The following is a 57,228-nucleotide window of genomic DNA, read 5'->3' on the forward strand; positions in this document are numbered from 1 at the left end:
CTTGAAACAACTTCATCTGGATCTGAAAGAACTGGGATTTGAAGGGTCGTATGACCGGGTGGCCGCCTTCGCCAGGAAGTGGAAGGTGGATCAAACTGACAGGGTCAATTCAGCTAGCAAACGCACAAAAGATAGACATTAATTGTTTCCTCTGTACTCAGTGGGGTTGGCTGATCTGACATTCATACATTTCCAACTCGGCGGGCGATTACGCGCTGCTAACCGCCCCTACGTGGGCTTGAATTTCTTCTCTTATTTAATCTTGATGGTGAAATTTTAACGGTCGAGTAAAAATATCAGGCGGGGGTCACTTAGAAGGCTTGGATTGGGGTCAAGTGGAACGGGGTCTGGTTTGTCATCCATACTTTTCTGACTTGACGCGATTACGGGCAGTTCGGCGTGCTCCGCTGGCGCTTTGAAGGTCAGTAATGATGGTTTCCGCGGCTGACCGTTTGTTTGTAAATTTCCTTCACCAAATCGACCAAAGACTTCAAAAGCAGCGATGATTTCATTTTGCAATGCAATTCGTGCGTCACCTTCCGGTGGAGGTGTATCGTCGTCAAATACTAATTCATTACCGCACATGTATTGTGTATTGACTTCATACCAATTGTCTTTATGAAAGACGAGATAATAAAAAGGATAATATCCATCCCTTACGTCGTCCGGTGCCGTGAAAAAATAAATATCGCGTGATTCGTTAACAGCCCACTTGCGTCCAAGGGAAAAATGCCGTTGTCTCTCCAGACGAAACTTGATACTTGGATTTAGTTTTGCATCTTGTAGAATTTTTTCTATATCCTGAATTGATGCTTGTTCAAGTTTATAACTCATATTTCTTTAATCGAAGGGAAATGGGTAGGTCTATTATTCAATAATCTTATCATCATTGCTCAGGTTCCTCGACAGTATCCGCGTCCGTTTCCTCTTGCCCCTTCCTCGTCTCCATCCCCAACAGCGTAGTAAACCCCTGAGCCATCACGCTGTGCGTGGTGTTGACGATGAACCAGTCCGTATCCCCGAGAGGTGTTTTTAAGCTGGGGATGTGCACGCCCATCATGGGCGTAATGTCTGGCCTACCCAGGGCCAGGGTAAATTGCAAAGTGGCCTTGCCACGCCTTACCCGGTTCATCTCTGACTCGGCTGCTTGCTCTGCCGCTTCTTGATTGGGGTAGGTGTGGCTCAGGCGTTTTGGGTTATCGTCTTCGCCTATCAGTTCATTTTTTCTTTCGCATCGTTGGGGTCGTGCCATTGGGCGCGTACGCCACTGTAGGCATCACGACTGGCAGTGTGGTAGAGGTGTTTGTCGCCATCACGGCGTTCCAGGGTAATGGTGGGCAGGTTTTCGCTTTTGCTGTTGCTGGGCGCGGAGGTGATCCGCTTCACGCCTTATCATTGGGTGATGAGGGAGGTAAATCGAAATGAGTGATTTTGCGGATATGTCAGATAAAAATGTCGAGACGTTGTGGTGGTCAAGTATTTTCGGGCACAGTGATGGCTCTTTTTCAAGGCAAGGCCGTGATAATATTTTCTACTCTTATGCTTTGCTATACTTCTAATTCACTTCAAATTGCATTCGGCAGAAAAAATTCCGCGCTGACATCCATGACCAACTACTTTGAAAGTCCCTTCAAGGGCAAACTGCTCACTGAGCAAGTGAAGAACCCAAATATCAAGGTTGGGCGGTTTAGCTATTACTCTGGCTACTATCATGGGCATTCTTTCGATGACTGCGCACGATATCTATCGCCAGTTAAAAATGACGAAGATCAACTCATCATAGGCAGTTTTTGTTCTATAGGTACAGGTGCATCTTTCATCATGTCTGGTAATCAGGGTCACCGTTACGATTGGGCATCTTCTTTTCCTTTTTTTTACATGAAGGATGGATCTACGTTTTCAAATGCATCTGACGCATTCCAAAAGGCGGGCGACACTGTCATAGGTAGCGACGTGTGGATAGGATCGGAAGCCATGATCATGCCTGGGATTCATGTTGGACATGGTGCCGTGATCGGAAGCCGTGCCTTGGTCACGAAAGACGTGGCGCCTTTTACTATTGTTGGAGGCAATCCCGCAAAGCCATTAAAAAAGCGTTTCTCTGATGAGGAGATTTCGATGCTTCTGGAAATGGCGTGGTGGGATTGGCCACTTGAAAAGATAGAGGGGGCAATGCCTTTGCTGTGTTCATCTGATATTGCTGGTCTGTATCGATACTGGCAAGGACTTTTCCGCTGAAATGTCGTTCCGGCGCTAATATTTCAGGAGAACAAGCGCTATCCCACGGCCCTGTCTATCCATTGAAATGCTCATCCCCGGAGTATTAAGCTTTTACATTGGTGCGCTATTCTGGGTTCTATACTACTGAGGCTGCAGGTGTGAGTAGCGGGGTTACACTTCGGGCTCGTGATAAACCGCTTCGACGTTATGACCATCAGGGCCAATGACAAAAGCGGCATAGTATCTTCCTTGATATTGCGACCGCAGACCAGGCGGGCCATTGTCTTTGCCACCTGCCTCAAGTGCTGCGCGGTAAAAATCTTCCACCTGTTGCCTGCTGTTGGCTTTAAAGGCCAGGTGAAGATGAGCTGGTTTTTCATCGGTTTGGAACAGGCACAATGACACCTCGTCTTGTGCAGAAAGCTCTACGCCGTATGTCGGCACACCTTCCCCTATCACTGCTACACCTAAAGGTGCTAATGCCTTGAGGAAGAAGGTTTTGCTTGCGACGAAGTCGCTGACTCCGAATTTGACGTGATCAAACATCGATTATCCTGAAGTGTCTATTTGCGAGAAGATAAATTAATTAAAAATGCCAATTTATAAATAAGTTATCAGAAAAATTTGATCAAGGCAATTTTTGTGCAGGCTTCGGCAGTAAGATGTCAGCCTGATTGTGGATTTTTTTATGAAGAGTAGCAGGGGCTTTATGAATGCAGATGATAATAAAATAATCGAGCTGAGCAAGACCAAGTTATGCTGGTTGGTCGCGGCTTCCATGGTTTTTGTGATGATGGGCCTTTGGATGCTGCGGTTAGCTGTAACTGATCTTGCTCCCCAGCGTGCTTACAATCATCCTGTGCTGATGCATGGCCTGGGTATTGTAATGATCCTGTTTTTTGGTTTTTGCGCAGTGGTTGGCATAAAAAAACTGTTGGATAAAAAGCCTGGCCTGGTACTTAATTCCGCAGGTATTCTTGATAATAGCAGCGGTGTTGCAGCCGGGTTTGTTCCATGGTCGGAGATTACTGGCTTCAGTATTTTTGAAATGCAAAGCCAGAAAATGCTGGTCATCAGCTTGCGCGAGCCTGGGCCTTATATCATGGCAGGTGGTGTTATCCAGCGATTGCTGAATAAAATGAATTACAAGCTTTGCGGCAGTCCGGTGGTCATTTCTGCAAATTCGCTGAAGCTGAACTTTGATGAGTTACTGGAAATCAGTCAGTCTTACCTGCGTAAATATGGGAAAAATAACTGATCCAGCTCCTAGGCAAAGAGCTGAGACAAGGCTTAGCGCAGCACTGCAATAATCGGCCCCAGATCTACCGTCACATCATTCCTTTCAAGCTCCAAGGAATAAATCCCTGAGATATTGCCATCAAGGTAGAGAGCATCCTGGCAGTGCAGGCCGTCGCGAAAGAAAGTTGCCATCTCATGCAAATTAACAGGCTGCTCGCTGATGACGAAGATGGCTTTCTTGTCTAGCACGCCCACACCGTTACGTTTCAAGCGAGAGCTGGAGTCCGCTTTGAATGCCGGGTGTATTTGCCCTTTTCTCAATAATAAGGGGCCGGATTGTGTCGCAAGCAAAACATCTTTGGATAGGGATGGATATTCTGATGACTCCACCACTTGCGGGCCAGATGATGTGAGCAGGAAGACACCATTCGGTTTCAGGAAAAAATTTCCCCAGGCATCTGCCAAATTCAAAGGGCTGACTTGTTCTGCATTTTGCACCAGCAAACCTACTGGTGAATAATCAGCGTGATACATACCTGCATTCATGGCAAAGCGTAATTGCTTGTTTTTCGCAGCCAGCCAAGTTTTCAAGGTATCAAAACGCTTGAAACCTTTGCCATTCTCATCGCGCAGGAATAGTTGTAGTTCTTCCTGTTCCGTGTCGACCGTGATGACGGTGAAGCGTGGGTCGGCTGCCTGGCATGACAGGCTAAGCAGCAGGCAGACCGTGATTAAAAACAATTTCTTCATTATGCAGTGCCGTGAAATATAAAATAGGGAAGGGAGATAAGAAGCCAGGCAAAACTAATAAGCTGCTGTTAATTTTACACGATAGAGATGCTTCGTCTTCAGAACCCGTTTCAAGCCCTCGCCAGCAACCCTGAAGCTCATGGCACAATTGAAGAATACTTTTTGTATGACAGCCAAGTTAGTTGAGATGGTATCAAAGTACCAGTTTGCCATTCAAGTCATCAGCATTTGCTGGAGCAAACGTAGTCGCGGTGCTCCTGCGGCTGATAGGCGCAACCAAATTCCCCGCGCGTTTGCATTGTCAATGCAGGCAGGTTCTTTTCAAGTGATAGAGCGACGTGATTTTCATGAGACGCCTCATGGGGAATTTGCTTGCTTAGCTGTACGCACCGGCATCGCATCGATCTTGCCTTGTAAAGTCGATGGCTTGCTGCTGGAAATGCAGGGAAATCAATTGCTGGCGCGACTGCAGTGGGATAAGCATTTTCATGGCATGCCCAAGAGATATGGCCCTACACGTCCACTGTGCATGGCGCCTGGAGAAACTGCGCAGATCATTATTAATGGCAGGCATAGTGCAGAGGCGCAGTGGTATACCCAGCATTGCTACAATATTGCGTTTGCTGAAAAGATGACGCAAGATGCATTTGTCAGGGCAGGTTTTGAACATGTACTCTCTTTGGAAGCAAATCTTTTTTAAATAGTCCGCTTTGTTCGTGACCTGCCATATAGTCTGGCGGGTGATATTTTAAGGAAAAAAATGAATCTGCATTCAACAACTTTGAGTAAATTAAAAAACAGTCAAGAGCTGATTGATGTCTACCGCGACGATCTTCACAGTGATGAATGCTTGACAGGCGTCATCCTGGATTATTCCGATGATTTCATGCTACTCGGTTTGTTCACTGATGAGGGTATGGAAGATGGAATTGGTATTCTTTATCGCGAAGATATTACGAGAGTGAGATGGGGTGGGAATGAATTGACTTCGATAAAAGAGCTGATTAGTTTTCATCAGATGCGCCCCTTGCAAGCATCCATTAATTTGACTTTGCTGAAAGACGTGCTGGTTTCAGTGCAAAATCAATTTGGCTATGTCTGCATTCATACAGAACGCATGAACGCAGATGTATGTTTCATCGGTGAGATAGAAGAGATGGATGAGCACGCCCTGATCTTAAATGGATATGGCACAAAGGCAAATCGCGACAGAAAACACCTGTTAATCGCGCTTGAGAAAATCACCCGTATTGATGCCGGCGCAGTATATGAAAAGAGTCTACAGCGCCTGTATTCAGATAAGGCTTAAACTCACTATGTAGCAGTTAAAATTGAGAATGAGAGCAAATGCTGAAGCTTAGCCAATTTACATAAGCATCGCTTCAGCATGAGAATTTAGCGTGACATTTGATTCGTATTCACGCGCGGCACGCACCTGGTTTCTCTTTGCTCAATATTGAGCAGGCTTTGTTGTAGCTGGCTATCCCACGCGCTGCCATAGACGCTAATTACGCATGTCAGTTCTGAGTTGGCAGATGCATTGCGTGTTTTGCCTTGCGTTTCCAAAAGGCGTTTGTTTATTTTATTCGCTTCATCTTTGTCGCCAGTGTTGCGCAAACTCTCTACCAGCATCAGATCTGTGTGATAGTCGCTGATAGGTCGCTCACGCTGGATTAACACATCAATTAACCAATTGCCTGTACTTGGTGAGTGTTGCTGTTGGAGAGACTGTGCTTCCTGCCTGGAGCGTTGGTAATCTTTTTGCAGTATGGCGATCATCCATTTAATTTTTTGGTCTTGCTGACCTATGGGCAGATTTTTTTCTTTTGTGGCGTAAGGAGCAAGCAGTTGCTTCGCTTCTGCATATTTGTGCTCACTGATTAGTAACCAGGCTTGATTCTGCTTTAGGGTGTGACATGAATAATTATCGGTTTTCTTTGTTGCACAATCGTAATCTGCTTCTGCCATCTGCAATTCTTGCGCGGCTTCGGTTGCCCGGCCAGATGTATAGTAGCTACGGGCCAGCATTTGATGCGCCCTCAGAAGCTGGATGTCATCCTGGTCTTTGTCTTTGGCAAACAGCTTGACGATTTCCTGCCTTAGTATCAACTGGGTCGGGTTATCTGTATCGCTATCACGTGTTTGCAATATCTCTGCCAATAAGCGCGCATCATTTTTATCGCCCTGGGTATGCAGGCGTGCGCGCAAGATGGCTTCTGCTTCTTGCAGGTAATTGGCAATGTCTGTGTCATTCTTGTTCTTATTGCTTAATTCATCCACTTCAGACCATTCGCGCAAAGCAATAGCCATGGCAAATGCGGCGTCTGCATGGAAATAAGTCGCCTGCACGGAGTTATTATTTTCAGCGTAATAAATTTTGGCGATGCGCAAAGCATCTTCAGGGTCATCCTCGCTGGCTTCTTCGAATGCATTCTTGAGTATGATAGCCCTATCATCGCCGAGAGCTGCAGCGATTTTTTCTGTTCGACTTTGTCTGAGGATTTTTCTTTCTTCTTCCCACGATCTAGTTGCCTTGACCTGATCAATTTTGATGGGCTTGTCTGTATCTGATGTTGCCAATATGCCAGAAAAACCTTGCCCTGCCATGTGTAGCATGGCATCCGGGGATGCGTAAAATAAGCCAAGCAATGCAGCTACAGGCAAGATGATGCAAGCCAGATAAATGCCTAATCCTGCGCTGCTTTCCTTCCAGCCTGGCAAGCCACCAAGATAACGCGTCAACAAATGCTGGCCCACAGTAAGCTTGCTGCTGTAGTTCCATTTTGAAAAACTGGCTTGACTCAGGAAATCAAATAAATCACCTGCTGCCCTGGCGAATTTTTTATTGCCTTTCGCAGGCTGTACTTTTTGCTGTAATAACAAAGAGGCTGCTTTGGCAAGCTTGAATTGAAAACGGGCGCTGAACACGATCAACATGCCTAGTCCCAGTAATACCTTGTCACCGAGGTTCAAGCCATAGACCAGCATGATCAGGCCGCTGGCAAGTGAGAAAAGAAAGCGCAGCCATGGCAGACGGGCGACGACTAATAATTCTATGATGCGGCCACCGTCCAATGGCAATACTGGCAAGAGGTTGAAGCCATTGACCAATAGTGAGGCCAGCGCGGCCATGGAGAGATAAGGCCCCCATGTCGTGTTCAATAAATCTGGTTGCCAGGCAATCAGGGCAAAGCTGGCAAGTGACAATATCAAACCGGGCATGGGGCCAGCGAGGTAGACCAGCATATGCGTCAGGGGGCGTGCTTCATGTTTTTCACCGCTGGTGACTCCACCCATGCCGGGTATGAAAAACACTTGTACGTCGCGAAATCCAGCCAGTTTCATCGCCAGCCAATGGCCGGCTTCATGTAATGCAATGATCGCACCAATGAGCACTGCTCCCGCAAGACCCCACCACCAGGCTCCCAGTGCCAGGAAGGCAAGTGCAGACAGGATAAAGCCAGTGTATTGATACCAGCGGGGAGCCTGCATGGAGCGTAAGGCGCATAGTGTACGCACGAAATCATAACGACCACGAAGTTGGCGAGCTGCTGCCATATCTGCAGTGGGATTAGCGTTGGAGGCAGAGGCTTGCGATTTTTTTTGTTGATTGGCCCTGCGCATGTTCCAGGCCATCTTCAGCGCCAGTAGGATACGGTAGCCATAAATCGTTTCATCGCTACGCTGGCCGCGTTGATATACTTTGCCTTCTCTTTCTAGTCGCACCAGCCAGCGTTCCATCAGATTTTGTGCAATTTGAGGTGCTTCAGCAGGGTCGCTACGCTGGACGGTGATTAACTCGCGCACATGCAAATGGGTAGCCATTTGTCCGGCGAAATCCTTGCTTTTATCATTGATGACAGTGACACGTGCCGGATAGGGCACGAGATTGTGCAACATGCCGTCATTCACGGTGAGTAAGGCTTTACCATCAATATAGGTATTCCAGAGATAGACGGTATGCAGGCGCTTATCGTAAGGAGATGTAGTGGGGTAAACTTCTGCATACACATCCTGACCCAGGTGATGATAGACGTCACAATAATTGGCTGGACTATCATTGGCAGCGATCATCGTGCGTTCACGCCAGCTATGCATGTAGCGAAAACCTGCTGCTTCCATTTCTATGCGTGCTGCATCCAGTACAGGTAAGAGATCACCACAGGCCGTGCGCAGACTGGCGGTCTTGCGCGGGGCCCATAACTGCAATTTGAGTAAGCGGTTCATGACTATGAGCAGAACCAGCACTTGCAATAATAAAACGACGGCGACGACCGTTATACCTACGGTCCATAAAAGGTCCATCCCAATTTCCACCCAAATCTCCACCAGCAAAGTATCACCCGCATTGTCAGCTAAATAGCGCGAAAATGCGAGAGCATGAGTGCATTCGGAGGGTAAATCAGTCGTTTTAATATCAGAAATAGTAATCGAATTATTACTGCATAAACGTCTTTTGTTATTTCGATAGTCTTTGAGTATGTTTTTCCGTATTCACTCTTGTTTTATTTTTATTTTCATACTGGCATTTAATGATAAGAAAATGCATGGTCCCTGGAGCAAGCGCCAGTGTTTGCAACAGGGATTTTTATCAATGCATCTCAATGCTGGGCTGCGATGATTTCTATTTCCAGCAAAAAGCCAGGTTTCACCAAGGCTGGAGTAATCAGCATCATTGATGCAGGACGTGCGTCGCCCAGATATTTGGCGCGTACTTTGACATACTCAGCCATGTCGGATTCGCGTATCAGGTAATGCGTGACTTTGACGACATCAGCCATCGTCATATGGGCGCTTTCCAGCAGCTTGACAATATTAAGCCATGCCAGATCTGCCTGGCCGCTGATATCTGCAGGTAAATGACCATTCTGATCCAGGCCCGGTGTGCCCGAGGTGAATAACCAGCGGGCCGGGCCGCTCACTTCCCTGGCGTCACTGTATTTACCGATTTGGCTGGCTACGTCTATATTGTGGGTGATATGCATGTTCATCTTTCGTTGTGGACAGAGATGCCTATTATGGGCAAGATGTAGTCCCGACATTTCAGCCCAGGATGAAGTATGGATGATGCGCAAAATATTCCACGTATCGCGGCTTTGCTGGCAGATCCGGCGCGTGCCGCCATGCTCTGGACCCTGATCGATGGCACCACGCGTCCGGCGGGGGAGCTGGCATTTGCTGCCAATGTTTCGGCACAATCGGCCAGTGCCCATCTCGCCAAACTGGTGGATGGTGGCCTGTTAATGTCGCAGGCGCATGGGCGTCATCGCTATTTTCGTATCGCCAGCACTGAAGCTGCCGGTCTCATAGAGTCCATGGCAACGCTGGGCGCAGTAACCCACACTCTGGACGCGCGCCAGCCACCCCAGCCTGCACTGGTGCGTAGCATGCCCAGCCAGTTTGTGCATGCCAGGACTTGTTATGATCATCTGGCGGGTGAGTTGGCTGTGCAATTGCTGGACGCCATGTTGAAAGACAAATGGCTGGAGCCAGAAGCCAAGGATTTCAGGCTGACCGCTCATGGTCATGACAAGCTGGCAGAACTGGGTATTGACAGTCGTCAGCATCAGCCTGGTCGTCGTGTCTATGCTCGTTGTTGTATAGACCTGACCCAGCGCAGGCCGCATCTGGCGGGCGTGCTGGGGGCAGAATTATTGGCCTTGTTTATCCGTGAAGCCTGGGTCTTGCGCAGCGCAGGCTCACGCGTGCTCAGCATTACACCCAAAGGCCAGCAGGCATTCCGGCAAATACTTGGATCATGAGTGCTTATCGTTTCTACCCCTGCGCAAACTGCTGAAAACCTGAGGTTCCCAGGTGCGCATGGCACATAGCAAAGCTGTGCCTTGGCGTTGCGCCAGCGGGACAGACAAACTTTCCTGATGCAGGTCTGCGAAGTCTTGCTTCAGGCGTCTTAATTTCGTCTGGAATTGTGTCGTTGCTGTCTGGCTCAACATGCCATTCAAAAAAAAGAAACTTTCATCAGGTGCCTGGAATGCATCGTCAACAAAGTCGTCCAGCGCCTGTTGCCGGAAAAGCTGGCGTATCGGCCCTTCTGGCAGCCAGTCAAAATCCCTGGCAATGTTGAGACGTATGCGGTTTCCAGGCAAGAGGTCGATCAGCCTGAGTTTATCCAGGCGCAGCAAGTATTGCAGACATTCTGTTTCTGAAATTTGATAAGCACTGATGATGTCTGGCATGCGCCAATGATTCAGGGTGCAAACTGCCACCAGTAATAGCCGTAATTCAGCAGCCAGTTCTTTTTCCTGATGCAGGCTGAGGCGGGTGATGCGGGGTTCATCACTGGCAGCTTCATTTGCCAGTTCCAGAATGCTCATGTCAACCAGGGCTGCCAATTGTGTCAATCTCTCCAGAGAGATGTTTCCATTTGAAAAAAGGCGCTTCACAGTCGGTTCTGACAGATACAGTGCTGATGCGATCTTGCGGTAAGTGTAGCCGCGTGATTTCAGCAGACGCTTCAGGGTCGCTAACAGGCGTTTGGTTTCAGTCATGCAGTCGTAGAGTGATGTTATGAAGAATTGGTATTAATATTTGATCCTTTTTAGATTATATATCATCGTTTTTGATGAAGTTATTTATTTTATTGATGCCTTTGCTTATGATGCTCCTGTTGATATTTACCCCACTGGGGGCCTTGCTTGTATGGAGAAATGTTTGAATATGCGTCGTGTCAGTATCATAGGTAGTGGAATGGCTGTGCCCGCGCAGGAAGTCAGTGCGGCCATGCTGGATGCCCGGCTGGGTTTGCGGACAGGGACTAGCTTCAAGAAAACTGGTGTGCGCAGACGTTTTCTTTCCAGTAACGAAACTGCAGCTCAACTGGCGGCGCGTGCCTGTCAGACTGCATTGGAAGATGCAGGTCTGGCCTGGAGTGAGATCGATTGTCTGGTCGCCACCTCGGCAACCATGGACCAGGCCTTGCCCTATAACGCCGCGCTGATTCATGCAGAATTGAAATTGTCTGCCCGCCGCACGACCACCTTTGATATAGGTGCCAGTTGCATGTCTTTCCTGACTGGTTTTGATACCATGAGCTATCTGGTGGAAGCGGGGCGTTACCAGTATGTGATGCTGGTCTCCTCAGATATCGCCACCTTTGGCCTGGACTGGAATAATCTGACTGAATGCGGTATTTTTGGCGATGGTGCAGCGGCCGTTGTAATACGGCGCTCATTACCCAGTGAATCTTCATGCATACTCTCGTCAAGTAGTATCACGCTGTCTGCAGGCGTAGATCATTGCCGGATTCCGGCTGGCGGATCGCGCTACCATCCTCGTCGGCTTACTACCCCCATTGATGCGCTCTCGGTTTTCCAGATGGAAGGGCGTTCTGCCTTTAAACTCATTGCAGCAGAAATGGCTGAGTTTACCGAAGGCTTGCTCAACAAGGCAGATGTCAGCATGAAGCAGATCACAAAGATAGTGCCACATCAGGCCAGCCAGCTGGCCATCCATCACTTGACCAAACGTTTGGGGGTGTCGAGTGAAAAAGTCATGAATATCTTTGCCGACTATGGCAACCAGGTAGGCGCATCCCTGCCCACAGCCCTGCATCTTTGCCGGACAGGGCAGCATATAGCAAGAGGTGACACCATGATGCTGATAGGCTCAGGTGCAGGCTTGACCCTGGGTGGCATGGTGCTGGTTTATTGATTGAAGCATATGAAAATTCTTATTACTGGTGGTACAGGTTTTCTGGGGCGGCATCTGGTATGGCAGTTGGCGAAAGAGGGTCATGAAGTAGTTTATACAGGGCGCAATGTTGAGGTGGCGCGCAGTATTGCAAAAGCGGCAGCAAGCCCTGTTGAATTCGTACACCTGGAGCATGGCAGCGCGCATGCCCGTGAACAATTGCTGGCCTGCAGTCAATCTGTTGATGTGCTGATACATAGTGCAGCACTGACTTCACCCTGGGGGAGCCGCAGCGCTTTTCAGCATGCCAATGTGGAATCCACCCGCGAAGTACTGGCTGCCTGCCAGCACAATGCCATCCCTGGTCTGATCCATATATCATCTCCCAGTATTTATTTTGATTTTAAAGACCAGCTCAATATACCTGAAGACAGTGTCTTGCCGCGCGGCGTGAATGAGTATGCGCGTAGCAAGCAAGTGGCAGAACAGCTCACCATGAGCGCAGAGCTGCCACTGCGGGTGATACTCAGACCCAGGGCTATCTTTGGTCCCTGGGATAATGCCTTGCTGCCACGCTTATTGCGCTTGCTGCGTTACGGGCGATTGCCTTTGCTCAGGGGCGGGCGTGCTTTGCTGGACATGACTTATGTCGATAATATTGTGCATGCCATCAAGCTCGCCATGAAGCTGCCACCGTCAGAGACAACTCAGATATTCAATATTTCCAATGGCGAGCCCATCGCTGCGGCTGATTTGTTTATCAAAATGGCAGAGCAATTTTCCATTCCCTTACACACCGTAGACCGGCCTTATCTGCTGGCAAACCTGGTCGCCGGTTTGCTGGAGTGTGGTGCAAAATTGTGGCCAGGCTGGGAGCCCCCATTTACCCGCTATTCACTGGCAACCCTGGCTTATTCGCAAACCCTGGATTTGTCCCGCGCGCGCAATGTGCTGGGATATAGCCCCGTGGTTAGTCTTGATGAAGGCATCGCTCGCACAGCACGATGGCGCAAGCAGCAAGGCTTGCAGGCATGATTGCGCCACGTCTTCAATTTCACTGGCTCAAAGCGGGGCATTGCAGCCATCCAGAATGTGTCGCCATGCGTGGCGGGCGCTGGCAAAGCGTGATGTTTCCTGCCTTGTGTGGCTTGATCGTTCATCCTGTGCGCGGAAATATTCTTTTTGATACCGGCTACAGCCAGCACTTCCTGGCCGCGACCCAGGCTTTTCCTGAGCGCCTGTATCGCTGGACTACGCCCATGACACTGGCACCGGAAGAAGTGCTGACCCAGCAACTGGCGCAATTGGGGATACGGGCTGGGGATATCAACTATGTCGTGATATCGCATGTGCATGGCGACCATATTGCTGGCCTGAGGGATTTTCCCAATGCCAGGTTGATCATCTCTCGCGCCGAATACGATAGTGCAGCCAGCATGTCGCGCCTGGGTGGCTTGATGCATGGCTATCTCCCTGCTTTATTGCCACCGGACTTTGCAGACAGACTGGTCTTTGTCGAGGACGCGGCCAGCCTGGGTTTGCCTGCTGAACTTGCCGCCCTTGGCAGTGGTTTTGACCTGTTTGGCGATGCCAGCCTGATTGCCATCCCCTTGCCTGGTCATTCCAGGGGGCAGATCGGTGTCAGTTTCAAAGGTGATGACGATCGACGTATTTTCCTGGTTGGCGATGCCTGCTGGTCTATGGACGCGCTGATGGGGAATCAATTGCCGACCTGGTTTGCCAGCCGCATCTTTAGCAATGTCAGGCAATATCAACAGACTTTTACAGGCTTGCGGCAAATAGCCGCCATACCAGGTGGTGCGATGCTGTTGCCATCCCATTGTCAGCAAAGCTGGGCTGGTTTTCGCAATGAGTGTCGCACATGAAAATAAATGATCTGTGTAATCTGCTCTTCCACTTTGTCAGGACACGCTGGCTGCTGCGCTTTCGTAGTCGGGCGGCGCTGCAAGCATGGCAGCAAAAAAAGATCGCAGCTTTTTTGAAGCAGCAATTGCCATTGACGCCGTTTTATCGAAAGCATAAGGGTTTGACCTTGCAAGACTTGCCTGTGATTGATAAAGCCATCGCCCTGGAATATTTTCAGCAAATGAATATTGCCAATATCAGCCTGGAGCAAGCCAGTGCCCTGGCTTTGCAAAGTGAGAATAGCCGGAATTTTTCAACGGAACTGGATGGGATTACCGTAGGTTTATCCAGCGGCACGCAGGGGCCGCGCGGCGTCTTTTTAACTTCGCGCCAGGAACGTGCCAAATGGGCAGGCATCATGATAGCCAGGGCTTTGCCAGCAGATTTATTGCCTGGCCTGGTCTTTGGTGCGCAAGCCGTCAAAATTGCTTTTTTCTTGCGAGCCAATAGCAATTTGTATACCACGCTCAATAGCAAGCGCATCCATTTTAAGTTCTATGACTTATACAAGGGCGTGGATATGCATTTGCCAGACTTGCAGGCGCAGGCACCAGCTATACTGGTGGCTCCCGCGCATATATTAAGTCGTCTGGCAGAATTGAAAATGCAAGGTGCTTTAGCTATTTCACCGCAGCGCGTCATCTCTGTTGCCGAGGTATTGGAGCCTGATGACAAGTCGCGTATAGAAGCAGCTTTTGGCTTGCCTGTGCATCAGCTTTATCAATGCACAGAAGGTTTCCTGGCTTACACCTGTGAGTCAGGGGTCTTGCATTTGAATGAAGAATTCGTCCACATAGAGCCAGAATGGCTGGACCAGGAAAAGACCCGCTTCGTACCCATCATCACTGATTTTACCCGCACGACCCAAAAAGTCATACGCTATCGCCTCAATGATGTATTGCGGATACGGGATGCACCATGTGACTGTGGCCGCGTCAGCCAGGCATTAGCTGCTATAGAAGGGCGCTGTGATGACATATTATGGTGGAGAAAATACGGTGAACAGGAATTGGTGGCGGTTTATCCCGATATGATCAGGCATGCGATTACCATGGCAGCAAGCAGCTTGCCTGACTACCGGCTTGAGCAGCATGGTGATGAATTGCTTATGGCCATACAGTCAGGTCAAAGCGCCATGATGGATGCACTGAGTACTGCCATGACAGAGCTGGCAAACCGCCTGGGTTTGCAAACACCAGTTTTAACGAGCATGGCGTATGTGATGGGAGACGCCAGCAGCAAGCGCAGGCGCATACGTTGTGTCACTCGCCCCGAGGTACAAGCTGTCATAGAAAAAAATGCCGGGGTCATCCATGCCTAATGTCTTGATACTGGGTGGCCGGGCACCAGTGGCGCTGGATCATGCTCGCCGTTTTGCGCAGCAAGGCTGGACTGCCTATATTGCCGATAGTGTGCCTTGTCGCTTGTCAGGCTGGTCATCCGCCGTTACCGCCAGCATGCAACTGGCTGCACCCAGTTTGCATCCGCAGGCATTTATCGATGATTTGAACCGGGCGATCGCGAAGTACAGGATAGATTTGCTCATGCCTACCTGTGAAGAAGTGTTTTTTCTATCGCGCTACAGAAAATACCTGCCATCTAGCGTCAGGGTGCTGGTAGATGATTTTGATAAATTGCGCAGTCTGCATAGCAAATGGCATTTCCTGAAACTGGCTGCACAATATGGCGGTAATCCACCTCCCAGCAGCCTGGTGAACAGTGTGGAAGAGGCGCGTGCATGGGCCGGGCAGGCACCGCTGGTATTGAAGCCTGAGTACTCACGCTTTGGCGTGCATGTGCGCCTTTATCCACAAGGCATGCCAGACAATGTAGCAGCCCTGGAGCAGCAGGGTGCGTGGGTGGCACAGCACTTCCAGCCTGGACGTGAACTCTGTTCCTATAGCGTCGCCGATCAGGGGCGTTTGCTGGCGCACGTCGTCTATGAACCCAGGCACAGGCTGGGCAAGAGTTCGAGTTTTTACTTTGCACCCTATGAAGCTCCCTTGATACGCACGTTTGTAGAAAAGCTGGTGACCGCCATTGACTATACCGGGCAAATTTCATTTGACTGGATAGAGTTAGGGGATGGCATCCCCAGTGTCATTGAATGCAATCCCCGGGCAGTCAGTGGCGTGCATCTGTTTGGCATGCAGGATGCATTGCCAGCAGCTTTGGCTGGTCAACTGGAGGCTTGTGTAAAGCCGTCTGTGCAGAAGCCGCGCATGCTGGCAGCCATCATGTTGAGTGCTGGATTGCTGCAAGCAGCACAAGAGAGAAAATTACAGGACTGGTGGAAAGACTATAGAGTAGCAGATGAAGTTCTTGGTATTGCCGGGGACAGGCTGCCAATGCTAGGCGCGTTGGCCGACATGGGCTCATTTGCCCTGATGGCCTGGCAACAAAAATGCACCATGCGTGAAGCCGCTACCCGCGATATAGAGTGGGATGGGCAGGAGCTGGCCGAACCATGATGCCCGCAGATCAGCATCAAACGGCCAATGAATTTGCAGCAAGCGCAGAAAAATTTGCGCAGATTCACACTGCGACAGCGCAGGCGAGATTGATCTGCAATGTACATGCAGAGATGGATGTGCTGCGGCTTGATGATCTGGTTTTGCCGGTCACCGTCAACTCCGGTCAATACAAGGATGCCTGGGTCTGTTCACCTCTGACTACCTATTGGCGTTATGCACAGGAGGAAGTGTCACGTTATACCCATGTCGTTGGCAGGTTTTTGTTTTTATCCATCTGTCATGTCTATGGTTATTTGTTGAGATTTTCTGGTATAGACCGTGCCGTCACGATCAATAACTGGGCGTTAAGTACCAATATTTATCCTGCGCTTCAGGACAAAGCCGCACTCAGGCAGGCAATTGCAAGTGCACGCGACAAATGGCCGGGCCACGGCATCTGGTTGCGTTCACTGACTCAGGAACTCAATGCCGACTGGCTGCTTGCCTTGCGTGAACATGGATTTATGCTGATACCCAGTCGCCAGGTGTATCTGTTTGATGATCTTGCCAACAGTGTCAAACAGCATGCGAATTTGCAACGCGACATGCATTTGCTCAAGGCGACGACATTATCGCGTGTCAGCGACAGCGATATCCAGCCTCATGATTATGCCCGCATTGCAGAGCTGTATAAGCAGCTTTATCTCGATAAATATTCACGGCTCAATCCTGAATATACGGCTGATTTCATGCAAGCCTGGCATACGGCTGGCCTCTTGCATTTTTATGGCTTCAAATCGGCGGATGGCGTGCTGCAAGCCATCGTCGGCTTATTTCAATTACAGGGTGTGGTGACTGCCCCCATCGTCGGCTACAACACTGCATTACCGCGCGAGCTGGGCTTATATCGTTTGCTGATGGCTGCGGTGTTTGAACATGCGATGAAACATAAACTGATCGTCAATTTAAGTGCCGGAGCTGCTCACTTCAAGCGTTTGCGTGGCGGTAAAGCGGCTATCGAATATAGTGCGGTATGGGCTGCACACTTACCTCTGAGGACCAGGGCGGCAATTACATGCCTCAGCTGGTTGACGACAAGGATAGGCATACCTGTCATGAAAAAATATCAATTATGAGTGGATTATGGAAACCCGCAGTGTATGCCTACTGGTTTGTTGCTGCATGCAGCGCACAGCTCAAGCAAAAACCCCTTGCTGTTACCATCCTGGATAAGCCCTTAGTACTGGTGCGCTTGCCGTCGGGCGAATTGCTGGCGCTGGAAGACCGTTGTCCGCACCGGCAAGTACCTTTGTCACAAGGGCAGGTGACTGCAGATGGCTTGCAATGCCCCTACCATGGCTGGACTTTTGCTAGCGAAGGGCGCTGCGTTAAAGTGCCTGGCCTACCGCCGCAGGCTTGCCTGCCCAAAGTGGGCGCGCGCTCTTTTGATGTGCAGGAGTTCGATGGTTTGATCTGGGTCAGGCTGGCCAGGCATGCTGATGGTGAGCAGAATATCCCCAGGCTGATTACCGATCTGCCTGCAGGTTCCAGGCGGTTTTTGTGGCAAACCAGCTGGACTTCGAATATCGTCAATGCCCTGGAAAATTTTCTTGATCCTTTGCACACGCATTTTGTCCATCCTGGCCTGGTGCGCAAGGATAATCAGCGACAACGTATAGACGCAATTCTTAGCCAGACAGAAGACGGTTTTGTGGTTGATTATCGCGGACAATTACAGCAGTCCGGCATACTGTACCGTTTGTTTGAATCGCCGCGTATTTCCGAACGGGCTTATTACGCCCAGGCGGGTACGACGCAGATAGAGTACTGCTATGAGGATGGCAGTGTCGTGCGCATCAGCCTGCATTTCACGCCGGAATCTGCAGATCTGACGCATGTATTTGCCACCATGCATATTGAAAACCGCTGGGCACCTGCCTGGCTATTGCGTTTGCTGGTCTGGCCTTTGCTGAAACGAGTGGCTAGCCAGGATGCGCATATACTTGCCTTGCAAACGCAAAACATGCACAGGTTTCCAGCGAGCTATCATGCTTCGACGGAACTGGACCTGGTCAAGGCATATATTGAGCAGTTTTGGCTGGGCACGGAAATGAATTTGCCACAGAGTAAGAATATCAGTCTATTTTTGTAACTCCTTGTAAGCCGGGATAATAAGCTGGGTTTCTAAATTGTCATTCTCTTGCGAGTCGCGTATATTTCGCAACTCAGGCCACAATGCTGGTCGTATTTGAATTTCTTTTAGGTAATATCATCATGAAAACTAAATTACTTTTTTGCTTGTTGAGTGCGCTTCCTTTGGTTGCTGCGGCGGACGTTACTATCACCATGAATCAGGTCGGTGAAGCGGGTGTCGGTGCCAAACTGGGCCAGGTCGTGGTTTCAGAAAGCAAGTATGGCCTGGTGTTCACACCGGCTTTGACAGGCTTGACACCCGGTTCGCATGGTTTTCATGTGCACCAGAATGCAGATTGCAGCAGCAAGGAAAAAGACGGCAAGATGGTTCCCGCACTGGGGGCAGGTGGCCACTATGATCCTGAAAACAGTAATCGTCACGGCACACCCTGGGGTGATGGCCATATGGGCGATTTGCCACCTTTGTACGTTGATGCCAGTGGCAATGCCACTCAGCCAGTACTGGCCCCACGCTTGAAGATGGCCGATCTCAAAGGTCGTTCACTGATGATACATGTAGGCGGTGATAATCACTCTGATCACCCGGCTGTTTTGGGTGGCGGTGGCGCTCGCATGGTGTGCGGCGCTTCCTGAGTTCGATGTGAATAGGGCTGCCATATAAATGATGGCAGCCCTGAACTCAGTTAAGCCTGTACTTCGCTTTTAGCCGCCTTCTCTTTTTTGAATGGATTGCGGTCGGGCGCATCTTCATGTTCTATGCCCAGTAGCAGGCGCTTCATGAGTTTGTTCAATACGGGTTGACGGTGGCGCACGAATACGCCAAAGGTTTGCGGTTTTGCGCCCAGTGCTGCCTTGGGTTCCAGCGCCGTCCTGCCGTAGGAAATTCGTTTGCAACCCAGGTCGATGGCATCGGCGATACCCGCATGCAGCAGGCGCAGGTAGATAGGCAATTCTTCGGCGGCCTCGCGGTCAAAACCTATGTGATAGGCAATCGCTGTTTCTCCATCTGCCACAGAAATCAGGAAGCCCAGCAAGCGACCTTCTCGCTTGATGACGCTGCACCGAAATTTATCGCCTGCGGCAGCCTGCAGCACGGGGAAGTATTCTGGCAATAATTCAAAGGGGCGGAAACTGGCATTAACCTGTACTGCCTTGTACAGCGCAAATACTTCATCGAGCACCGGTGTCAGATCAGTCAGTTTTTCCAGCGTGCAGCCTGCGTCATCCATGGGCTTGAAGATGGCATTGCGGATACTGCTGCGGTATTTGGAAGCCAGGCTGGCAAGGTAGTCGTCGTAATTTTTCCATGCAGGTGCCAGGTCCAGCACCATGTTGGGCTCGGTTTCTACATAGCGATAACTGAGGTTTTCCAGATGCGCTGCCTGGTCTATGTAGGGATCGTGCAAATCCTTGATCATGACAAAATGCGTTTTGCCTGCCAGTTTTTCTGCCTGGCGCACACGGTACAAGACTTCGACCACGCCGTGCCAGGCTAATTGCGGGTCGACATCTTTTGCAAAGGCAATGCCATGCTGGCCAAAGCTCAGGAAGTTGCCGCAAGTGAGTATGCGTTGTTTGGCGTGCTGGGCCAGTTGATCCAGTGGCAGTGCCCATTTTTTGTCTGTCTCTGCTGACTTTTCTGGCCTGGCCTGTGCCAGGCTGATATCGGCAATTTGCATATAGACTGCAGCGATAGCGCGCCTGTCTATACCCGTGCCATCAAAGATCAGGGCATAGCGGGCAGACAGGTTCAGTGGTAACACTTGCTCCAGTGCCGTCAGGTATTCCAGCGACATGAAAAAGCCAGAATTAGCTGCCAATTCCTGCCAGGAACTGGCATCAAGCATACTGATGGAATCAGCAATGGCATAATACAAGTCAGCAGGGCCGCGCAGACGCTTGCGTTCTTTTTGACGTTCTAGCAAAGCGCTGGTAATGGATTGCAGGGCAGCAGGAATTTTCATGTCTCAGGCTTATATGAATGATGAGTTTGCATCATAAGCGTATTTCGGCATGCAGAACAGTATGCGCAAGACTGTATTGTTAGAATTTGCAACAGCGACTGCTACTCAAAAAAACAATGGCAAAATTATTGCTCATATTGAGCTCAATATGAGCTCAATATGAGTTCAGTTGCTAAGGCAGGTAATCAAGTGTAAGGATATTGTGGATATTTTATTTTTAGGCACCTCCGCAGGTGCACCTACCCGTCAGCGCAATGTCACTGGCCTGGCTTTGCTGCCTGAGCGAGGGAGTGAATGGTATTTGATCGACTGTGGTGAAGCCACCCAGCACCAATTACTGAAGACGCCTTTGTCGGTACATGGTTTACAGGCGATTTTTATCACGCATGTGCATGGTGATCATTGTTATGGCTTGCCAGGCTTGCTTGCCAGTGCAGCCATGCACGGCCGCAAAGCCCCTTTGCACATCATTGCACCTGCTGGCATACAAGCCTGGTTGCACGCTACCCATACGATGTCAGAATCTTTCCTGCCGTATGAATTGATTTTCACGGATGTCGATGACGCGACTACCTGGCAGGATCACGCCGTAAATGTGCAGGCAATCAAATTGTCGCACCGCGTGCCTTCGCATGCTTATTGCTTCAGCGAGCTTCATACCGAAGCAGTGCTGAATACGGAACAATTACAAGCCGAGGGTGTGCCAGCAGGCCCATTGTGGGGACTCTTGAAAAAAGGCGAAGATATTATTCACGAGGGGAAAAAATTAGTCAGTGCTGATTATTTGCATCACCCCCATCCCAAGCGCAGCATCATCGTCGGCGGTGACAATGACGACCCCTGCCTGTTGCTGGCAGCTAGCCAGGATGCCCAGGTACTGGTGCATGAGGCTACTTATACAGAGGAGGTCGCTGAGAAAGTCGGGGCGCGTGTCCAGCATTGTTCTGCTGCTGCCCTTGCCAGCTTTGCGGCGACTGCTGGCTTGCCAAATCTGGTGTTGACACATTTCAGTGCGCGCTATCAGGCAGATAGTGAGAAATCCCCTTACATCGGGGACATCGAGGCTGAGGCCAGGGCGCACTACCAGGGTAATCTGTTTCTGGCTGAGGATTTTGCCCGCTTCCACCTTGACAAAGCAGGTGTGTTGAATCGTCTTGACTAAACCCTGCTGATATTCAATTATTTGCAGTTGAAAGCCTGGGCAGACTTCAGGATTTTCACATAATCTGGTGGTGTAGTCGTATTGAAGGAAGCAAGCAGGTGCATGTTTTTGGTGGCCTTATGATGATGGATGCCCATGATAGAATTTATCTTTGAAGTTTTATTGCAATTGGTGTTTGAAGTATTGGAATTGGGTGTTTCTTCAGGCGTGGAGCGCCGTAAGAGCGAATTCTTGCCATCCTGGCTGGCAGTCATTATATATATGGCATGCGGTGCTCTTGCCGGCTATGTCAGCATATGGATTTTCCCCCAGGCTTTCTTGCAGGGTAACCACGCCCGTATTGCCAATTTATTGTTGACACCAGTGCTAATGGGTTTCCTGGCGGGGGCTTTTGCTGCCTGGCGTACAGGGGATGCGCCGGGGATATTCAAACACCGTTTTACTTGCGGCTACGCCTTCGCCTTATCACTCGCTCTGGTCCGTTTTTTTGCTACTCATCATGCCTGATTTTTTACGTTTATCTGCGTCCAGCTTATTGTTATCTATTTTTTGCCTCACCCTGCTGGCTTGCTCCAGGAATGATAGTGTGAGCACTTTGGAAAAAGATGCTTTGACCGCCCTGGTCTTCAAGGATTGGAAGCCCACTGAAAGGGACAAGCCAATTGAACATCCTTTCATTAAGATGAACGCTGAAGGCAAGGATAAGGAGCAGATGAAGCTGCGTCCCTTGCAGGTACTAAAACTGAATGACAGCCGGGCGGTTTTGTTGCTGGCAGCCGAGCCTGTGATTGCTGGTCATAGTACGCCAGGAGTGCTCAGTGCGTATTGGTTTAAACGCACAGGCGATAGCTGGTCCCTGGATAAACGTCAGGAAGAAGTGGCTATGCTGGGTATCTTTGGACATTTCGCTGATACCAGTTTGCATGAATTGTGGCCAGGTCACTTTGCTCTTGCTGTTTACTCGAATCAGGCAGGTGGTGGCCAGGAATCCCAGAGCTTGTCACTCTACAAAATTGACGAACAGGGAGTCAGTAGCATGGTGAAGGATGATGCCTTGTTGCTTGATATGAGCACAGAAGGTACACAAGGCTGTGATGAGAGAATGCAGCAAGTACCTGGTAAAAAAATGCGTAAGCGTTTTAATGACCTTGAAACTCAGCCAGTGCAGTGCTATGACCTCAAAACCAAATGGTCAATAAAAAAAGGAGAGGCTGCCCCTGGAGATTTGCTGCTGGAGTCATCTGCCAGAATTTTTAGTAATAAAGAAATTGGTCAGGATGCCGATCGGGATGGCGAGTCATATATCAATTATGAATTCACTGCGCAGGCCAGGCATGACAAACAAGTATTTCGCTATGATGCTGCTAAAGGGGGGTATCAACTTGATGGCAGAAAAAATTTGCTTCCCGACTGGTAAGTTGAGCGAACTTGCAGCCTGCGACAGGCTGCAAGAAAAACTCAATTAGCACTCAAGAGACCGCTGATGGTACTCAGAAGCGATATTGCGCACCAATGGTTGTGGTAGTAACTTCGCTCTTGGCGAAACGTGTTGCTTCCAGTTTCAGGCTGAAGTTCGGAGATATCTGATAGTCTGCCCCAATGCCATAACTGCCTTCTCTCTGGCGTTTTTCGGGAAGTGAGTTGGAATCGGCTTTCATACTGGTTTGACCTATGCCAAGGCGGCCATACACACCCAATTTTTCATAGACAGGAACCCTGCCTATGGCAGCAATACCAATATGGCCATTGGGATAATAGTTCTTATCACCAATCACGCCATCCAGCACGCGAAAACTCATGCTGCGATAAAACACTTCTGCTGCAAAATTTTGATTGAACTGATAACCGGCATTGACGCCGCCTATGAGGTCTTTGCCATCGTTGATGACTTTGGATGAGACGCTTGACTTTCCCACGTCCAGACCTGCATAAAATCCTTGTTCTTCCCTTCCGTCGGCAGCGGAGGCACTTAATGAGATTACTAGCAAACTGCTTGCCAGTGAAATAGAGATCAACTTCATGGTTTGTTCCTGATTAAAAATGTGACGGACAAGTGACATATGCACCTGACCGTTGGTGAGACTGAATACACATCAGATATTCAGTTGTTGCGATTACTAATGAGCTAAACTACTGAGGTAAAAGTGGGAATAATAAAGAATCTGCAAAATTATCCAGCTTGCTGGTGATCGTCCCGTCATAACAATTGCAGGCGATGGCAAGCGCAACATTTTTGCTGGGAATCACACGGTTACTTGTGTAATAAGTCAGCTCTGTGCCGCTATGCATGCTGACATCTCCCAGGCCTTTGATATTGGTGATGCCCCAGCCCAGGCCATATCCATCTACTGGGCTATGCATCAAGGTGAAGCTGGCTTTGCTCAGATAATTGCTTTGCCCTTGCAAACCACGCAAGTGTTCACGCAAAAAAACGCCATAGTCAGCCAGGTTCAGATTCATGCCACCAGCCGCATTGATAAAAAACGCGTAGCGAGGATCGACTAAGGGTGGGGTGGCTTTCCAGTTGCCAGCGACCAGGGTATGCCCCACATTATTGTTGACGCCGGCATCTTCAGGAAAGCCAAAGCGGCCCTTGATGTTGAGTTGTGTGAACACTTCTTTTTGCATCAGGTTTTCATAGCTGTCACCACGTACTGTTTCGGCCATCAGGCCCGCCAGGGCATAACCAATATTGGAATACACCATCTTGCTATTGGGTGTGTATTCAGGGGCGTCTTGCAGTATCAATGATGCGATTGAGCGGCGGTCTGCCAGCAAGTCGCCAGTCAGCAAGGGCAGGGCTTTTGCTACAGTGCTGTCATTCACTTCACGCGGCAGGCCAGAGCGATGACGCAGTAATTGTTCTACCGTGACAGTGAGATATTCCGGGCGGATTTGTGTGCGCCAGTCAGGAAATATTTCTGCTATCGTGCTATCCCAGCGCATCTTCTTTTGTTCTACCAGGCGAGCTATCATGATAGCAGTGGCGGCTTTGGTCAGCGAGCCGAACTGGAACAGGTCAGCGCTTTGCAGACTCTGGCTACCATTGACTTGCCTGGTGCCAGTCACCACGCTTTCCACCTTATCCTGATTGACGATAGTCACAGATAGACCAGGCAAGTTATTGCTGCTGCGGAAGCGCTCGACTTCGACGCGCAAGGGTTCGCCAGACAATAGCGCGGCTGGTTTTTGTACTTCTACTGAAGGAGTAATCGCCGGCGCGGAAGACTTGGAATCACCACCACAGGCAGCAAGCATGCCACAGAGGAAGATGACAATCAGTTTGGTATTCAAACGCATATGCATAGTTCTATCTTAAAAAGTATGCCATCAGCGTCTTCAACAGGAAAACGAAGACAGGCAGCGCCATGATCAAAGTTGCCTATCCTCGGTGTGTCGTCGTCGAGGCAATGCAACGGGGCGCAGTATTACTATTTATTTGTCAAAAAACTATGTTTTCATGCAAAGTATTATTTAATAAAACAACAAGTATCGTGTGGTAATACTTGCAACTGTTGATCAATGCCTTGTGGCACTATTTTGCGTGAACTTCAATCGCTTCAGCATTTGCTTCTGGAACCACTGATCCTGTTTTTCATATGCCTGATTTGAGTATAGGTCCAGGCTGTATATCTGACTTGTGGCATTCTTTTTCGGGCGCAGGAAGAAATAACGCCACATCGTCAATTCACCGATGAGTACGGACGGACACTGATATACAGGCAAACCTGCAATGCGGATCACGCTGCGTCTGGCAGCCTGGTTTTCACATAATTCATTTGCCAGTTCTGCTGTTGACTGTGCCATGGTGAGCACGTCATATCTGACAAATAATTCCAGATGAGCACTTTGCTCTAAAGCGCCATCAGCACAAGTATCCGTGCGTAGCAAGGCGACAAAACCATGATTGGGCGCAGGTGGAGGGGTAGTGCAAATGATGATGGGGTGGGGAAAATGAATACTGAACCCATAGGCAGGATTTTTATATGTATCGGTGATCTGCAAGTCTGCTGCGGTAGCACTATCGGTGCAAAGCAACCCGGTCAATCCAGTCACGCCAGCGAGTGCAAGAGAAAAAATACAAGTGTCAAATATTCGCATGAGAAATTGGAGATGGATGTGCAAGTGAAAACAGGACAGCAATAAAAAATTGCTGGACTTGATGGTCATTGCAAAATATATCACTATAATTGTGGCGACCAAGAGTCAATAGCCAGGAAAACAAAATGCTCAAAAAATGGATGACAGCCTTATTCATCACCTGCACTAGTATAGTTAGCAATGCTGCTGATTTTCCGGTGAATGCCGTGCCAGATCCTTTGAAGAGCTGGGTACCCTGGGCGCTGGATGGCACTGGAAATTTTGGATGTCCGCAGCAAGCCCAGGCGGATGACAAGCAATGTGTATGGCCAGGCATGCTGGACATCAAAGTCCAGGCTCAGGGCGCGAGCTTTAATCAGGAATTACAAGTGTTTCGCGATACCTGGGTTTATTTGCCTGGCAGTGCTTTGCATTGGCCCCAGGATGTCAGCGTGGATGGCAAAGCCCAGGCGGTGATTGCGCGTGATGACATGCCGATCATTAAACTGCAGCGCGGCATCCATAAATTGACTGGGCGTTTTATCTGGAGCTCGGTGCCAGAGTTTTTACCTTTGCCTGCTAATGCCGCCTTGCTGAGGCTGGAATTGAATGGCAAGCTGGTGAGCTTTCCGGTACGGGATGAAAGCAATCAGTTATGGCTGCAACCCAAGGCGGACGCCGACAATGGTGAGCAAATCCAGCTCAGGACTTTTCGCAAGATCACCGATGGTGTGCCCGTCACGGTAGAAACTTATCTGCGTCTCGATGTCTCCGGCAAGGGCAGGGAAATCAGCCTGGGCCGCGTGCTTTTGCCAGACTTGATACCGCTAGAGCTGCGATCGACCCTGCCTGCGGCTTTAAAACCGGATGGCAGCATGACAGTACAGATCAGGGCTGGTACCTGGGAAATTCGCCTGCTGGCACGTCACCCCGGGCCCGTCAAGAACCTTGCCCTGCCTGAGGGAAAGGGCTTCATCGCCGATGAAGAAGTCTGGTCTTATGAGGCCACACCCTTGCTACGTACCGCGACGATAGAAGGCCCGACTACTATTGACCCGCAACAAACCACTTTGCCACCAGAGTGGCGCAATTTGCCTGCCTATCTCATGCATGCTGGCAGTACATTTGCGTTCAAAGAGATACGCCGTGGCGATAGTGATCCGGCACCCGATAAACTATCCTTGCATCGTCGTTTGTGGCTAAGCTTTGATGGTTCCACCTTGACCATGAATGATCAGATCAAGGGTGATATCAGCAGCTCCAGCCGTCTCATCATGGGGGCTGTCGCGCAACTGGGGCGTGTCAGCCTGTCCGGGCAAGATCAATTGATCACCCGCGGCAATGACAAGCTGGCAGGTATAGAAGTCAAGCGTGGCAGTATCGATCTGGGTGCCGACAGTGTGATTGGTAATGGCGTGCGCAAGCTGCCTGCGGTGGCATGGCAACAGGATTTTGATAAAGTCGGCATAGAATTGATCTTGCCTGCAGGCTGGCGTTTACTGCATGCAGGCGGTACGGACAGGGCAGACGGTGCCTGGCTGTCAGGCTGGAATTTACTCGATTTTTTCCTGGTGCTGGTGATAGCTCTGGCCACAGGAAAATTATGGGGTAAACCAAGGGGTGCTCTGGCCTTGCTGGCACTGGTTTTATCTTATCAAGAGATGGATGCACCGCGCTATGCATGGGTAGTCTTGCTGGTGCTGACCGCCATTTTACGCGCCTTGCCGGATGGGCGCTTTCAAATGTGGATCAGGCGTTTCCAGCAAGCCAGCTTGCTTGTGCTGGTATTGCTGACATTGTCATTCGCAACGCAGCAAGTGCGTTCTGCCTTGTACCCTGTGCTAGAAACCGACGGCAATAATGATTTCTTGTATAAAAGAAGCGCACAAGATGAAGCGCCTCTACCTGCAATGGTAGTGACAGAAGAAGCCATTCATCCAGCGGCTGAAGCAGCAGTGCAAGGTGGCAATGCTGTCAGCAATGTTCCGCCGCCACCTCCAGCCAAAATGATAAGTCCAAGTCTGGCGCTGGAAAGTCGATCAGTCGACAAACTTTCCAAAGCCGATGCAGCAAAATCATTTAGAGTTAACAAGCCCAGTCTATCTGCTGGTTCACGAGCGACTAACTATCAAACTCTGGACCCGGATGCCAAGGTGCAGACCGGGCCTGGCTTGCCAGCCTGGAATTGGCGCTCGCATCAATTGGTGTTTGATGGGCCAGTCAAACAAGATCAGCAACTGGATTTATGGTTATTGTCACCCTGGGAAAATAAATTGCTGGTCTTGCTGCGTTTGATTTCATTGGTCATGTTACTGGCTTGTGTAAGTGGTGCCTGGAAAGGCGGGGGTTCAGGCCCCGCAACTGGTGCAACTATTTCCATACGCAACTGGCGCTGGCCTGGTCAACGCAAAATCCTGTCCATCCTGGCTATGAGCAGCATCATTAGCTTGACATGTTTGAGTGGGCTGTACAGCGCACCAGCACATGCGCAAATGCCAAGCAAAGAGCAGTTGGAAGAACTTAAGGAAAAGCTCACTCGCCCGGCAGATTGTTTGCCGGATTGCGTGGAAGTTTCGCGCATGCTGGTGCAAATCAATGGCAATAGTGTCAGGCTGGGGCTGGATTTAGATGCCGCGATAGAAACGGCCCTGCCCATGCCAGGTGGCATCAAACACTGGTTGCCAGCCGAAGCCAGGCTGGATGGCAAGCCTGCTTATATGCGCCGTGGTAATGATGGCGTGATATGGTTGCTGGCACCTGCTGGTCGTCACAGGCTGGAACTGTCTGGTGAGCTGATGCAAAGCGACACCTTGCAATTGCCTTTGCCCCAAAAACCCCGGCATGTTGAAGTCCATGCCGATGGCTGGGATGTGGCCGGTTTGTCTGAAGATGCAGAAATCGCCGATACCCTGCAATTCAATCGCCGCATCAAGGCCAGCAATAAGGAACAAGCTTCAGCCTTACCAAATTTCTTGCATGTCACGCGACGCTTGATACTGGACAAGGAATGGCAAGTGGAAACTACGGTATCGCGCCAATCACCTATAGGGCAACCTGCGCTGGCGCAAATTCCCTTATTGCCTGGCGAAGCCGTCATCACGGCTGGTTTGAACATCAAGGATGGCATGGTCGCCGTTAATCTGGGGCCGCAGACGGATAGTATGGAGTGGCGCTCTAACTTGTCGCAAGCCAGGCAGATCAAGCTGAACGCCAGCCAGCAAAGCAATTGGGGTGAAACCTGGATTATTTCCGCATCCAGTATCTGGCATGTAGGCACCACAGGTCTGCCACCTCAGGCCGGTGATGACAATGGCTCTGACATGGTATTTCGCCCCTGGCCTGGCGAAACCCTGGCTATCAGTGTAGAGCGTCCGCAAGCCATACCAGGGCAGACGTTGACCATTGACGCCAGTCAATTGATCGTCAGCCCGGGCAGCAGGGCAACTGATTACTTATTGAAGCTGCATGTGCGCAGCAGCCGCGGTGGTGAATATAGCGTGACGTTGCCAGAAGCTGCGATATTGCAAAGCGTCAGCATCAACCAGCAAGTCCGGCCCTTGCGTGCCAATGGCCGGCAACTGGTGTTGCCGGTGCTGCCTGGCGGGCAAGACATACAAGTGACATGGCGTCTGGACCATGGTTTGAACATCAGCTATGCAACGGCTGCAGTCCATCTGCAGCAAGCCAGTGTCAATAATACGCTGCAATTAAAACTGCCACATGACCGCTGGCTCTTGCTGGCCAGTGGCCCTGGCATGGGACCTGCCATCCTGTTTTGGGGGAAACTGATCGTATTGCTGCTGGCCGCTGTTGCCCTTGGGCGTTTTTCCGGCTTGCCAGTCATGATGACCCGCCAGTGGTTGTTGCTGGCGCTGGGTTTAACGCAAGTCGAATGGTGGAGTGCTGCCCTGGTGATAGCCTGGTTTTATGCATTTGCGCGACGTGAAAAATCAGCAGAGAAGCCCGGCGCACGATGGTTATTCAATCTGCGTCAGATCGGCCTGGCAATGCTGACTTTGATATTACTGGGTGTTTTGCTGGCCGCCGTGCAAAGCGGTTTATTGGGGCATCCTGATATGCAAGTCAGTGGTAATGCCTCCAGTGCAGATAATCTGATATGGTATGTCGATAGAGCCAGTGCCGAGTTGCAAACAGCATGGGTATTGTCTTTGCCCATATTGGCCTATCGCGGCCTCATGCTGGTTTGGGCACTCTGGCTGGCCTGGTCTTTGCTGGGCTGGTTAAAATGGGGATGGACGGCATTTGCCAGCGGGAGCTTGTGGAAACCAAAGCAGCGAGCCAAGCAAGTGGAAACTCAATCACCTGAAGTTGCAGCGAATACAGACGGTGGCGCAGCAGATCATCAGAAATGATGCAAAAGGTCAGACATCGGCATTAATGTCTGACCTTTTTACGCGCAGCAGAGCAAGGAAGTCGCTTGGGTGCCTGTCACTTTCTGATCCGCTAGAAAAAGCAGAATCAAAGTTAAACGTATAAAACTGCGGCTATCTTTGCATTTCCCTGGCACTATGCAAAAATTGCTGAAATGATGCAGCATGCTCAGGGAAACGCTTGATTCCTTCCGAAAAAATCTCTTCCGCTGCCGTTAATTTACCCAGTCTTAACAGACATTCACCTTTGGAAAAAAAGGCACTCATGCCATCCGGGTTAAGGTAGAGAGAAACTTCAAAATCCCTGAGTGCGTGTTCAAACAGGCCCAATTCCATATAGGTGAAAGCACGGTTATCAACGGCCTCAAAGAACAAGGGAAAAAGATCAACAGCTTTACTATATTCAAGGATGGCATCAGTCCTTTTTCCTTGCTCACACAGTGCGTGAGCATGTTTATAATGCTCATTGGCCTGACGGATGATGGTCGATATATCTTGTTCCGTGAAGTTTGCATAGCGAGAAAAATCAGTATGTTTCAGGTACTCGACAAAGCCAATTAACTCTTCTTTCGTTACCTGACTATTTCCTATTCGTTCCCACGCTGTAGCGAAGTTTTTTGCGTCGATTGGCGCATGCCATACTTTCACCTTGGTTTTTTGCAAGGAGGTGATATCAGGTTTATCAGAGACTGATTCATAGGTCAGGCAATGCGCTGTCGCATCACCATCAGGCCCAGTATCCATGGCGAGAATTTTAATTGCTATCCATCCTGGTTTTTTCTCACGAATGATCAGATCACCTGGATGAAGATCTAATTGCTGGGTAATTTCCACTTTGCATTTCCTTTGTTGAATTCATACTGATTAGCGTTTTAATTAGTTTAATGTACTTTTGTCACTTTGTCGTAAAATGAGAAACTAACAATCAACCACATTAAATCACTATATGGCGCATTCAAATAGGCCACATTCCATGAATATGTTCTGCAGCAAAAAATATGCTTCAATCATGACGCGATATTGCTGGAAAGTTTTTGCGCAAATTGCTGCGATGAGCGCTTTGAGTTTCAGTACAAGTATATTGAATGCAGCTGAATTTCCGACGTCAACCCGTCATCTGGTGACAGATGCCTTGACCATGGAGCATGTCAATGCCCTGGATGCCGCATTGAAAGCAAACCCGGATTTGAAAGAGATAGAATTAGTAGATGTACCTGGCGCCAGTAAAATTGCAGCAGATGTCGCCTATCAATTTCAATTGCGTATTAATCAAAACAAGATGCGCACGTTTGCAAGAGGTTTATGCGCTTCCACTTGTGCCTACATTTTTTTGATGGGACATGAGCGCACTCTGTTACCTGCCAGGAGTGGGCAAGATACTGTGCTGCTCATGCACTCCATCCATTCTGGTATCGATGGTGCATTTCAACGCACTTATAACGACGATCTAATCTCTATCGTGCATCAACGCAGTAATGGCAAGTTTCCCTTGGCGTTGCTGAATAAAATGTACGAAACCACAGACAGAAGCGGCGGCATCTACATTTATCGCAAGCCAGTGGATGGTGGTTATATCTTCTTTCAAGCGCAATATGGCGCTAAGCGCGTCAAGTTGAGTGATGCCACGCCTGCCGATCTAGGAATCAATGTCGATGATTAAGCATTCTAAAATCAGTCAAATTTTGTCGCATTCCATGTTTAAGCGTGCTGCCTACATATTCATGGGCATAACCATGTTCACCGCTTTCTATCCAGTCGCGGCGCAGGCACCAGCATCAGTCAGCGTATCTACCCCTGCTGCTATCCAGTATTTTCGTGTAGAAAAGAAAATTGATAAAGCTTTGCTGGAAAAATTTGATGCTGCTATCAAAACCCAGCCTGAGATTAGTGGACTAGAATTTGATGGCGTGATGGATGGCCCCGAGATTGACGTTGATGCCATCATGGGCTTGCACGACAGAATAAAACAATATCATCTGGCTACCGCGGCAAGGGGGTTTTGTATTGGTCCATGCGCATTATTATTCATGACCGGTTATACACGCACCTTACTGCCCGCTGAAAACAATCGCTCTACCAGAGTCGCATTGCGGCCTCTTACAAACCAATATCATGAATTTCTTGTTCAACAAACTGATACACTGATAGCCGACATAATTGAACGCAGCGATGGGAAAATTACCGCTGAGTTTATTGGCAAGATATATCTCGTCCGTGACGATTTTGCCAGTCTCATGATTCACTACCTTGCTGGAAAGAGTGATATCCGTGTCGTTTTTCTTGAACGTGTTGGAGATAAAACGCAGGCAGTGGAGCTATCGACTGCCGAGGGCTTGGGCTTAAAGATAGGAAGATGAGATCCACCTTGGCGATTGGTCTCAGCATTTTAAAATGCTGTTTGCAACACAAATGCAGCGCCAAATCTTTAATATTGGAAACGATAAAATGCAAGCGCCAGCAGTTTATTTGAAGACGAATTTCCTCTCAGCATCTGACCAATTATTTAAGAAAATAAAAAATGAGGTCGCCTGGGATGAAAGAATGCGAGCCCGAAAAACAGCAAGTTTTGGTGTTGCCTATGATTATTCTCAAATATTGTATGCACCGACGGCTATGCCAGATTTTTTGCAAACGATTTGTCAAGCCGTGGAAAATGAGTTGGGGTTTCTTCCCAATAATTGCCTAATGAATTTTTACACTGATGGCAATTCGTCTATGGGTTTTCATTCAGATTCTATTGAAAATTTGGCAGAGGGGAGCGGTGTAGTCATCATTTCACTTGGCAGCTTGCGTCATATTGCTTATCGCAGCAAAAAAAATAAAAGCCAGGAGTTTGTTTACCCGTTGTCACCAGGTAGCCTGTTGTATATGTCAAACGCCATTCAAGAAGATTGGCTGCATGCCATACCTAAAGAAGTTGCGCTGGGTGAGCGGATTAGCTTAACGTTTAGAAAAATTACGGTCAAGTCTCTATGAGAGACTTGACCAACAAGCAGACTTACAGCGCCGTCCGCAAAGCAAACAATTCCGGGAATAGCACCACATCCAGCATCTTGCGCAGATAGCTGACACCTGCAGTGCCGCCCGTGCCGACTTTGAAGCCTATGATACGCTCTACTGTAGTCACATGGCGGAAGCGCCAGATACGGAAGGCGGTTTCCATGTCCACCAGTTTTTCTGCCAGTTCATACAAAGACCAATATTTTTCTGGTGTTTGATAGACTTGCAGCCAGGCTGCCTTGACAGATTCATTGGCAACAACGCCTTGTGACCAGTCTTGTTGCAAGCGGTCTGCATCTATCACAAAACCCTGGCGTGACAAGAGCATGATAGCTTCATCATAAATCGATGGCGTGCGCAGGGATGCGTCCAGGGTGGCATGTACTTCAGGCTTGCTTTCATGCACGCTCATCAGGGTAGCATTCTTGTTACCCAGCAGATATTCCAGTTCACGGTATTGATGCGACTGGAAGCCTGATGACGCACCCAGGTAAGGGCGTATCGCCGTATATTCGCTAGGCGTCATGGTGGACAACACGTCCCAGGCATGCACCAGTTGATCCATGATGCGGGCTACGCGTGACAGCATCTTGAAAGCCGGTGGTAAATCATTGCTGCGTATATGCTGGCGCACGGCGTGCAATTCATGCAGCATCAGCTTGATCCACAATTCACTGGTCTGATGCTGGATGATGAACAGCATTTCATTGTGATTCGGTGAGCGCGGATGTTGTGCCGTCAGTATCTGGTCCAGGCCCAGATAATCGCCATAACTCATCGATTCACTAAAATCCATTTGCGCGCCATGCCAGGACATAGGGCATTTGCCAGCTTGTTCGTTGTTGCTCATGATGTTTCCTTAAATGTCTTCAATGCTTAAAACCATTAACCACAGAGGCACAGAGACACAGAGAAAAGCATAAAAGAGAGAAAATCTTTTACAGTTGAGACGATGTTCTTCACCATCTGTTTTTTGAGGCTTTCTCTGTGACCCTCTGTGCCCCCTCTGTGTCTCTGTGTTGAGGGCTTATTAAATTAAGTCACGGCATGACGTTCAGCGTTGGCATCGTAGTCTTTGCTGTCGAGTATATCGCGCAAGCCTTCTGCCGCGTCCCAGACATCAACGAAACTGGTGTACAGCGGCGTAAAACCAAATCGCATGATGGCTGGCTCACGATAATCACCGATGATGCCACGCTTGATCAGCGCCTGTATCACCGCGTAGGCATGTGGATGTTTGAAGCTGGCCTGGCTGCCACGTTGCTGGTGCTGGCGCGGGGTGACCAGTTCCAGTGGGTGCGTGGCGCAACGTGCCTCCACCAGGGCGATAAACATGTCCGTCAATGCCAGTGATTTCTTGCGTATTGCCTGCATATCCGTCTTGCCAAAGGTATCCAGGCCACAGGCAACCATGGCCAGTGAAGTGATAGGCTGGGTACCGCACAGGGCGCGGCGTATGCCTGGGGTAGGGGTAAAGCCAGGGTTCATGGCAAAGGGGCTGGCATGGCCCCACCAGCCGGATAAAGGATGGTGGAAGGCTTCCTGATGACGTGCTGGCACCCAGATAAACGCTGGTGAGCCCGGGCCGCCATTCAGGTATTTGTAAGTGCAGCCGACTGCAAAGTCAGCATTCGCTGCATTCAGTTGCACTGGTACGGCACCGGCAGAATGTGCCAGGTCCCACAAGATCAAGGCACCATGTTGATGGGCGAGGGCGGTGACGGCTGTCATATCATGCAGATAGCCGGTGCGGTAATTCACGTGGGTCAGCATTACCAGCGCCGTGCTGTCATTGATGACTTGCGGCAGTTCTTCTGGAGAGTCTATCAACTGGATTTGATAACCACGATCCAGCCAGCGGGTGATGCCTTCCGCCATGTAGATATCGGTAGGAAAGTTGCTGCGTTCGGTAATGATGGTCTTGCGTTTACTGTCTGCTGATTGTATCTGCAATGCTGCAGCGATGGCCTTGAACAGGTTGACCGAAGTGGTATCGGTCACCACGACTTCATTGGTTTCTGCGCCTATCAACGGAGCAAGCTGGTTACCCAGGGTGGATGGCATATCGAACCAGCCAGCTGTATTCCAGCTCTTGATGAGGTCAGTTCCCCATTCGTGGGTGATGACGTCTTGCGCTCTTTGCAGGGCTGCCTTGGGACGGGCGCCCAGCGAATTGCCATCCAGGTAAATCACGCCAGCAGGCAAATCAAATTCTTTACGCAGGATGGCCAGCGGGTCTTGCTGGTCCAGTTTTTCGCAATCGCTGCGGGTGATGGTAGTAGTTGGTGACATTTGTGTCATTGCGACAAGCTCCTTATATATAGGTGGCGTGATATCCCGGATTTGCTGGGCGGGCAGAGACATGCTGACTCCGCTTAAAACATGCAGAGATTTTATGCCGGATTGCCTGATTTTTTCTTGCAAATTGCAGTATGAAAATTGGAATTAATAGAATATTCTGCGATTTATATTTAAAATATTGATATAAAATGCATTAATGAGTTTTTGCATTGCGCAAAGGCACCAGATTGTTTGTATTTTTATAATCACTTGTTTTTTTAAACTCTTGGTAATCTAGATTAAAAAGCAGTTCACCACAGGTGTAGAAAAGAAGCATGCTTGTAAGCATTCTTAGCTTCCTCTTTTCTCCGTGCATCCTCTGTGCCTCTGTGTAGAGAGGTCTTGCCTTAAACAAATAAAGTAGACTGCCATATGCAACTCGACGCCACCGATCTTAAAATCCTCCAGCAATTGCAGGCTGATGGCCGCATCAGCAATCAGGAACTGGCTGACAAAGTATTCCTGTCCCCCTCATCCTGCCTGCGCCGCGTGCGCATGCTGGAAGAAGCGGGCATCATCCATCATTATTGCGCTGTTATTGATGCGGCTGCTGTTGGTCTTGAAGTCGATGCCTTTGTCCAGGTCACCATGCGTCGTGATGTCGAGCAATGGCATGAGAATTTTTCTCAGGCTTTGCAACTATGGCCGGAAGTCGTCGGTTCTTATATCATTACCGGCGATGCGAATTACCTGTTGCGGGTGCGGGCCCGCAACCTCAAGCATTATTCAGCCTTCGTGCTGGAACGACTGTACAAAACTACGGGAGTGCTGGACATACGCTCAAATATCGTATTGCAGACCTTGAAGGATACCCAGCAAATTGCCAGCAGCCTGCTGGTAGCGCAATAGCACAAACAGGATGACTCCAGATGATGATCTCTTTTGATATTGATGACTATCGTTATAATTTGAGGGCGGCGGCGATCATTCTGGATGCTGATAGAGTGCTCTTGCATCAAATCGAGGGGGATGCATTCTGGTGCGTGCCCGGTGGCCGTGTCGATGCCGGGGAATTTGCCGCAGCCACCATAGTCCGTGAAATGCAGGAAGAATTATCCGAGCAGGTGAATTGCGAAAAACTCTTGTGGACGGTAGAAAACTTCTTTGAATACCGGGGCCAAAAACATCATGAGCTGGGCCTGTATTTTTTAAGCCACTTGTCGCCAGATTCACGGCTGCTCAATACAACTGGCCCATACTGGGGCAATGAAGGGCATTTGCAATTGCGCTTTGAATGGTTCAGCCTGCATGAACTGGATAAGATAGATATACGCCCCTCATTCCTGGCAAAGGCTCTGCATGCGGACTAATTTTATACGCCGCATTGGGTGCATCATGAGATAAAGTAAAACCGCTTTGATCGCAGCGTTTTTACGAACTTGAAGCCGGATGTAACTGGCTTATGAGTAAGCCGGGTCCCGCAATATGTAAACTAAAACGATTGCAAGATGAGACCTGGTTGAAATAGTAGAGTGCGCCATGCGCACCATCTTTCGGCGTATGTCTATACCTATATACCTAATTGGCGAAGCCATCCTCTCTTGAAAATTTTTGACCATGAGGGCGGTGCGCACGGCGCACCCTACAAATTTACTCAGATTCCCTCAGCTTGCTAATCGGCTTCTTTTACTTTAATTCTGTTGCTACACTTACTGATCTTAATTTGCAACTCCCTCTTCCACTGTCCGACAGTCAAGTCTTACACATTTTTAGGACTGGTCCGATACGTAAAAATTGCTCTTCTGATTACACTGTCTTCAGTATCTTCAAGGTGATCGAATATAGCTGGATAAAAAAATGTGCGCATTTTCCTTCATCCATCTTATTGCTTTGAATCTACACCTGCGCTGTGACTTAAGCGTATTTTTAATTTAATTTTAATTATATGCATTTGTTCAGCGTCCTTTGGAATTCTAATGCGATGGCGCGCTACGTGTCTTGCATTATTCCACTCAGTATCGAGGAGATTTTATGAAAAACGGACGTCAGCAAGACAATTCTTTCCAGGATCGTGATCGTCAGGTAAAAACCCATCACGCCAGCAACGGCCACCATGATGGCTTTGGTCACAATAACGAGCCTGATCATGACAGGGATACGCGTCACGCATCGGCCCACTATGGCTCAGATTTTGGCCGTGAACAAATGCAGAACCGCAGTACCGGTTCGCAAGGTTTCTACGGCGGCCAGTATGATCTGGATGGTGGTCGCCAGCAAGAACAGCGCTATGCCAATGACAATGGCCCTCGGCACTCTCATCCTGATCAATATGATAGGCAGTATGCTACTCAATCTGGTCGTTCCTACGGGCAGCAGTCCAGTCAGGATTTTCATGGTAACCAGGCCAACGATGGTCGCTATCATCCAAATGATGGTGGTCAGTATGATCGCAATGCCAATGCTTATTCCCGCCAGGATGCCGGTAATCGTGACAGATATGATCGCGCAGACAGCCAGCAAGTGACACGTGGTGGTTATGAAGACACTCGCCATGCGCAGCAAGGTGGGCATTTTGATCCTGATTACCATCAATGGCGCAATCAGCAGATAGAAGCGCTTGATAATGACTATAATGATTGGCGCAAAGAGCGTTATCAAAAATTTTCGAGTGAATTTGACACCTGGCGTAGCAGCCGTGCAGGCAATGCGCAAAATAGTACGCCGGAAAAGAATGCGCAAAGCACTGCAGTCTCAGCTGCGGCTACGGACAGTAACACGAGCAATAAATCCAAATAAAGGGATTTAAGTCTAGTAATCCTGGCTATGCCTGAAGATGTAGTGAATGAGGGAAGACAGTAAGCTGTCTTCCCTTTTTGTTTTTAATGTGATTCTATGCTGGTACTGACTGCGGCTTTCTGCCACAATTTGTCACTCATGTTTACAGACAGCCGGAGCTACACATGCCTACTCTTATGCGCTTGGTCCATATCAGCATTGCCTTATGCGCCCTGGGCGTTTCACCCAGGACATTGGCGGTATGCCAGCCTGGCAAGTTGATGGTACAGGTATTGGGTTCTGGTGGGCCGGAATTGAATGATCAGCGTGCTTCTACCTCTTACCTGGTCTGGGTCGACCAAAAGGCCAGGATATTGGTGGACTTTGGCAGTGGTGCTGTGCTTAACTATGAAAAATCCGGAGCTAATCCAGTCGAGCTTGATGCAGTCTTGTTCTCGCATTTTCATGTCGATCACAGCGCTGATTTTCCGGCTCTGGTCAAGGGCTTGCCATTTGCTGGTTACGACAAAGAGTTACGGGTTTTTGGTCCTACCAAGCGCGGCGTTTTCCCGGGTGTCAAGGAATTTACCCATGCCCTGTTTAATCGTGAGACAGGTGCTTATGCCTATCTGGCAGATTATGCTGATCCCGATGTCAGCAGCCAGTTTAAAATGGAAATTGAAGAAGTCGCAGGCAAGGATAAGGAAGTCAAACGCTATGCCCTGGATGATGGCCTGGTTGTGAAAGCCATCAGCGTTTTGCACGGCCCTGTTCCTTCATTGGCATGGCGGGTGGAAAGCCAGGGGTGCAGCGTCACTTTTAGCGGCGATACCAGCAATACTGATCAGGCGCTGGATATATTGGCGCAATCCACGGATGTGTTGGTTGCCCATCATGCAGCACGAGAAAATGACCCCGACGATATTGCCCGTTTATTGCACATGATGCCGACAGAAATAGGTCGTATCGCTGGCACGGCCAAAGTAGGCAAGCTGGTGCTGTCACACCGCATGAAACGTACTTTCGGCCATGAAATGGAAAGTGCCGCAGCGATACGCAAGAATTATGCAGGAACTATTTTGTTTGCAAATGATATGCAAAAAATTATAGTGGGTGGCAAATGAGCATCCACCCTGGACCTGATCTAATTTTCTCCATATAAAAAAGTTTACAAGTCTGCTGGTACATGCGGATTAAACGCACCGCTCTTTATAATGCCATAGGCAATTACGCTAGCGATCAGGGCATAGGCGATTCTGGGTATCCATTCGGCGACCTGTCTTTGTTGCAGGGCCAGGCTGGCATTTTCTGCCCTGGCATAATGGGCCAGCATTTCAGGCAGGCTGCCGCTGCCTTCGCCAGTTTGTATCATGCCCAATAGTGCACCATCATTGATACCTGGTATGGCACGCACGGCGTCAGATAGTGATAATCCGTCTTGCATGAGTGGCAAAATGCGGGCCAGTTCGCGGCGCAGCAAGACATTGCTGGCTGCTTGCAGACCTAGCGGCAGGGCTTCAAACATGGGCAGGCCCGCTTCCAGCATCAAGGCCAGGCTTTGCCAAAAATCGCAGAGATTACGGCGTTTATGCATCTTCCCCAGGATAGGCAGTGCCAGCAGGATTTGATCCAGTATCGAGGCTGGCGCATCTGCCGGGCGCATCTGAAAACGCCGGTAAGCGTGTATACCACCTGCTACCAAACCAGCGGCAAGCAAGATGCTACGCAATGCCTGCCACAAATAAGCACCCATACTCAGCGCGCCGGAAACCAGTTGTGGCAAAGGGCTGATGAAGAGCGACATGAGGGCCATCATGGCCGGTAGCATCATGCGTGACTTGACGCTGGCAATTTGCTGGGCTCTTTCTTCATAATATTTGGCCAGATGGCGATAAGTTGGCGTTGGGTCGCCAGCCGCCAGGGCTGCCTGTATCAATCCTGCTTCCAGGGGTGTCCATAAATTGCTTTGCAGACCTGCATCGGCCAGGTTTTTGCCGCGTTTGACCGCTTGCAAGGTAGCCACCATGCGCTCTTGATAGGGCGCAGGCAGCTTGATCATGGGCAAGGCTTGCAAGGGACCTATGCTGGCGTGGCTTAGTGCAGACAGTTGCAAGAGCAAGTCGGCGCGTATCCGATAGGGCAAGGCTGATTGTGGTTTATTTTTCATGCAAACTATGATGCCTTGGATTAAACTCAGGATATATCCACGCTCATCGACAGAGGGGAAGCGCATGCGCATTTTATCGGGTTTTCAGCGTTCATTGTTGCGCCTGGTCGCCAGCCTGGGCTGGTGCCTGGTCAGTGTCGCGGCGGCGAATGCAGGAACGGCTGCCGCTGCTCCCGCAGTCTGCGCTCATCCTGCCATGCGCGAATTTGATTTTTGGCTGGGTGAATGGGAGGTGCATACGCCCGACGGTAAACTGGCGGGGACGAATAGCATCAAGCGTGAGTATGATGGCTGCGTCATCCATGAAAAATACACTACCGGACGCGGTTATAGTGGCGAGAGCCTGAATATCTACGACGTGCCACGCCAGTTTTGGCATCAGACCTGGGTAGACAATAGTGGCACTCTACTCTTATTGGAAGGCCAGCTGCAAGCTGGCAAGATGGTGCTGGAAGGGCAGAACCTCGCAGCGGAAGGACATAAAGTCCTGCATCGTATTACTTGGACACCCAATGCAAATGGTTCAGTAAGGCAGTTATGGGAATCCACTGACGCCAAGGGTATATGGTCAGTGGCTTTTGATGGCCTGTACACGAAAAAGTAAGTGCTTAAAATCTGGACTACTCTTTTCTGGAGATAGCGATGCGCACATTGACATTATCTGCAGCCTTTTTGTTTGCTACTTGCTGCCTGCATGCCCAGGCTTCTGAAATTCTGGAAATTCAAGACTACCATGCCAGCGAAGCCCAGGTCGACAAGAAAGGGCCGTGGTTGGGCTTGCAGCAAATGGGTAGAGGGTGGCGTCTGGTCGCGACCAAACCTCGCTTCAAGAATGTGCCTGATCCCATTTCCGGGGCAGGTGTGCGGGTGAGTACGAGTTTATCCAATGTCAGGATTTTATTGTCAGACCCTGGTTTGAAAGCAGGGCGGGTCAGTTTATCGGATGAAATGAAGTTGGTCAGCGGCTCTGTTGATGAAGAGTTTGAGTTGACTACGTTGCCATCGCTGGGGCAGGAAAGAATCATGCATTTACAGGGCAGTGAATACAGCCTGCAAAACCGGGAAGGTAAAATCTATTTCAGACATGAGGGCAGGGAACAATACTTGTTTGACCATGTAGAAAACCAGGACGGTGATAATAATGGACGCCTTATCTGGGTAGGGGACCTGGATCGTGACGGCAAGCTTGATTTCATTGTAGACGCATCCAATGAATACAATGTCACGGAATTACACTTGTATTTGTCCGGGCAAGCGGCAAAAGGTGATTTGCTGAAACTCGTCAGCAAGCGTAAAAGCACCGGTTGTTAATGTTGACGGGAGGTTGCAGTGCATGCTGCTTGGTTACATTTGCTTACCGTCGTAACATAATGTGGGTCTCCTTTTTGCAGGCTTGGTGCGTTATTGGTGCATGAGTCATCACAAACTGAAGGAGAGCATCATGGAAGTATCCACTACCAGCAAGCGCATACACCCACTCGTAGCAGGCGCAGCCTGTTCGGTCATTCTGGTCAGCTTATTAGGTGCTGCTGCCCTGACAGGCGTATTGCCAAGTTCTCACAGTAGTGCAAATCCGGCTGGCAATACTGTGCCAGCCATGGACAACAATGCCAACCTGGGCTATTCAGCCAATAATGCCTCTCTGCCCTTGGCCAATAATGTCAACAATACGAATCCTCCCGCAGTAAATTATGCGAATACGACGCAGAATGCCTATGCCGCACCGGCTCCAGCCAGAGTGGCACAGAGCAGCCATCATCAGCTTGCGCGCACCTATACAGAGCCAGCCAGGACTTATCATACCCAGCCAGCACAGGCTCAAAATAGCCCGGTGGGCATAGGTGTAGGCGCGGTACTTGGTGGTTTGATTGGTAGCCAGGTAGGTAATGGCAATGGTCGTACACTGGCGACGATCGCCGGTGCAGTAGGAGGTGGTTATGTTGGTAATGAAGTGGCGAAAAGAAATCCCTGATTAATCGGAAGCTTGGAATTTAGCTAAAAACCGGGTGTCTGCAAGAAAGCGACACCCGGTTTTTTTAATTATGGCTGGCGTGTATTGATTAATGAGCGCAATAAATCGGCAGCAATGCCCTTATTGGCCCAGGTTTGCGAGAGATCCAGGTCACCATCTGCACTGACGATGATGAGAATATTCTGGTTTTGCAAATCCACCAGATTCAAGATACGTACCCCGGCTATCCAGCCCTGGCGCTCGACTATCATGAGCGGGTTAGCCGTATCGCTGGCCTTGAAGGGATAAGACCAGACACCTATCGCACCCCCAACATTATTTGGCTTGACCATCTCATCGCGGCTTTTGGCAGACAGATATTTGCCACGCATGAAGGCCAGATCAAACGCATATAAATCCGCCAGGGTGCCAAAGCTGGAACCAGCCGGGCCATAGCTGGCAAAATTCACTGCTGGTTCAGGCTTGCCACCCAGGATGCCATGCACATGGGTTTTGACATCCGGTTGGGCCGCAGTATAGTAAGCCGCGCCTTGCATGCCAGCCGGGCTGAAGATACGCTGCTGCAGCAAGCTTAAAAAACTTTGCTTGTTGATTTTTTCCAGCAAGGCACCGAGGACGATGTAATCGCAATTGTTATAGTCAAATTTGCTGCCTGGTTTGGCATTGGCTGGGCCCGCGCACAGGCCAGTGGCAAAATTCTGTATATCGTCGCCACTATTGGCATCCATCATATGCACCGCAGGATTGATCATTTCATTGTACAGACCTGAATAATGGGTCAGTAATTGCCGCAAGGTGGCGCTGCGTGCCTGTACATTGGGGTAGTCTGGCCAGTAAGTGCCCAGGCTTTGATCCAGCTGCAATTTCCCGGCTTCCACTTCCTGCATGACCAGGATGGCCGTCATTTGCTTGGTGATGGAGGCGAAACGGAAGCTTTGCCTGGTATCGGTGAATTTGCCCAGGCCTTTCTCCAGCAAGACCTTATCACCACGGGCGGCAAAGACCAGGCCTTGAAAGCCACTGTTTTTCAGATTCTTGGCGGCGTCTTCGAGGCTGGGGATGGCTTTGGGTGTTGCAGCCAGGCTGATATTGGCCTGCAAGCCCAGGGCCAGCAGGCTGACAGCCAATAATCGCAAGGGACCTGGAACTGATAGATTAAATCGTGGCATAACTGGCTCCGCGTGAAAAGTGATGGGTGTACTCATGTACAAAAGCATGCAATTTTTTACCTGGATACAGTTTAACAAATGTAGAACAAGATTATGTGCGTCTTCATTTAAAGCCCACCTATAATCATCAGATTACTCGCAACTTTGCTATAAGTATGAAGACCGATACTGCCGAGTCCCTGTTTTATCAAGCCAATCACCAGATGGCGCAGGGGCAGTGGGATGCTGCCGAAAGCAGTTTTCGCCTGGCCCTGGAACTTGAGCCTGATTTGGCCGAGGTGCATGCCAATCTTGCCTGGTTGTTGCAGCAGCAAAAACGGCATGCTGAGGCTGGGGCAGCTTATCAGCGCGCCTGCCTGCTTGCTCCTGACAATGTGCAAATCACTTTGAACTATGGTGTCATGCTGGCGCAAGAAAGGCGCTTTGCCGAGGCTGAGCAGCTATACAGGCAAGTTTTGCTGCAACACCCTGATTCAATCTTTGCCTTGTGCAATCTGGGTGTCTTGCTGGCCAGTACGCTGCATGAAATTGAAGCAGAAGCCTGCTATCGCCGGGCTCTGGAGCTGGACCCTGCGTATCGCAAGGCAGCATTCAATCTGGCTTATTTGTTACTGCGGCAAGGCCATTATGCCGAAGGCTGGCGCATGCTGGAGGCGCGTGAAACGCCTGCCATACTGGATTATTATCTGAGTCAGCAGCCTCATTCGCTGCGCTGGCAAGGGCAAGAACTGGTTGGCAAATCCATCATCATCCTTTTCGAGTCCGGCCATGGTGACACCATACAATTCACCCGCTATGCCAGTCTGTTAAAACAGGCTGGTGCCACGTGCGTCACTTGTCTTTGCCATCCTGCCCTTAAGAAACTGTTTGCCAACCTGGATGGGCTGGACGATGTATTTTCCTATGAAGAGAATATCCCCGGCAGCGGCTGCGACTATTGGGTGCCTATGTACAGCTTGCCGGGATTATTCCATACGCAAATCGATAGCATTCCTGCCGAGCTGCCTTATCTGCATGCCCATCCACAGGATGTGCAGCACTGGGCCGCTCGCATGCAGGGTCCTGACGAGCATTTGCGCATAGGTCTGGTATGGCAGGGGAATCCACTTTTTGAAAATGATGGTTATCGCTCCATACATGATCTTGCTGTATTCAAAACCCTGGTCGACGTACCGGGTGTGCATTGGTTCAGCCTGCAAAAAGCTGAAGGGGAGGGGGCAGCCTCTGGCATGCCCCTGACCTTGACGAGCCTGGGATCTGATATCAGGGACTTTGCCGATAGCGCCGCCATCATCATGCAACTGGATTTGTTGATAACAGTAGATACTGCCGTGGCCCATCTTGCAGGCGCTTTAGGCAAGCCTTGCTGGCTCATGTTACCTGCCTACCAGACAGACTGGCGCTGGCTCAAGGACAGGGCAGACAGCCCCTGGTATCCCGCCGTCATGCATTTGTTCCGTCAGAAATACTCGGGTGACTGGTCTGGGGTCATGCAAGAGATCAAAGATGAATTAATGAAATTGCCAGCTATCAGTAAATACTCGGTTTTGAGCTGATATGGTAATAATGTTAATTTTCTGACGTCGGACAGTGATGCCAGTGCGGCAAATATGCCTCTGGCAGCACGACAAAGTATAATGCCGGACCATGAATCTATTAAGAACCCTCGCTGCCATGAGTGGCATGACCATGCTGTCGCGCCTCACTGGCCTGGCTCGTGATGTATTGATTGCCACTCGCTTTGGTGCCGATGCCTATACCGACGTATTCAATATTGCTTTCCGCATCCCCAATCTGTTGCGGCGCATGTTTGCCGAGGGCGCGTTTTCGCAAGCCTTTGTACCCATACTGGCAGAATACAAGAATAAACAGGGCGAAGCCGCTACTAAAAATCTGATTGACCATGTCGCTACCCTGATGACATGGACACTGGTACTCACCTGCGTGCTGGGCATCATAGGTGCGCCCATATTGTTGTACTTCATGGCCAAAGGTTATGTAGGTCGGGCAACTGAATTCAATGTTGCCATCATCATGACGCGTATCATGTTCCCGTATATAGGCTTCATGTCCATGGTGGCGCTGGCGGGCGGTATTCTGAATACCTGGCGTGAATTCAAGGTGGCTGCATTTACGCCGGTTTTATATAACCTGTCCTCCATTGCAGGCTCTTTGTTCCTTGCACCTTATCTGGCTCAACCCATTTATGCGCTGGCAATTGCAGTGTTTGTCGGTGGCGTTTTGCAACTGGCAATCCAGGTTCCCGCTCTGGTCAAGATAGGCATGCTGCCAAAGATCAGCTTTCGCGTGGGTACGGCGTGGCAGGACGAGGGGGTGCGCCGTATCGTGCGCAATATGGTGCCAGCGATACTCGCTGTTTCGGCTACCCAGATCAGTATTGCCATCAATACCAGCATAGCCTCCAGCCTGACGACTGGTAGCACGACCTGGCTGGCGAATGCTGATCGCCTGATGGAATTCCCTACCGCCTTGCTGGGCGTGGCCCTGGGGACGATTTTATTACCTGGCCTGGCCAAGGCGCATTCTGATGGTGATACCGTAGAGTACTCAGACTTGCTGGACTGGGGCTTGCGCTTGACTTTTTTGCTGGCTTTGCCAGCAGCAGTTGGGCTGGCGACCATCCCAGAAGCCCTGACAGCAACCCTGTATCACTATAACAAATACACGGATCACGCAGTACAAATGACCTCCAATGCCCTGGTCGCCTACGGTATAGGTTTGCTGGGTCTGATTGTCGTCAAGATCCTGGCCCCCGGTTTTTATGGCAAGCAAGACATACGCACACCGGTAAAAATTGCCGTGGTCGTCATGCTGGTAACCCAGGCATTGAACTATGTCTTTGTCCCGTATTTTGCCCATGCTGGCCTGGCCTTGTCTGTGGGGTTGGGGGCATGTGTGAATGCGACTTTCCTGTACACAGGTTTGCGCAAGCGCGGTATTTACCAGCCCAGAAAAGGCTGGCCCATGTTCTTGCTTAAATTGCTTGCTGCGTTGTTGTTGATGGCGGGTGTTGCACTATGGACTAAAGACCAGTTCCATTGGCTGGAGATGCGTCATACTCCGGTTTTGCGCATGGCTGCGCTGGGTTTTGTGATGAGCTCTTGCGTGGTGACTTATTTTGCTGCGCTGGCATTGATGGGTTTCAGGCCTCGGGATTTCAGGAAAGTCACCAGGGTGTAAAGCAGAGCACTAGATTTGCTCAATTGTGGAAAGCTGGCAGATGAAAGACAGCAACTGGGATGGCGAATTATGGCTGGCGAAAGACTATGCCATCCTGCATGGTGCCCTGGGCGTGAGCGCGGTACATGCGCACCATGCCCATCAACTGATACTCTCGCTGGATATGCCTGCAAGTGTGGAGCTGGAATCCAGAGTCATCACAGATACTCGTATCTGGATAGAATCCATGCACAGCCACGCCATCCTGGCACCACTGGCCCGTCATTACTCTGTCTATGCTGAACCCTATGCTTACAATGGGCAGGAATTGTTAGCCAGCATAGAAAAGACTGAACCATCGTTGCCGACACTGATGGTGGCCTTGCAAACTGCCATACGCAAGCCTGTTCTGGATGCACGGGTAGAAACCGCGCTGGCCCAGGTGGACAGGCTCTTGTCTGGCAAGATTTCTGCCAGCAAGCTGGCGGATGATGTGCATGTCTCTCTGAGCCAGTTAGAGCGCCTGTTCAGTGCGCAACTGGGTTTGCCAGTACGCAGACTGGTGCTGTGGCGGCGTTTGCGATTGGCGATTGCGACTACGCTGGAAGGACAGAGCCTCACCACTGCCGCGCATGCGGCAGGTTTTGCTGATTCTGCTCATTTCTCACGTACCATGCGTAGCATGTTTGGGGTAAGGGCTGATCACAGCATCAGCCACATGCATTTGCGGCTGATTGATTGAAGTCATCCGTCATGGCGTGGTTGCGGTATGAACTGAGGCGAAAGTACCGCATCCTTTTTCACTTGCTTCCTCCGGAATGGCTCTTTTAGCTGCTGGCTATAAGCGACGGGATAATCAGGCTGGCTACCTATACCAAGATCGCTGCTAGTCAGGCGGTAATCTGGATAAAACGCAGTGCCCAGTATTTGATCCCATACAGGGGAGAACAGAGCGAAATTGACATTGCCTGCTTCACCATACTTCATATGATGAAAACGATGCAAAGGCGCCCAGGCAAATACATGGCGGAACATCCCCATCTTGATGTCGACATTGGAATGCTGGAGCAGCAATTGTATGGCAATCGCGAACGTCAATAGTACAGTGATCTGCAAGGGCATGCCAATCAAGAGCAGGGGCAGGATGCCCGCCAATGCCTCTATCGCCTGATGCAAAGGGTGCTTCATCAAACCATTGAAGCCATACATGCGCAGGCAGCTATGATGTACTGCATGAAAACGCCACAGCAAATCTATCTTGTGACTGAAAAAATGTGCCAGTGTAATACCGCAGTCTGCAATGACGATGGCCAGTACTAATTGCAGTGCCTGTGACCAGTTGCCTGGCCACAGATTCATCACAGGTATCAAGCCATTAAGACTGGGTATCAATGCCAGACCCAGCATATTAAACAGCTCGTTGACCAGGCCGTGCAGGGTATCGCGCTTCCTGTCATTTTGTGCGAGATTCCATTGCTGTTCATAGGGGAGATAAAGCTCTGCCACAAAAGAAATAGCTATCGCCAGTAATAGCAGGGGGATCAGGTAAAAGCTGGACAAGGAAAAGGCTGGCAGCATCCAGGTGGCCAGGCCTATAAATGAAAAGAAAAATACTGGCGCATACCAGTAAGAGAATAGCTGCTTCATCGATTTACTCCTGAGGATTAAATCGACAGCATCACTGAAAAAAGAGTTGGCGACTTGAATAAACTGCGCAACTTGAAGGAAGAAATTTATAAATGCGCAAGGCACTTCAATGGAGGTGCCCGGCCTTATTTAAAACATGAATGACTTCACCAAATTCAAATCACCTATCTTGCGCAGAGGAATGACAAAGCTCTCACGTTTTTCTCTCGCGGTGTTTTCATAAAAAACCAGAGTGACGCGGGTGGTGATGATGGGTTGCTTGCGCTGACCCTCATCAAAGTTATATCCACCTGCCCCGAAGTTGCCCCAGTAATTGACGAAGACATGGTAAGCGCCATGTTGTGGGGAGATGGTAGTGAACATTTCCGGGCCAGGGCCATCGACGCTATCCACATCCAGGCCACCACCGCCATTCAGTATGGGTGCAGCATAGAAGGCATGCTGGCCGTCTGGTGTGATAATGTGCAGGTCGACTTCTGCCTCTGGCGCATCCCATGAGCAAATGATGCGCAATTGCGGTGATAGCTGTTGGGTATTGGCTTCGTAATACTGCACACGTTGCAAGCTTTTACCGTCTGGCCCCTTGATCTCTATATTGTTGGAGCCACTGCCAAAGGCATAGTGGCGTTCAAAGCGGCCATCTGTGCCGTAGTTGAGCACCATGGGGTTGCCGTTGACGATGAGGGTATGCTTGCGCTGTTTGCCCGCATCACGGATATGGCCTTCGATGAGGGTACGGTTTTTTTGTGTACCACGGTCTATCGGTGGCAAGGGATAGGAGGCGCGCGTATCGCCAGATTTATCAGTCAGGCCGCCATAGTTCCAGCCGCCGCGCGGGCTGTTGATGGTGGGCTGGTCTTCAGCTATACAATGGGCGGCAGCGACGAACATCGTGCAAGCCAGTAGAGCAGGTTTTATCATCGTTTGCATGATCATTACGGATAGGTAAAGGATTTAACCAGGGTAAGCTCACCCGGTTTGCGCATAGGCACTTGAAAACTTTGCTGTTTTTCTGAGAGCGTGCCTTCCTGGCTGATGATGGCGACCCTGGCGATGGTCAGGTCTTTTTCATTGCCACCGCTACCATAGTAATTCACATAGACGTGATAAGTGCCTTTGGGCGGCGCAGTATTGGCATAGATCTCAGGCCCATAACCCGTGGTGACATCGACATCGAGCGCACCACCATTCTGCACGACGCGGTTACCGTAAAACACATGCTGACCATCCGGCGAAATGACGTGCAAATCAAGGTCTGTGCCATCGCTATCCCAGGACAATACTACGCGCAGACGTGCATTCGGGCGGCTGGTGTTGGTATCAAAAAACTGCACACGTTTGACTTCACTGCCATCGGGGCTGCGCACTTCCACATTGTTGGAGCCGGAACTGAAAGAGTAGGGACGGGAGAACTCGCCACCTTCGCCAATAGCCAGCGGCATGGCTGCACCATTGACGATGAGTTTGCCCGGTTTTTTCTTGTTATTGGTGCTGATACGGCCTTTGATAAGTGCCATTTCATTCTGCCCCTCAGCGTTGACTGAAGATGCAGGGTAGTGTACAGGCTGTTTAAAGCCTGCAGCTTCACCACCACTATTGCGCCAGCCGCCACGCGGCAGTTCTACATTGGAGTCTGCCGATGCGCTCAGGTTGAGAGCAGCGAGCAGGCTGCCAGCTATGCAGAGAGTGAGTCGTTTTGGGTGAAACTTGATCATGTTGTTCCTTCTATGAGACGGCGTGCCAGTTTTTCTACATAGTCTTCATTGGCACCGTTCGGATGAAATCGTAAAGCCAGGTGCAGGTATTCATGGGCGAGGGTGATGCGCTCGTCCAGGCTGCGCCAGCCGCGGGCGTAGATACGTATGCGCTTCTGGTCTGAATAGGGATTGCCGCTTGCCAGCGAGCAGATGGCTGGCGGTGTGTCTGGATGTTCAAACCCGGGCTCGCGACGCAATATGCTTTGCCATTTGTTGCTGGCATTGCTTAACCAGGTTTGCGCTGCGGCCAGTGGTTTGCAATCAGACTTGCCGTTGAAGCTGGCGATGCTGGCTTGCGGATAACTGGTGGCCAGGATACGTTCAAAATTCCAGCCCTGGTTTGCCTGCTTTGTCGCTTCTTTCAATGACATGCGGTTGTTGCCTGCACTGTCATTGTGGTAGCGAATGTTAGCTCCTTGCAATATCAGATCATCAGTGAACCAGGCTGCAGCCAGGGCAGCATCGGTGGGCGCATTGGCGCTGACGCGCTGACGGGTAGTGCTGTCGGCAATGCGCCAGCAGCCATGATCAAGAGCAGCGTTTTGTACCAGATAGCTGCGCGCCGCAATCGCGAGGCTGCGGGCAGCCTGCATATTGCTGGCGTCGCCCTCACGGTCTATGACGCGGGCGACATAATCATTGATGCTGACGCGCCCGGTGATTTGTGGAGCCATGCCTGCGGTGCGTTGCAGTGTCAGGCTGCCATTGCTATTGATGTCCAGGCTATTGCCGTTGACGAATTGCAGCTTGTATTTGCCGGACAGCGTTCCCGCACGCGCAGGCGCGCTTGTCGCAGATGTAGACAATACTTCGCGCAAGGGATAGCGCGCAAAGAAGTCCACATCCACACAATGTGCTTCGTCACCGACATTGTCCATATTATTGATACCAGCCCAGCGTGGAGTAGGCAGGGTAGTTGCCAGCGCACTGGCCCAGGTCGTAAGAGTAGAGCGGCTGGAGCCACGGGCACCAAACCAGAACGGCGTGCCATCGGCCAGCCAGCCTGCTGCGCCACCAAAGGCGCTGTTGTCGGGCAAATGCCAGGAATAAGTTTTGTAACGTATGCCTGTACCCAGTTGTGTCCAGGCTTCGCGGCCATAGCCCTGTACCGCTGTTTCCAGCAAGGCTGTGCGTGCGGCAGCGCGGGCTTGCGGAGAAAACTTGCTCAGGGTTTCCAGTAAGTCTTTTACGCTGATCTGGGTGTCGGGCTGTAATTGCGCTGTGCGCTGTAGCCAACTGGCGTCGCTGCGGGTTTGCCAATAGACTTTCCATGCCTTGTCATTCACGCCTAATCGCGTTGGTGAAAAATAGGGTGCGCAAGAGCGTGCCAGGGCAGAGTCGCGTTCTACCTGCTCACCAGGTTCGCAGCAATACAGGTCTTCATTTTTTTCCTGTTCTTCACGCGCATTCTTGCGCAAATCTTTTTTTGCTGTACAGGTATAAGCAGCTTCCTGCACATGATTATCTTGCAGATAAGCATAGACGAATAACTTCCACAAGCTACCCAGAGGTATCTTTTGTTCTGCGATTTTGTTGTCCTGGGAATTCAATGTGCGCACTTCCACCTGGCCGTCACGCAGCCAGGCGACGGTGGCCGTGCTGGCTGCATCTGCGGTCGCAGCATGAGCAACTGGCGCAACTTGTACAGATGCAGCCAGCGTGACTATGGTCGCGCTGGCAAGCATGATGGTGCTGATCACTTTGCGTACAGGATCAGCGGATTTCCATAAACGCACGTGGCTTGTCCTCAAAGGCTTTTTGCTCTGGCTGGTACATGCGGTAGTAGCGTGCTGGCGGCAGGGCGAACTTGCCGGTTTGTGCTGCACGCACCAGATGACGTATTACGACCTGGCCATCCAGCGCATCCACCGGCACGGCATAGCCGCGTGGTGTTTGCTCGTAGCGTGCACGTTCCATGGCTTCCATATCTTTGCCGCCTGGGTAACGCAGGCTGATACCCCAGGTAGAGCGGTCAGCCGAGGTGCCTGGTGGCAGAGCTACTTCAACAATACCAAAGTTCAGTTCAGGGCCAGATGTGCGGGTGAGTACCACTTCGTCGAGATAAACTTCATCTGTTTTCAGGGCAGCAGCATCGCCCAGCAATTCCAGCTTGAAGCCTGCTTTGCCTGCGACTGGCTGTACAGGTGCACCTGTGGCTGGGTTGATCGCAGGTTTGCTGGCACTACTTGGCGCTGGTATTGCTTCTGGCACCAGACGGTAAATGCGGCGTTCCACTTTTACTGGCAGGCTGGATTTTTCTGGCTCGCGGCTGTCGAACTGGGCAATGGCGATCATGCCTGCGCTTGGGTTGGACACCATTTTGATTACAGATGGGGCTGGCGTCGCGGCTGTGGTATTCCAGCGATACACGCTTTGACCTGTGATGGTTTCGCGTGGCAACCAGCCAGCTTCCAGTTCTACCTTGGCCATATTATTGCGCAGCAAAGTATCATTGCTGCCAGACTTGCCACCCAATGCACGGTAAGTCCACAGCAGGCTCAAGGCGCGGTCTATGGTCGGCGATTCTGACCTGACACGTTCGAGCACGGCAGCAGCATCGCTGGCCGGGCGTTTACCTGTCAGTATCAGCAGGGCTTCACCCAAAGGCAGGTCAGCCTGGTGTACGCGGGCTGCTGCTTCTGGCAAGGTTGTGACGGTAATGCCTGTCAGGTTGCCCTTGCTTTGCTGGACTACATAGGCTGCCAGCAGGGTGCTCATGGCATGTTGTACATCATCATCCTTGTTGGCAAAGATCATGCTGTTCATGCCTGAGCGCGGGGTGATGACGACAGGGTTTGCAAATGCACCTTTGGCACCCAGTTCTTCACTGAGGGCTTCGGCCATGGATTTTACCGGCAAGCCCATGTCCTGCATCCAGTACAGCATCAGGGCGCGCTGCCAGTGTGATTGCTTGACGCCATCCTTGCGGTAGACATCATTGAGGCGGTCAAAATGGCCTTCTGGCAGTGACAGTTTCAAGGCGCGGCTGGCATGCCAGTCAGCGTAGTAGGCGTAGGTGGTCAGCAGGGCATCGCCATCTTTTTCTGGCACTGTCCACCAGCCAAAAGTCGCGTTCGGCCCTGCCATTTGCGCCAGTCGGAAGCGGTAGCTGTACAGTCTTTGTGTCAATTGTGCGGTCAGTCTCTCTTCGCTAGGCAAGCTTGATTGCAAGGCCAGGCTATAAGGAATGAGGCGGCTGGAAGTTTGCTCAACACAGCCATATGGATAGTCGATCAAATCATCCATCAGGCGGCGGAACTGTGTGCTGGCGCTGTCAGCAAATTGCAGTTGCAGGTTGCTGGCGTCAGGCGGCAGTTTCAAGACAGTTTCCTTGCCAGTCACAGGCACGCTGACCGAGCGCTGGCTTAGCCAATGCACAGGAATAACTTTCAGTGGCACATTCAGGGCATCAACAGTCTTGCCACCTACGGCCAGGGACAGGTCTATCTTGTTGTCGAGACCATTGGCTTTCAAAGGCACCGAGATAAAATTCGCACCAGGTTTCAGCTTCAGGCTTTCTTGTTTGTTGACGCCGGAACCTGTGATATTCAGGCTGGCACTGGCGTCCTGGTTACCCTGATTGAAGATGGCAACGCTGGCATTCGGTGCATCCTGCACGCGCATCCAGTTCGGGCTGGTCCATTTCACATAAAAGTCTTTGTCTGAACGTACGTAGGCAATGTTCTGACCTACATTGCCACCAGCTTCCGTCGCACGCACGGTAATGCGCCAGCGTGTCAGGGAGTCTGGCATGGTGAAAGTCAAACGGGCGCGACCTGTGGCGTCAGTCGTGACATTCGGTTGCCATAAGGCGGTGTCTTTGTCTTCACGACGTGGTCTTTCCAATACCTTGATGGCGCGCTCATGGGTTTGCCCGTTGGCAGGCAAGGCCAGCTTGGATGGCGGCACGGCCAGGTCATAGGCGATAAAAGAGAGGCTGGCCGAGGTGCGCACATTATTGCGGCGCGGATGATAGAAGAAGTCAGAAATATCTGGTGCAATTTCAGGTTGCAGCACATAAATCATTTCATCGACGACACCCACGGTCAACTGGCTGCCCGCGGCAGGCTTGCCATCCACCATGGCGGTCAGGTCCAGCGTGACTTTGTCGCCAGGTGCATAGACTGCCTTGTCGGCTTTGACGGCGACATTGATACGTGGCTGCTCAACTTTCAAACCCAGGTTCTGGAACACATAATCAGCACCTTTGACATACACCACAGACAGGGTGATGTTGGGGCCATAAGTATCCTGCACAGGCAGTTCTACTTTCCATTGCATCGGTGACAAACGTTTGGCAATGAGCCAGCCGCTGGCACTGTTCATCAAGGCAGTTTTTTCTACCTTGTCACGTTCCAGCGTGAACAGCGCCTGATCGACTTGCTGAGGGAAGGTGATCAACGCACTGGCAGTTTCACCTGGCTTGTAGCTGGTCTTGTCAAACACCATTTCTATCGAGCCCTGCGGTGCACTGACACCAGCACCACTGACATAATGCGAAGTGGCACCCAGGATATTGCCTGCTGCATCACGTACAGACAGGGTATAGGTACCGGGCTCAGCAAAAGCCAGTGTCAATTTGCTGGCATTGGCGAGCTTGCCGTTTGATTTTTTCTGGTTTTCCAGTCTTACCCAATCCCATGTTGCCGGCGCACTGACTGTGCTGACGGTATTGCCAGGTACAGGCAGGGCAGTCAGCGCAAAGTTCATGTTTTCGCCAACGGCAGAGAAGGCACGTTCTGCCTTCAGGCTAAAGGTGCCAGCGCTGCGTTCCACCAGTATCTCCTTGGTAGAACGTACGCGGTAAGCAGCGCCATCAGTTGCCAGCACTGACAAAATATAGCGGCTGGGTTCAGTTGCTGCTGGCAGTTTGAATTCAACAAAGCCACTGCTGTCGGTGGTAAATGTGGTCGTGCTCATTTGTACCGGGAACTGGCCTGCGTAACCCAGATCGCCTTCAACGATAGTCAGGCGCTGCGCACGCACTGTCAGGTCTGCCTTGGCGTTGACGACAGGTTTGCCATCGGGGTACACCAGTTGCAGCTTGCCCTTGATTTCTTCATTGGTTTTGTAATCCTTTTTGCCGGGCATGACATTAATTTCAAAATGCGGCTTCTGGTATTCAGCCACACGGAAGGCAGCGCCATAGCTATTACCCTTGTAGCTGAAACGCAATTCATAACCACCTGCGACGGCATTGTCTGGCAACTGGAATACCGTATCACCACCAGATTGCGGTGTCATCTGCAGGGTTTGCGCTGCGACCGGGAAACCATTTGCATCAAATACCTGCAGCTTCAATTCACCCGCAGTGATGGCAGTGGATTCGCGGGCAGAGACAAAAGTACGACCCAAAAATTTCACATAGACGGTTTCACCAGGGCGATACAGAGGGCGATCAGTCACTGCATATAGTTTGGTGTTATAGATTTCACTATCGTAGTAATAATTTTCTGCGACAAACACGCCGCCCTTGCTGTCTTCACCATAAACATAGGTCTTCTCAGGTGCATCGCGTTCAAAATTGACGATGCCACTGGCATCTGTCGCCCCTGTACTCAGGATACCTGCGCCATCTGTCCACACGGTCTTGGCATTTGCCACGGCCTGGCTGCTACGGCGGTCAGCCACCCAGACCAGCATTTGTTTGCTTGATACCTTGGTCACAGCGATAGAGTCAGAGACAAACACCAAAGTCACAGCGCGATAGCTGCCGACCATGGCTTCGACCAGATACAGGCCGGGTTCTTTTTTACCCAGTGGTATCAGTACATTGCCTTTGGGTGAAATGATGAATTCACTGCTGCTGCCATCCAGTTTGACACCTTTTGGTGGCTGTACAGGCTGGGCGATGTGTACCGGGTAGCGAAAGCTGTCAACCAGGGTATGTGCCTTCAGCGGCTGGTATAGCGGGTTCATTTGCTGTGGCGTAGCTGCTTTGACCAGCGGGTGCAGGCGTACTTCCGGTACTTGCGAAGTTACGGCTTTCCTGGCGTCGGATGAAAACAGTTTGCGCCACATGCGGCGCGAGGCATCCCACCAGTTATCCCAGGTACGAGCCAGCGCATCGGACACGCCTTTGCCCTTGTAATTGCCCTGGGCGTCAATGCGGTGCAAATTCTTTTGTGCCTTCAAAAATTCCAGCGGATCTTTGACCTTGTAGACATAGACGTCCACACCGCCGAGTTCAGAAATCTGCCCCATGTCCTGGGCTTCCAGCCGCACCATGGCAGTGTCGCCCGAGCCATAAGCGGCATCACTGAGCAAGAAGAAAGAAGAACCACCGCCGCCATCCTGTGCAGTCGCAGGCAGGAAGAGCAAGAGAGCACAGAGGGCAGTCAAAAAGGTGAGATAGCGGGATTGTTTTAATGTAGCTTTCATTGGGCGCTTTCAGGCGGACAAGAAATTGAGGCGATACACGCCAGCAAAATTGGGATTATCTTGGGTAGGGTGCCAGCGCGTATCGCGCCAGGCTTGCAGGTCGCGTAGCTTGACTGCGCGCAGGCCATTATCAGTTGGTGTGACCGTGCCAGTGTGATAGGCGATGTAAGAATTCATCCACACCATCAGATGCTGGGCGTCGCCCTGGTCATAGAACAGCAGGTCACCGGGGGACGCCAGATTGCAGTCCTTGCCGCGGAACCTGGCATTCTCCTGCACCATTTCTATGGCGCTGACATAGGCCGATACCGTGCCGTCAGCCAGTCGCCACTGGTGGCGCACTGATTGCGTGCCCTGATCGAGATCGATTTCTGGTGGCAAGGCAGTGCCCAGCATGCCATTCGCGCGCTTCCATTTTTCATCATGCTCGCGCAGGGATTCAGCTACTGCAAATCGCACCAGACCGACGCAATCACGCTGTTGCCAGCGTGGTGTCGGGCCTGCAGTCAGCTGGGCGGCAATGATGCGCGTCATCCAGGCACGGCAACTGCGCGACTGGGCTGGCGTTAATGTTTGTGCAGCGGTTTGTGCTGCGACGACAGGCGCGGTCGTTGTTCCAGCTTTGGTAGCATTCACGGCAGGCAATGGCACAGCCGGTGCCGTGAGCTTATTGGCCAGCGCCAGTCTGTGCCAGCCCAGCATGGTGCTGGTGGCAAGCATGCCAGTCAGTACATGCCGGCGTTTCAATTGGATTTCTCCTTGCTGACCCATTCAACTTTTTGCCAGGCTTTGCCACTGGCTTGGGCCTTGCTCAATTCCAGGCGTATCGGTGGGTAAGTTGCCAGGGCTTTGATGCGGGCGGGCAGATGTGTCTTCGCCGCTTCCAGGAAGCTGGCATCTTCAGGCTTGGC

General features: G+C 50.5%; 54 protein-coding genes (1 of these 54 only partly in view). 30 read left to right on the forward strand and 24 right to left on the reverse strand.

Annotation, left to right across the window (positions count from 1 at the left end; translation table 11 throughout):
• Positions 1–276: 276 nt before the first annotated feature.
• The 3 genes from ACO0LF_RS23050 to ACO0LF_RS23060 are packed head-to-tail and all read right to left on the reverse strand — an operon-like array spanning position 277 to position 1,386.
• A complete protein-coding gene (locus ACO0LF_RS23050; protein ID WP_423018265.1) occupies positions 277–834 on the reverse strand; it encodes a hypothetical protein in 558 nt (185 codons plus the stop codon).
• A gap of 52 nt (positions 835–886) precedes the next feature.
• Positions 887–1,252, reverse strand: a complete 366-nt coding sequence (locus ACO0LF_RS23055) for a hypothetical protein (RefSeq protein WP_423018267.1) — start codon at positions 1,250–1,252, stop codon at positions 887–889.
• Entirely contained in the window at positions 1,213–1,386 is a 174-nt protein-coding gene (locus ACO0LF_RS23060) for a hypothetical protein (protein WP_423018269.1), read from the reverse strand. The genes ACO0LF_RS23055 and ACO0LF_RS23060 overlap by 40 nt, the downstream gene beginning before the upstream one ends.
• Positions 1,387–1,605: 219 nt before the next feature.
• Here ACO0LF_RS23060 and catB point away from each other — a divergent pair, with 219 nt between their 5' ends.
• Positions 1,606–2,238 (forward strand): type B chloramphenicol O-acetyltransferase, encoded by a 633-nt coding sequence (gene catB / locus ACO0LF_RS23065; protein WP_423018664.1) that lies wholly within the window; start codon positions 1,606–1,608, stop codon positions 2,236–2,238.
• 153 nt (positions 2,239–2,391) lie between these two features.
• On the opposite strand, the gene ACO0LF_RS23070 is transcribed toward catB, so the two are convergent.
• Positions 2,392–2,766 carry a VOC family protein gene (locus ACO0LF_RS23070; RefSeq protein WP_423018271.1) on the reverse strand — a complete coding sequence of 125 codons (375 nt, stop codon included), beginning with the start codon at positions 2,764–2,766 and terminating at the stop codon, positions 2,392–2,394.
• A 163-nt stretch (positions 2,767–2,929) separates the two neighbouring features.
• Here ACO0LF_RS23070 and ACO0LF_RS23075 point away from each other — a divergent pair, with 163 nt between their 5' ends.
• Positions 2,930–3,478, forward strand: a complete 549-nt coding sequence (locus tag ACO0LF_RS23075) for an STM3941 family protein (protein WP_423018273.1) — start codon at positions 2,930–2,932, stop codon at positions 3,476–3,478.
• A 32-nt stretch (positions 3,479–3,510) separates the two neighbouring features.
• On the opposite strand, the gene ACO0LF_RS23080 is transcribed toward ACO0LF_RS23075, so the two are convergent.
• On the reverse strand, positions 3,511–4,209 hold the full coding sequence (locus ACO0LF_RS23080; protein ID WP_423018276.1) for a phosphodiester glycosidase family protein: 699 nt from the start codon (positions 4,207–4,209) through the stop codon (positions 3,511–3,513).
• A gap of 166 nt (positions 4,210–4,375) precedes the next feature.
• Here ACO0LF_RS23080 and ACO0LF_RS23085 point away from each other — a divergent pair, with 166 nt between their 5' ends.
• Both ACO0LF_RS23085 and ACO0LF_RS23090 read left to right on the forward strand, forming a co-directional pair.
• Entirely contained in the window at positions 4,376–4,909 is a 534-nt protein-coding gene (locus ACO0LF_RS23085) for a hypothetical protein (RefSeq protein ID WP_423018278.1), read from the forward strand.
• Between the two features lie 60 nt (positions 4,910–4,969).
• Positions 4,970–5,518 (forward strand): hypothetical protein, encoded by a 549-nt coding sequence (locus ACO0LF_RS23090; RefSeq protein ID WP_423018280.1) that lies wholly within the window; start codon positions 4,970–4,972, stop codon positions 5,516–5,518.
• Positions 5,519–5,604: 86 nt separating this feature from the next.
• Here the strand turns inward: ACO0LF_RS23090 and ACO0LF_RS23095 are convergent, their stop codons facing one another.
• Both ACO0LF_RS23095 and ACO0LF_RS23100 read right to left on the reverse strand, forming a co-directional pair.
• Entirely contained in the window at positions 5,605–8,514 is a 2,910-nt protein-coding gene (locus tag ACO0LF_RS23095; RefSeq protein WP_423018282.1) for a site-2 protease family protein, read from the reverse strand.
• Between the two features lie 296 nt (positions 8,515–8,810).
• A complete protein-coding gene (locus tag ACO0LF_RS23100) occupies positions 8,811–9,194 on the reverse strand; it encodes a RidA family protein (protein ID WP_423018284.1) in 384 nt (127 codons plus the stop codon).
• 75 nt (positions 9,195–9,269) lie between these two features.
• On the opposite strand from ACO0LF_RS23100, the gene ACO0LF_RS23105 reads away from it, so the two are divergent.
• A complete protein-coding gene (locus tag ACO0LF_RS23105) occupies positions 9,270–9,971 on the forward strand; it encodes an ArsR/SmtB family transcription factor (RefSeq protein WP_423018285.1) in 702 nt (233 codons plus the stop codon).
• Here ACO0LF_RS23105 and ACO0LF_RS23110 read toward each other — a convergent pair.
• Positions 9,966–10,718 (reverse strand): helix-turn-helix domain-containing protein, encoded by a 753-nt coding sequence (locus tag ACO0LF_RS23110; protein WP_423018287.1) that lies wholly within the window; start codon positions 10,716–10,718, stop codon positions 9,966–9,968. The two genes, ACO0LF_RS23105 and ACO0LF_RS23110, sit on opposite strands and share 6 nt — an antisense overlap.
• 169 nt (positions 10,719–10,887) lie before the next feature.
• Between ACO0LF_RS23110 and ACO0LF_RS23115 the strand changes: the two genes are divergently transcribed.
• The 8 genes from ACO0LF_RS23115 (at position 10,888) to sodC (ending at position 19,025) form a co-directional block, all read left to right on the forward strand.
• Positions 10,888–11,880 carry a 3-oxoacyl-[acyl-carrier-protein] synthase III C-terminal domain-containing protein gene (locus tag ACO0LF_RS23115; RefSeq protein WP_423018666.1) on the forward strand — a complete coding sequence of 331 codons (993 nt, stop codon included), beginning with the start codon at positions 10,888–10,890 and terminating at the stop codon, positions 11,878–11,880.
• A 9-nt stretch (positions 11,881–11,889) separates the two neighbouring features.
• A complete protein-coding gene (locus ACO0LF_RS23120) occupies positions 11,890–12,894 on the forward strand; it encodes an NAD-dependent epimerase/dehydratase family protein (RefSeq protein WP_423018289.1) in 1,005 nt (334 codons plus the stop codon).
• Positions 12,891–13,745: an MBL fold metallo-hydrolase gene (locus tag ACO0LF_RS23125; RefSeq protein ID WP_423018291.1), complete on the forward strand. Its 855-nt coding sequence runs from the start codon at positions 12,891–12,893 to the stop codon at positions 13,743–13,745. Before ACO0LF_RS23120 ends, ACO0LF_RS23125 begins: the two co-directional genes overlap by 4 nt.
• The gene (locus tag ACO0LF_RS23130; protein ID WP_423018293.1) at positions 13,742–15,106 is read left to right on the forward strand and encodes a F390 synthetase-related protein; all 1,365 of its coding nucleotides are present in this window, start codon (positions 13,742–13,744) and stop codon (positions 15,104–15,106) included. Before ACO0LF_RS23125 ends, ACO0LF_RS23130 begins: the two co-directional genes overlap by 4 nt.
• Positions 15,099–16,256, forward strand: coding sequence for an ATP-grasp domain-containing protein (locus tag ACO0LF_RS23135; protein ID WP_423018295.1), 1,158 nt, complete (start codon positions 15,099–15,101; stop codon positions 16,254–16,256). The genes ACO0LF_RS23130 and ACO0LF_RS23135 overlap by 8 nt, the downstream gene beginning before the upstream one ends.
• A complete protein-coding gene (locus tag ACO0LF_RS23140) occupies positions 16,253–17,374 on the forward strand; it encodes a GNAT family N-acetyltransferase (protein WP_423018297.1) in 1,122 nt (373 codons plus the stop codon). The genes ACO0LF_RS23135 and ACO0LF_RS23140 overlap by 4 nt, the downstream gene beginning before the upstream one ends.
• Positions 17,371–18,390, forward strand: a complete 1,020-nt coding sequence (locus ACO0LF_RS23145; RefSeq protein ID WP_423018299.1) for a Rieske 2Fe-2S domain-containing protein — start codon at positions 17,371–17,373, stop codon at positions 18,388–18,390. The genes ACO0LF_RS23140 and ACO0LF_RS23145 overlap by 4 nt, the downstream gene beginning before the upstream one ends.
• A 122-nt stretch (positions 18,391–18,512) precedes the next feature.
• Positions 18,513–19,025 carry a superoxide dismutase [Cu-Zn] SodC gene (gene sodC, locus ACO0LF_RS23150; RefSeq protein WP_423018301.1) on the forward strand — a complete coding sequence of 171 codons (513 nt, stop codon included), beginning with the start codon at positions 18,513–18,515 and terminating at the stop codon, positions 19,023–19,025.
• Between the two features lie 50 nt (positions 19,026–19,075).
• Here the strand turns inward: sodC and ACO0LF_RS23155 are convergent, their stop codons facing one another.
• Positions 19,076–20,356, reverse strand: a complete 1,281-nt coding sequence (locus ACO0LF_RS23155) for a GNAT family N-acetyltransferase (RefSeq protein WP_423018303.1) — start codon at positions 20,354–20,356, stop codon at positions 19,076–19,078.
• Between the two features lie 202 nt (positions 20,357–20,558).
• Between ACO0LF_RS23155 and ACO0LF_RS23160 the strand changes: the two genes are divergently transcribed.
• The 3 genes from ACO0LF_RS23160 to ACO0LF_RS23170 all read left to right on the forward strand — a co-directional run bounded on the left by ACO0LF_RS23160 (position 20,559) and on the right by ACO0LF_RS23170 (position 22,935).
• Entirely contained in the window at positions 20,559–21,518 is a 960-nt protein-coding gene (locus tag ACO0LF_RS23160; RefSeq protein WP_423018305.1) for a ribonuclease Z, read from the forward strand.
• 135 nt (positions 21,519–21,653) lie between these two features.
• Positions 21,654–22,025 (forward strand): hypothetical protein, encoded by a 372-nt coding sequence (locus tag ACO0LF_RS23165; RefSeq protein WP_423018307.1) that lies wholly within the window; start codon positions 21,654–21,656, stop codon positions 22,023–22,025.
• A gap of 79 nt (positions 22,026–22,104) precedes the next feature.
• Positions 22,105–22,935 (forward strand): hypothetical protein, encoded by an 831-nt coding sequence (locus ACO0LF_RS23170; protein ID WP_423018309.1) that lies wholly within the window; start codon positions 22,105–22,107, stop codon positions 22,933–22,935.
• Positions 22,936–23,008: 73 nt separating this feature from the next.
• Here ACO0LF_RS23170 and ACO0LF_RS23175 read toward each other — a convergent pair whose 3' ends face one another.
• From ACO0LF_RS23175 to ACO0LF_RS23185, 3 genes are all read right to left on the reverse strand, one after another.
• Entirely contained in the window at positions 23,009–23,539 is a 531-nt protein-coding gene (locus tag ACO0LF_RS23175; RefSeq protein ID WP_423018311.1) for a porin family protein, read from the reverse strand.
• A 109-nt stretch (positions 23,540–23,648) separates the two neighbouring features.
• Positions 23,649–24,824, reverse strand: coding sequence for a serine hydrolase domain-containing protein (locus ACO0LF_RS23180; RefSeq protein WP_423018313.1), 1,176 nt, complete (start codon positions 24,822–24,824; stop codon positions 23,649–23,651).
• Between the two features lie 213 nt (positions 24,825–25,037).
• Positions 25,038–25,619, reverse strand: a complete 582-nt coding sequence (locus ACO0LF_RS23185) for a hypothetical protein (protein WP_423018315.1) — start codon at positions 25,617–25,619, stop codon at positions 25,038–25,040.
• A gap of 125 nt (positions 25,620–25,744) precedes the next feature.
• Here ACO0LF_RS23185 and ACO0LF_RS23190 point away from each other — a divergent pair, with 125 nt between their 5' ends.
• Positions 25,745–29,971, forward strand: a complete 4,227-nt coding sequence (locus tag ACO0LF_RS23190; RefSeq protein WP_423018317.1) for a hypothetical protein — start codon at positions 25,745–25,747, stop codon at positions 29,969–29,971.
• A gap of 132 nt (positions 29,972–30,103) precedes the next feature.
• Here the strand turns inward: ACO0LF_RS23190 and ACO0LF_RS23195 are convergent, their stop codons facing one another.
• Positions 30,104–30,823, reverse strand: coding sequence for a tetratricopeptide repeat protein (locus ACO0LF_RS23195; RefSeq protein WP_423018319.1), 720 nt, complete (start codon positions 30,821–30,823; stop codon positions 30,104–30,106).
• 226 nt (positions 30,824–31,049) lie between these two features.
• Between ACO0LF_RS23195 and ACO0LF_RS23200 the strand changes: the two genes are divergently transcribed.
• Genes ACO0LF_RS23200 through ACO0LF_RS23210 form a run of 3 tightly spaced genes read left to right on the forward strand, consistent with a single transcriptional unit; the run spans position 31,050 to position 32,965 of the window.
• Complete coding sequence (locus ACO0LF_RS23200) at positions 31,050–31,649, forward strand: hypothetical protein (RefSeq protein WP_423018321.1); 600 nt, start codon at positions 31,050–31,052, stop codon at positions 31,647–31,649.
• Positions 31,636–32,346, forward strand: coding sequence for a hypothetical protein (locus ACO0LF_RS23205; RefSeq protein ID WP_423018323.1), 711 nt, complete (start codon positions 31,636–31,638; stop codon positions 32,344–32,346). The genes ACO0LF_RS23200 and ACO0LF_RS23205 overlap by 14 nt, the downstream gene beginning before the upstream one ends.
• Before the next feature lie 34 nt (positions 32,347–32,380).
• Positions 32,381–32,965, forward strand: a complete 585-nt coding sequence (locus tag ACO0LF_RS23210; RefSeq protein ID WP_423018325.1) for an alpha-ketoglutarate-dependent dioxygenase AlkB — start codon at positions 32,381–32,383, stop codon at positions 32,963–32,965.
• Positions 32,966–32,987: 22 nt separating this feature from the next.
• Here the strand turns inward: ACO0LF_RS23210 and kynA are convergent, their stop codons facing one another.
• Together kynA and kynU are read right to left on the reverse strand one after the other, a co-directional pair.
• On the reverse strand, positions 32,988–33,839 hold the full coding sequence (gene kynA, locus ACO0LF_RS23215; protein WP_423003367.1) for a tryptophan 2,3-dioxygenase: 852 nt from the start codon (positions 33,837–33,839) through the stop codon (positions 32,988–32,990).
• Positions 33,840–34,024: 185 nt separating this feature from the next.
• Positions 34,025–35,281: a kynureninase gene (gene kynU / locus ACO0LF_RS23220; protein WP_423018668.1), complete on the reverse strand. Its 1,257-nt coding sequence runs from the start codon at positions 35,279–35,281 to the stop codon at positions 34,025–34,027.
• A gap of 420 nt (positions 35,282–35,701) precedes the next feature.
• Between kynU and ACO0LF_RS23225 the strand changes: the two genes are divergently transcribed.
• From ACO0LF_RS23225 to ACO0LF_RS23240, 4 genes are all read left to right on the forward strand, one after another.
• Positions 35,702–36,178 (forward strand): Lrp/AsnC family transcriptional regulator, encoded by a 477-nt coding sequence (locus tag ACO0LF_RS23225; RefSeq protein WP_423018327.1) that lies wholly within the window; start codon positions 35,702–35,704, stop codon positions 36,176–36,178.
• A gap of 20 nt (positions 36,179–36,198) precedes the next feature.
• Entirely contained in the window at positions 36,199–36,639 is a 441-nt protein-coding gene (locus ACO0LF_RS23230; protein WP_423018329.1) for an NUDIX hydrolase, read from the forward strand.
• 661 nt (positions 36,640–37,300) lie between these two features.
• Positions 37,301–38,065 carry a hypothetical protein gene (locus ACO0LF_RS23235; protein ID WP_423018331.1) on the forward strand — a complete coding sequence of 255 codons (765 nt, stop codon included), beginning with the start codon at positions 37,301–37,303 and terminating at the stop codon, positions 38,063–38,065.
• Between the two features lie 164 nt (positions 38,066–38,229).
• Complete coding sequence (locus tag ACO0LF_RS23240; RefSeq protein WP_423018333.1) at positions 38,230–39,168, forward strand: MBL fold metallo-hydrolase; 939 nt, start codon at positions 38,230–38,232, stop codon at positions 39,166–39,168.
• A 44-nt stretch (positions 39,169–39,212) separates the two neighbouring features.
• On the opposite strand, the gene ACO0LF_RS23245 is transcribed toward ACO0LF_RS23240, so the two are convergent.
• Positions 39,213–40,211, reverse strand: a complete 999-nt coding sequence (locus ACO0LF_RS23245) for a type II secretion system F family protein (RefSeq protein ID WP_423018335.1) — start codon at positions 40,209–40,211, stop codon at positions 39,213–39,215.
• 64 nt (positions 40,212–40,275) lie between these two features.
• On the opposite strand from ACO0LF_RS23245, the gene ACO0LF_RS23250 reads away from it, so the two are divergent.
• The 3 genes from ACO0LF_RS23250 (at position 40,276) to ACO0LF_RS23260 (ending at position 42,183) form a co-directional block, all read left to right on the forward strand.
• Positions 40,276–40,815, forward strand: a complete 540-nt coding sequence (locus ACO0LF_RS23250; RefSeq protein WP_423018337.1) for a hypothetical protein — start codon at positions 40,276–40,278, stop codon at positions 40,813–40,815.
• 38 nt (positions 40,816–40,853) lie between these two features.
• The gene (locus tag ACO0LF_RS23255; RefSeq protein WP_423018339.1) at positions 40,854–41,522 is read left to right on the forward strand and encodes a hypothetical protein; all 669 of its coding nucleotides are present in this window, start codon (positions 40,854–40,856) and stop codon (positions 41,520–41,522) included.
• A gap of 130 nt (positions 41,523–41,652) precedes the next feature.
• Positions 41,653–42,183, forward strand: coding sequence for a glycine zipper 2TM domain-containing protein (locus ACO0LF_RS23260; RefSeq protein WP_423018341.1), 531 nt, complete (start codon positions 41,653–41,655; stop codon positions 42,181–42,183).
• A 68-nt stretch (positions 42,184–42,251) separates the two neighbouring features.
• On the opposite strand, the gene ACO0LF_RS23265 is transcribed toward ACO0LF_RS23260, so the two are convergent.
• Complete coding sequence (locus ACO0LF_RS23265) at positions 42,252–43,352, reverse strand: serine hydrolase domain-containing protein (RefSeq protein WP_423018343.1); 1,101 nt, start codon at positions 43,350–43,352, stop codon at positions 42,252–42,254.
• A 155-nt stretch (positions 43,353–43,507) separates the two neighbouring features.
• On the opposite strand from ACO0LF_RS23265, the gene ACO0LF_RS23270 reads away from it, so the two are divergent.
• The 3 genes from ACO0LF_RS23270 (at position 43,508) to ACO0LF_RS23280 (ending at position 47,274) form a co-directional block, all read left to right on the forward strand.
• Positions 43,508–44,908 carry a tetratricopeptide repeat protein gene (locus ACO0LF_RS23270; RefSeq protein ID WP_423018345.1) on the forward strand — a complete coding sequence of 467 codons (1,401 nt, stop codon included), beginning with the start codon at positions 43,508–43,510 and terminating at the stop codon, positions 44,906–44,908.
• A 91-nt stretch (positions 44,909–44,999) separates the two neighbouring features.
• Positions 45,000–46,553, forward strand: coding sequence for a murein biosynthesis integral membrane protein MurJ (murJ, locus tag ACO0LF_RS23275; protein ID WP_423018347.1), 1,554 nt, complete (start codon positions 45,000–45,002; stop codon positions 46,551–46,553).
• 40 nt (positions 46,554–46,593) lie between these two features.
• Positions 46,594–47,274 (forward strand): helix-turn-helix domain-containing protein, encoded by a 681-nt coding sequence (locus tag ACO0LF_RS23280; protein ID WP_423018349.1) that lies wholly within the window; start codon positions 46,594–46,596, stop codon positions 47,272–47,274.
• A 2-nt stretch (positions 47,275–47,276) separates the two neighbouring features.
• On the opposite strand, the gene ACO0LF_RS23285 is transcribed toward ACO0LF_RS23280, so the two are convergent.
• The 7 genes from ACO0LF_RS23285 to ACO0LF_RS23315 form a co-directional block, all read right to left on the reverse strand.
• Entirely contained in the window at positions 47,277–48,179 is a 903-nt protein-coding gene (locus tag ACO0LF_RS23285; RefSeq protein ID WP_423018351.1) for a sterol desaturase family protein, read from the reverse strand.
• Positions 48,180–48,308: 129 nt separating this feature from the next.
• A complete protein-coding gene (locus ACO0LF_RS23290; RefSeq protein WP_423018353.1) occupies positions 48,309–49,109 on the reverse strand; it encodes a YfaP family protein in 801 nt (266 codons plus the stop codon).
• A 5-nt stretch (positions 49,110–49,114) separates the two neighbouring features.
• On the reverse strand, positions 49,115–49,894 hold the full coding sequence (locus tag ACO0LF_RS23295; RefSeq protein WP_423018355.1) for a YfaP family protein: 780 nt from the start codon (positions 49,892–49,894) through the stop codon (positions 49,115–49,117).
• On the reverse strand, positions 49,891–51,672 hold the full coding sequence (locus ACO0LF_RS23300) for a DUF2300 domain-containing protein (protein ID WP_423018357.1): 1,782 nt from the start codon (positions 51,670–51,672) through the stop codon (positions 49,891–49,893). Before ACO0LF_RS23300 ends, ACO0LF_RS23295 begins: the two co-directional genes overlap by 4 nt.
• Entirely contained in the window at positions 51,650–56,317 is a 4,668-nt protein-coding gene (locus ACO0LF_RS23305; protein ID WP_423018359.1) for an alpha-2-macroglobulin family protein, read from the reverse strand. Before ACO0LF_RS23305 ends, ACO0LF_RS23300 begins: the two co-directional genes overlap by 23 nt.
• 9 nt (positions 56,318–56,326) lie before the next feature.
• The gene (locus ACO0LF_RS23310; protein ID WP_423018361.1) at positions 56,327–57,064 is read right to left on the reverse strand and encodes a DUF1175 family protein; all 738 of its coding nucleotides are present in this window, start codon (positions 57,062–57,064) and stop codon (positions 56,327–56,329) included.
• Positions 57,061–57,228: the end of a DUF2138 family protein gene (locus tag ACO0LF_RS23315; RefSeq protein ID WP_423018363.1), read on the reverse strand. 1,425 nt of this gene lie beyond the right edge of the window; only the last 168 of its 1,593 coding nucleotides appear in the window; its start codon lies beyond the right edge, outside the window — the gene reads right to left on this strand; the stop codon is at positions 57,061–57,063. Before ACO0LF_RS23315 ends, ACO0LF_RS23310 begins: the two co-directional genes overlap by 4 nt.

Origin of the sequence: Undibacterium sp. Di27W, from assembly GCF_049340345.1 — a bacterium.
GTDB lineage: Bacteria > Pseudomonadota > Gammaproteobacteria > Burkholderiales > Burkholderiaceae_D > Undibacterium.

Coding starts and splice junctions, on each gene's coding strand:
- ACO0LF_RS23180 (WP_423018313.1), bottom strand. CDS start 24,824: ATGCATATGCGTTTGAATACCAAACTGATTGTCATCTTCCTCTGTGGC.
- ACO0LF_RS23090 (WP_423018280.1), top strand. CDS start 4,970: ATGAATCTGCATTCAACAACTTTGAGTAAATTAAAAAACAGTCAAGAG.
- ACO0LF_RS23185 (WP_423018315.1), bottom strand. CDS start 25,619: ATGCGAATATTTGACACTTGTATTTTTTCTCTTGCACTCGCTGGCGTG.
- ACO0LF_RS23235 (WP_423018331.1), top strand. CDS start 37,301: ATGAAAAACGGACGTCAGCAAGACAATTCTTTCCAGGATCGTGATCGT.
- ACO0LF_RS23190 (WP_423018317.1), top strand. CDS start 25,745: ATGCTCAAAAAATGGATGACAGCCTTATTCATCACCTGCACTAGTATA.
- ACO0LF_RS23075 (WP_423018273.1), top strand. CDS start 2,930: ATGAATGCAGATGATAATAAAATAATCGAGCTGAGCAAGACCAAGTTA.
- ACO0LF_RS23140 (WP_423018297.1), top strand. CDS start 16,253: ATGATGCCCGCAGATCAGCATCAAACGGCCAATGAATTTGCAGCAAGC.
- ACO0LF_RS23175 (WP_423018311.1), bottom strand. CDS start 23,539: ATGAAGTTGATCTCTATTTCACTGGCAAGCAGTTTGCTAGTAATCTCA.
- ACO0LF_RS23205 (WP_423018323.1), top strand. CDS start 31,636: ATGTCGATGATTAAGCATTCTAAAATCAGTCAAATTTTGTCGCATTCC.
- ACO0LF_RS23245 (WP_423018335.1), bottom strand. CDS start 40,211: ATGAAAAATAAACCACAATCAGCCTTGCCCTATCGGATACGCGCCGAC.
- ACO0LF_RS23100 (WP_423018284.1), bottom strand. CDS start 9,194: ATGCATATCACCCACAATATAGACGTAGCCAGCCAAATCGGTAAATAC.
- ACO0LF_RS23125 (WP_423018291.1), top strand. CDS start 12,891: ATGATTGCGCCACGTCTTCAATTTCACTGGCTCAAAGCGGGGCATTGC.
- ACO0LF_RS23280 (WP_423018349.1), top strand. CDS start 46,594: ATGAAAGACAGCAACTGGGATGGCGAATTATGGCTGGCGAAAGACTAT.
- ACO0LF_RS23135 (WP_423018295.1), top strand. CDS start 15,099: ATGCCTAATGTCTTGATACTGGGTGGCCGGGCACCAGTGGCGCTGGAT.
- ACO0LF_RS23095 (WP_423018282.1), bottom strand. CDS start 8,514: ATGGACCTTTTATGGACCGTAGGTATAACGGTCGTCGCCGTCGTTTTA.
- ACO0LF_RS23055 (WP_423018267.1), bottom strand. CDS start 1,252: ATGGCACGACCCCAACGATGCGAAAGAAAAAATGAACTGATAGGCGAA.
- kynA (WP_423003367.1), bottom strand. CDS start 33,839: ATGAGCAACAACGAACAAGCTGGCAAATGCCCTATGTCCTGGCATGGC.
- ACO0LF_RS23165 (WP_423018307.1), top strand. CDS start 21,654: ATGATAGAATTTATCTTTGAAGTTTTATTGCAATTGGTGTTTGAAGTA.
- ACO0LF_RS23105 (WP_423018285.1), top strand. CDS start 9,270: ATGGATGATGCGCAAAATATTCCACGTATCGCGGCTTTGCTGGCAGAT.
- sodC (WP_423018301.1), top strand. CDS start 18,513: ATGAAAACTAAATTACTTTTTTGCTTGTTGAGTGCGCTTCCTTTGGTT.
- ACO0LF_RS23130 (WP_423018293.1), top strand. CDS start 13,742: ATGAAAATAAATGATCTGTGTAATCTGCTCTTCCACTTTGTCAGGACA.
- ACO0LF_RS23225 (WP_423018327.1), top strand. CDS start 35,702: ATGCAACTCGACGCCACCGATCTTAAAATCCTCCAGCAATTGCAGGCT.
- ACO0LF_RS23285 (WP_423018351.1), bottom strand. CDS start 48,179: ATGAAGCAGCTATTCTCTTACTGGTATGCGCCAGTATTTTTCTTTTCA.
- ACO0LF_RS23070 (WP_423018271.1), bottom strand. CDS start 2,766: ATGTTTGATCACGTCAAATTCGGAGTCAGCGACTTCGTCGCAAGCAAA.
- ACO0LF_RS23115 (WP_423018666.1), top strand. CDS start 10,888: ATGCGTCGTGTCAGTATCATAGGTAGTGGAATGGCTGTGCCCGCGCAG.
- murJ (WP_423018347.1), top strand. CDS start 45,000: ATGAATCTATTAAGAACCCTCGCTGCCATGAGTGGCATGACCATGCTG.
- ACO0LF_RS23270 (WP_423018345.1), top strand. CDS start 43,508: ATGAAGACCGATACTGCCGAGTCCCTGTTTTATCAAGCCAATCACCAG.
- ACO0LF_RS23050 (WP_423018265.1), bottom strand. CDS start 834: ATGAGTTATAAACTTGAACAAGCATCAATTCAGGATATAGAAAAAATT.
- ACO0LF_RS23230 (WP_423018329.1), top strand. CDS start 36,199: ATGATGATCTCTTTTGATATTGATGACTATCGTTATAATTTGAGGGCG.
- ACO0LF_RS23260 (WP_423018341.1), top strand. CDS start 41,653: ATGGAAGTATCCACTACCAGCAAGCGCATACACCCACTCGTAGCAGGC.
- ACO0LF_RS23080 (WP_423018276.1), bottom strand. CDS start 4,209: ATGAAGAAATTGTTTTTAATCACGGTCTGCCTGCTGCTTAGCCTGTCA.
- ACO0LF_RS23240 (WP_423018333.1), top strand. CDS start 38,230: ATGCCTACTCTTATGCGCTTGGTCCATATCAGCATTGCCTTATGCGCC.
- ACO0LF_RS23120 (WP_423018289.1), top strand. CDS start 11,890: ATGAAAATTCTTATTACTGGTGGTACAGGTTTTCTGGGGCGGCATCTG.
- ACO0LF_RS23210 (WP_423018325.1), top strand. CDS start 32,381: ATGCTGTTTGCAACACAAATGCAGCGCCAAATCTTTAATATTGGAAAC.
- ACO0LF_RS23255 (WP_423018339.1), top strand. CDS start 40,854: ATGCGCACATTGACATTATCTGCAGCCTTTTTGTTTGCTACTTGCTGC.
- ACO0LF_RS23110 (WP_423018287.1), bottom strand. CDS start 10,718: ATGACTGAAACCAAACGCCTGTTAGCGACCCTGAAGCGTCTGCTGAAA.
- ACO0LF_RS23250 (WP_423018337.1), top strand. CDS start 40,276: ATGCGCATTTTATCGGGTTTTCAGCGTTCATTGTTGCGCCTGGTCGCC.
- ACO0LF_RS23145 (WP_423018299.1), top strand. CDS start 17,371: ATGAGTGGATTATGGAAACCCGCAGTGTATGCCTACTGGTTTGTTGCT.
- ACO0LF_RS23265 (WP_423018343.1), bottom strand. CDS start 43,352: ATGCCACGATTTAATCTATCAGTTCCAGGTCCCTTGCGATTATTGGCT.
- catB (WP_423018664.1), top strand. CDS start 1,606: ATGACCAACTACTTTGAAAGTCCCTTCAAGGGCAAACTGCTCACTGAG.
- ACO0LF_RS23085 (WP_423018278.1), top strand. CDS start 4,376: ATGACAGCCAAGTTAGTTGAGATGGTATCAAAGTACCAGTTTGCCATT.
- kynU (WP_423018668.1), bottom strand. CDS start 35,281: ATGTCACCAACTACTACCATCACCCGCAGCGATTGCGAAAAACTGGAC.
- ACO0LF_RS23155 (WP_423018303.1), bottom strand. CDS start 20,356: ATGAAAATTCCTGCTGCCCTGCAATCCATTACCAGCGCTTTGCTAGAA.
- ACO0LF_RS23305 (WP_423018359.1), bottom strand. CDS start 56,317: ATGAAAGCTACATTAAAACAATCCCGCTATCTCACCTTTTTGACTGCC.
- ACO0LF_RS23290 (WP_423018353.1), bottom strand. CDS start 49,109: ATGCAAACGATGATAAAACCTGCTCTACTGGCTTGCACGATGTTCGTC.
- ACO0LF_RS23295 (WP_423018355.1), bottom strand. CDS start 49,894: ATGATCAAGTTTCACCCAAAACGACTCACTCTCTGCATAGCTGGCAGC.